Source organism: Streptomyces sp. NPDC001728, assembly GCF_040297565.1.
Classification (GTDB): Bacteria; Actinomycetota; Actinomycetes; order Streptomycetales; family Streptomycetaceae; genus Streptomyces.
This window is the reverse complement of record NZ_JBEOZK010000003.1, coordinates 230,090-285,563: the sequence shown is the minus strand read 5'-3', so window position 1 is coordinate 285,563 and position 55,474 is coordinate 230,090. Positions and strand designations below refer to the sequence as shown.

Below are 55,474 nucleotides of genomic sequence, written 5' to 3'. Positions count from 1 at the left end.
GAGTGCGCGGGGCACCGGTCAACACCCTGAACAACCCGGTGAGTTACTGGATCCCCAAGCACTCGCCCCGGGTCTTCGTCGAGCGTGTCGACATGATCAGCGGCGTGGGTTACGACCATGCCGTCGGGCCCTACCACCGTCTCCCCCGGGTCGTCACCGACCTCGCCGTCCTCGACTTCGAGACCCCCGGCCACGCGATGCGGCTCGCCTCCGTCCACCCGGGCGTCACCGTCGACGAGGTCCGCGCGGCCACCGGCTTCGAGCTGGTGACCGGCGACGAGGTGCCGTACACCCGGGACCCCACGGCCGAGGAGCTGCGGCTGATCCGCGAGGTCATCGACCCGCGCGGGCTGCGGGACCGCGAGGTCTCGCCCCGATGAGGACCGCCCTCACCGAGCTGACCGGTGTCCGCCACCCCGTCGTGCAGACCGGGATGGGCTGGGTCGCCGGTCCCCGGCTCGTCTCCGCCACCGCGAACGCGGGCGCCCTCGGGATCCTCGCCTCCGCCACCATGACCGTGGACGAACTGCGCGCCGCCGTCCGCGAGGTGAGGTCCCGCACCGACCGGCCCTTCGGCGTGAACCTGCGCGCCGACGCGGGGGACGCCCGCGAACGGGTCCGGATCATCATCGACGAGGGCGTACGGGTGGCCTCCTTCGCCCTCGCCCCGTCCCGCGACCTGATCGCCGAGCTGAAGGACGCCGGGGTCGTCGTGATCCCCTCCGTGGGCGCCCGGCGGCACGCCGAGAAGGTCGCGGGCTGGGGCGCGGACGCCGTCCTGGTGCAGGGCGGCGAGGGCGGCGGGCACACCGGGGAGGTCGCCACGAGCGTGCTGCTGCCGCAGGTGGTGGACGCCGTCGGCATCCCGGTGATCGCGGCCGGCGGCTTCCACGACGGACGGGGCCTGGTCGCCGCCCTCGCCCACGGGGCCGCCGGCATCGCCATGGGCACCCGCTTCCTGCTGACCTCCGACTCGACCGTGCCGGACGCGGTCAAGGCCCGCTATCTGGCCGCCACGGTCAAGGACGTCACCGTCACCACCGCCGTCGACGGGCTGCCGCACCGGATGCTCCGCACCGAACTCGTCGCGTCCCTGGAGGACGCCGGCCGGGTCCGGGCGCTGGCCCAGGCCGTCCGCAGGGCCGCCGGATTCCGGCGGCTGTCCGGGCTCTCCTGGCCGGCGATGGTCCGCGACGGCCTCGCCATGCGGCACGGCAAGGAGCTGTCCTGGAGTCAGGTGCTGCTCGCCGCGAACACCCCGATGCTCCTGCGGGCGTCCATGGTCGAGGGCCGCACCGACCTCGGTGTGATGGCCGCGGGCCAGGTGGCGGGGGTCATCGAGGACCTGCCCAGCTGCGAGGAGCTGGTCAGCCGGATCATGGCGGAGGCCGCGCAGGTGCTCCGCACGCTCCCCCGCCCCGAGTCGTAACCCCGCTCGACGCTCTCCGCACCCCTGAGCCGCAAAGGAGTCCGGCCGTGCACCCGTCTCGACGCGCTCTGCTCACCGCCACCGGGGCCATCGCCCTGCTGACCGCCCTGCCGACGGAGGCGCTCGCCCGTCCCCGGCCCCTGCCCAAGGGCCGTCCACGGTCCGTGCCCGCCATCCGGCAGATCCCGCTCCAGGGTGCCGTCAACGTCCGTGACCTGGGCGGATACCCCACGTACGACGGAAACCGTGTCCGGTACGGGCTCGCCTACCGGGGCGACCATCTCGCGAAGCTCACCGACGCCGACCTGACCACGCTCGCCGGGCTGGGCCTCGGCACCGTGGTCGATCTGCGGATCCCCACGGAGGTCGGCTACGACGGCGCCGACCGGCTGCCCGCGGGACCGGTCCCGGTCTCCCGGCCGATCACCGACAAGGGCCTGTTCGGACAGCTGCTCGCCGCGATCGGCTCCCGGGACCCGGTGCGCCAGGAGGAGATGCTCGGCGGCGGACGCGCCGCCGCCTTCATGTGCGAGGTGTACCGCACCTTCGTCACCGACCCCGCGAACCGGGCCGCCTTCGCGGCGACCCTGCGGGACCTCGCCGACCCCCGCCGGGGGCCGCTGCTCGTGCACTGCACCTCGGGCAAGGACCGCACCGGCTGGACCGGCTGGCTGCTGCTCACCCTGCTGGGAGTCCCCGAGAGGCTCGCCCGCGCGGACTACCTGGCCTCCAACACCTTCCGCGCCGCGTACGACGCGCGGCTGCGGGAGGGGCTGAGGCAGGGCGGGCTGATGCAGAACCCCGAGCTGATCGTGCCGCTCCAGGAGGTGCGGGCGGAATACCTCGACACCGCCCTGGAGCAGCTGCGCAGCTCCTACGGGAGCGTGCTCCGTTACGTGTCGGTCGGCCTCGGCCTGGAGTTCCGCGAGCTGCTGGCGCTGCGCGAACGGCTGGCGCCCGTGGCCTGACGCCCGGCGCGACCCGCACCCGCACCCGCACCGGCGGCGGCACCCCGCCCGCCGCCCGTGCCGGAGCCACGGCCGGAGCCGGAGCCACGGCCCGTACCCGCGGCGGAACCGGCGGCGCGGCCCGCACCGGCACCGGCGGAGCGACCGCCCGTGCCCGAGCCCGAGGCGCCGGAGCGCCCGGAGCCGGAGCCCGTGCCCGTCGTCCCGCCGGCCGGAGCCGGACGGCGTCGACGGCGGTTGCCACTGCCCGAGCCCGCGCCGCCGCCCGCCGCCTTGCGCGGCGGGGTCGGCTGCGGCGTCTCGACGACGACCGGGACGCCCGAGGGCTCCCGCGCGCCGGTCAGCTCGACGAGCTGCTCGTCGCTGGACTTGATCTGCGCCGTACGGGGGCTGATGCCCGCGTTCGTCATCAGCCGGCCCATGTCGCGCTTCTGCTCGGGCAGGACCAGCGTGAAGACGCTGCCGGACTCACCGGCGCGGGCGGTGCGGCCACCGCGGTGCAGGTAGTCCTTGTGGTCGATCGGCGGGTCGACGTTCACGACCATGTCGAGGTCGTCGACGTGGATGCCGCGGGCCGCGACGTTCGTCGCGACGAGCGTGGTGACCTGGCCGGTCTTGAACTGGTCCAGGGTCCGGTTGCGCTGCGGCTGCGAGCGGCCACCGTGCAGTCCGGAGGCCCGTACGCCGTTGGCGAGGAGCCGCTTGACCAGCCGGTCCACGGACCGCTTCGTGTCCATGAAGAGGATCGTCCGGCCGTCGCGGGCCGCGATCCGCAGTGTGACGGCCTTCTTGTCGGTCTCGTCGGCCACGTACAGGACGTGGTGCTCCATCGTGGTGACGGCGCCGGCCGAGGGGTCGACGGAGTGCACGACCGGGTCGTCCAGGAACATCTTGACCAGCCGGTCGATGTTCCGGTCCAGGGTGGCCGAGAACAGCAGCCGCTGCCCGCCCGGCTCGACCTGCTTCAGCAGCTTGGTGACCTGCGGCAGGAAGCCCATGTCGGCCATCTGGTCGGCCTCGTCGAGGACGGTGACGGCGACCTGGTCGAGGCGGCAGTCGCCCCGGTCGATGAGGTCGTGGAGCCGGCCCGGGGTGGCGATGAGGATCTCGGCGCCGCGCCGCAGGGCGGAGGACTGCCGGCTGATCGACATGCCGCCGACGACCGTGGTGATGCGGAGCCGCAGCGCGGAGGCGTACGGGGTGAGCGCGTCGGTCACCTGCTGGGCGAGCTCGCGGGTGGGCACCAGGACCAGCGCGAGCGGCGCGCCGGGCTCGGCGCGGCGGCCGGCCGAGCGGGCCAGGATCGCGAGCCCGAAGGCGAGGGTCTTGCCGGAGCCGGTACGCCCCCGGCCGAGCACGTCGCGGCCCGCGAGGGAGTTCGGCAGGGTCGCGGCCTGGATCGGGAACGGCTCCGTGACACCCTGCTCGCCCAGGATCCGCAGCAGGCCCTCGGGCATGTCGAGGTCGGCGAAGGACTCCACCGCGGGGAGCGCGGGGGTCACCGTCTCCGGCGGCGTGAACTCGCTCGGGGGCGGGGGTGCGGTGGGACGACGGCCACCGCGGGAGGCCTTCGGCTGTGACGAGGACTTCGCCTGGGAGGTGCGGGGGCTGCGCTTGTGGGGGCGCTCGGAGCGGGTCATGCGTGCCTTTCTGGCCGGTGCTCGCGGCACAGCGGGGGCCCGCACCTGCACGGTGCGGGCCCCGGCTGCTCTACCCGGAACACGCGATACGGGCCCCGGCTGTCTTCTCGCTGTTTCCAAGGAACAATAGTGCGCCTCGGAACCTTCCCGCCCCGCCCGACCGATGCCAGGACGGATCCGGCCTGACCAGCGACGTGCGACGTGGGCGACCTCACAGCTCCCGGCGGCCGTGGGGGGCGCCCGCGACGGCCGTCACAGCCGTTCGATGATCGTCACGTTCGCCTGTCCGCCGCCCTCGCACATCGTCTGGAGGCCGTAGCGGCCCCCGGTCCGTTCGAGCTCGTGGAGAAGGGTCGTCATCAACTTCACCCCGGTCGCGCCGAGGGGGTGGCCGAGGGCGATGGCGCCGCCGTTGACGTTGACCCGGGCCGGGTCCGCGCCGGTCTCCTTGAGCCAGGCGAGGACGACGGGCGCGAAGGCCTCGTTGATCTCGACGAGGTCCATGTCGTCGATGCTCAGACCGGTCTTCTTCAGGGCGTACGCGGTGGCCGGGATGGGGGCGGAGAGCATCCGGATCGGGTCCTCGCCCCGTACGGAGAGGTGGTGGATCCGGGCCCTGGGGGTCAGCCCGTGCTCCCGTACGGCCCGCTCGCTCGCGAGCAGCATCGCCGCGGCGCCGTCGGAGACCTGGGAGGAGCAGGCCGCGGTGATCGTGCCGCCCTCGACGACGGTCTTCAGGCCGGCCATCTTCTCCAGGGTGGTGTCCCGGCGCGGGCCCTCGTCGGCGGTCACGTCGCCGTAGGGCACGGTCTCCCGCTCGAAGCGGCCCTCGTCGACGGCGCGCAGTGCCCGCTCGTGCGAGCGGAGGGCGAATTCCTCCTGGTCGCGGCGGGTGATGCCCCATTTCTTCGCGATCAGTTCGGCGCCGTGGAACTGGTTGACGGGCGCGTCGCCGTACCGGGCGCGCCAGCCCTCGGAGCCCGCGTAGGGGCCCTCGGTCAGGCCGAGGGGTTCGCCGGCCTGCCGGGAGGCGAAGGCGATCGGGATCATCGACATGTTCTGGGTGCCGCCGGCCACGACCAGGTCCTGGGTGCCGGACAGGACTCCCTGGGCCGCGAAGTGCACGGCCTGCTGGGAGGAGCCGCACTGGCGGTCGATGGTGACGCCGGGGACCTCCTCGGGGAGGCCGGCCGCGAGCCAGGCCGTCCGGGCGATGTCGCCGGCCTGCGGGCCCACGGTGTCGAGGCAGCCGAAGACGACGTCCTCGACGGCGGCGGGGTCGATGCCCGAGCGTGCGACGAGGGCCTTGAGGACGTGCGCGCCGAGGTCCGCCGGGTGGACGGAGGCCAGTCCTCCCTTGCGGCGGCCCACCGGGGTGCGGACCGCTTCGACGATGTAGGCCTCGGCCATGACAGATCCTCCAGACGGCTAGGGCCTGTCTGACCATGCGCGTCGGATCAGGCCGGGGCGTTCGGTGCGTGCGATCGGTGCGCGGTCGGGGCGCCCTCGTAGCGGAGCTGCTTGGGCGTTGCGGCCGTGCGGCGAGCGTGCGTGCCGGGCGGGCCGGATCCGGCGGAAATCGCCGGACAGGCCCTAGGTACGTACGGCGATGCCGTCCAGGACCATCGACAGGTACTGGCGGGCGATCTCCTCGGGGCTGTGCAGTCCGCCGGGCCGGTACCAGGACGCGGCGACCCAGACGGTGTCACGGACGAACCGGTAGGTGAGGCGGACGTCGAGGTCGGCGCGGAACACCCCGGCGGCGACGCCGCGCTCCAGGGTGCCGAGCCAGGCCTTCTCGAACTTGAGCTGCGAGTCGGTGAGGTAGTGGAAGCGGGGCTGGTCGGTGAGGTGCCGGGACTCCTTCTGGTAGATCGCGACGGCGGCGCGGTGCCGGTCGATCTCGCGGAAGGACTCGGTGACGAGGGCCTCGATGGTCTCGCGGGGGTCGAGCCCGGCGGCGAGGACGGCGTCGTATCCCTCCCACAGCTCGTGCAGGAAGGTGGAGAGGATCTCGTCGAGCATCGACTCCTTGGAGTCGAAGTGGTAGTAGAGGCTGCCGGCGAGCATGCCGGCGGCGTCCGCGATCTTGCGGACGGTGGTGGCGTTGTACCCCTGGGCGGCGAACACCTCGGCCGCCGTGTCGAGCAGTTCGCGGCGCCGCTCGGGCGCGGCGGCGTTCACCTGGTTCTTCTTCTTGGTCGTCGGCACGTTTCCATTGTGGTGCTACGCGCGCTGGCTGCTGACGGAGACGGTCTCCCCGGTCATGTAGGAGGAGTAGTCGCCCGCGAGGAAGACGATGACGTTGGCGATCTCCCAGGGTTCGGCGTAGCGGCCGAAGGCCTCGCGGGCGGTGAGTTCGTCGAGGAGTTCGGTGGTGGTGACCTTGGCGAGGTGGGGGTGCATGGCGAGGGACGGGGCGACGGCGTTGACGCGGACGCCGTAGGCGGCGGCCTCGACGGCCGCGCAGCGGGTGAGGGCCATGACCCCGGCCTTGGCGGCGGCGTAGTGGGCCTGTCCGGTCTGGGCGCGCCAGCCGACGACGGAGGCGTTGTTGACGATCACCCCGCCGGTGCCGGCGTCGCGGAAGCGGCGCAGCGCGGCGCGGGTGGAGCGGAAGGTGCCGCCGAGGGTGACGTCGAGGACGCGGTTCCACTGGTCGTCGGTCATGTCGGCCAGTTCGGCGGTGCCGCCGAGGCCGGCGTTGTTGACGATGACGTCCAGGCGGCCGTGGAGGCGTTCGGCGGTGTCGTAGAGCGCCTGGACCTGGTTCTCGTCGGTGACGTCGCAGGGCTGGGAGGCGACGGCGCCGGCGCCGAACTCGGCGGCGAGCGCGGTCTCGGTCTCCTTGAGGCGCCGGGCGTGGGCGTCGCTGACGAGGACGCGGGCGCCCTCCTCGAGGAAGCGGCGGGCGGTGGCGCCGCCGATGCCGGCTCCGGCGGCGGCGGTGACGACGGCGGTCCGGCCGGCCAGCAGGCCGTGGCCCGGCACGTAGGGGGGCGGTGGCTGCTTCCCGGTCACGGTCGCGGCTCCTTCGGGAGGCCGAGCACCCGCTCGGCGATGATGTTGCGCTGGATCTCGCTGGATCCGGCGTAGACGGTGTCGGCGCGGGAGAAGAGGAACAGCCGCTGCCAGTCGTCGAGTTCGTACGGGGCTCCCGCGGCGAGGGTGGCGGCGGGCCCGCACACCTCCATGGCGAGTTCGCCGAGTCCGCGGTGCCAGTGGGACCAGTAGAGCTTGGCGGCGGAGGGGTCGGTGCCGCGCAGGGCGCCGGCGCGCAGGGCTTCCAGTTCGGCCCAGGCGCGGACGAGCCGGTCGCGGATGTCGGGGTCGGCGGCGGCGCCGTTGCGCCGGGCGAGGGCGACGAGGGCGTCGAGTTCGCGTCGGAAGCCGACCTGCTGGCCGAGGGTGGAGACGCCGCGCTCGTAGCCGAGGGTGGCCATGGCGATGCGCCAGCCGTCGCCGGGGGGGCCGACGACGTGCGCGGCGTCGGCGGTGGCGCCGTCGAAGAAGACCTCGTTGAACTCGCTGGTGCCGGTGAGCTGGACGATGGGCCGGATGTCGACGCCGGGCTGGTCGAGGGGGACGAGGAGGTAGGAGAGTCCGGCGTGGCGGCGTGCGCCGGGCCCGGCGAGGGGTTCGGTGCGGGCGAGGACGAAGCACCACTGGGACTCGTGGGCGAGGGAGGTCCAGATCTTCTGGCCGTTCACCACCCACCGCCCGTCCTCCAGGCTCGCGCGGGTGCGGACGGCGGCGAGGTCGGATCCGGCGCCGGGTTCGCTGTAGCCCTGGCACCAGAGTTCCTCGACAGCGCGGATGGGGGGCAGGAAGCGGGCCTTCTGCTCCTCGGTGCCGTGGTCGATGAGGGTGGGGCCGAGGAGTTGTTCGCCGATGTGGTTGACGCGGGCGGGGGCGTCGGCGAGCGCGTACTCCTCGTGGAAGGCGATCTGTTCCTCGATGCCCGCGCCGCGTCCGCCGTACTCCTTCGGCCAGCCGACGCAGGTCCAGCCGTGGGCGGCCAAGTGCCTTTCCCAGGCGAGCCGTTCGGTGAATGCCTCGTGTTCGCGGCCGGGTCCTCCCCGGCCCTTGAGGGCGGCGAAGGAACCGCTGAGGTGGGTCTTCAGCCAGCTCCGTATCTCCGCCCGGAACTCCTCGACGCTGCTCATGGCCGTACGTTAACCTACCAAACACTTGTTAGGGAACGGGTGAGGGCGGGGTGACCGATGGATCTCTCGTACACACGGACCGAGGAGGCCTTCCGGGCGGAGGCCCGGGAGTGGCTGCGGGAGCACGTCCCCGCGACGCCGCCGCCCTCCCTCGAAACGGCCGAGGGCTTCGCCGCCCACCGCGCCTGGGAGGCCGAACTGGCCGCCGCCCGCTGGTCGGTGGTCTCCTGGCCCGAGGAGTACGGGGGGCGGGGCGTCGACCTGGCCCGGTGGCTGGTCTTCGAGGAGGAGTACTGGGCCGCGGGGGCGCCGGGACGGGTCTCCCAGAACGGCGTCCAGCTGCTCGCCCCCACCCTCTTCGACCACGGCACCCAGGAGCAGCGGGCCCGGATCCTGCCGTCGATGGCGACCGGGGAGACGATCTGGGCGCAGGCCTGGTCGGAGCCCGAGGCCGGCTCCGACCTGGCGTCGCTCACCTCCCGCGCGGTCCGCGCCGACGGCGGCTGGCTGCTCTCCGGGCAGAAGACCTGGTCGTCCCGGGCCGCCTTCGCCGACCGGGCCTTCGGCATCTTCCGCAGCGACCCGACGGCGGACCGGCCCCACCGGGGGCTCACCTATCTGATGTTCGACCTGCGGGCGCCGGGGGTGACCGTACGGCCCATCGGACGGCTCGACGGGAAGCCGGCCTTCGCCGAGCTGTTCCTCGACGAGGTCTTCGTCCCCGACGAGGACGTGATCGGCGAGCCCGGCCAGGGCTGGCGCATCGCGATGTCCACCACCGGCAACGAGCGGGGCCTGATGCTCCGCTCCCCCGGCCGCTTCCTCGCCGCCGCCGACCGGCTCGTGGGGCTCTGGCGGGCGGAGGCCGACCCGGAGGACACCGCACTGCGGGACCGGGTCGCGGACGCGGTGATCGGGGCGCGCGCGTACCGGCTGTTCACGGCGGGGGCGGCGGCCCGGCTGGCGGCGGGCGGCCCGGGGGCCTCCGCGGGGGCCGAGTCGAGTCTCAACAAGGTCTTCTGGTCGGAGTACGACCTCGCCCTGCACGAGACCGCACTCGATCTCCTGGGCGCGGACGGCGAGCTGACGGACACCGCGTGGGCCGAGGGATACGTCTTCTCCCTCGCGGGCCCCCTCTACGCGGGCACCAACGAGATCCAGCGCGACATCATCGCCGAGCGGCTGCTCGGCCTCCCGAAGGGGCGCCGCTGATGGCCTTCCTGCCGACCGAGGAGCAGCGGGCCTTCGCCCGCTCCCTGGACGCGATGCTGACGGCCGCCGGCACCCCGGCGGTGGTACGGGCCTGGGCGGACGGCGACCCGGGGCCGGGGCGGGCGCTGTGGGGGCGGCTCGCGGAGGCGGGGGTGTTCGCCCTCGCGGTGCCGGAGGCGTACGAGGGAGTGGGGCCGCTCCCGGTCGAACTCGCCCACGCCCTGGTCGAGTCGGGCCGCCACGCGGTGCCGGGTCCGGTGGTCGAGACGGTCGCGTCGGCGGTCCTCCTCGGCGAACTGGCCGGGCTCGGCGAGCCGGGCCCGGCGAAACGACTGCTGCCCGGCCTGGCGAGCGGCGAACGGACGGCGACACTGGCGATGACCGGGCACGGGACGGAGTCGGTACGGGGCTGTGTGCCGTACGCCCTCGACGCCGACCGGGCGGACGCGGTGCTCGTCGTACGGGGCGAGGAACTGTGGCTGGCGCCCGGCCACGGGCCGGTCCGGGTCTCCGCCGACCCCGCCCGGCGCCTGGCGCGCCCGGCGCCCGGCGGGGAACTGCTCGCCGAGGGACCGGCGGTGGCCGTCGCGGCGGCGCGGGCCCGGCGCTGGGCGATGCTGGCGACGGCGGCGCAGTCGCTGGGCGTGGGCCTGGCGCTGCTCGACCGGACGGTGGCGTACGCCCGGCAGCGCACCCAGTTCGGCACCCCGATCGGCGCCTTCCAGGCGGTCAAGCACCGGCTGGCCGACACACTGCTGGCCCTGGAGTTCGCCCGGCCGCTGCTGTTCGGGGCGGCGGTGGCGCTGGCGGCCGGGGAGGACGCGGACGTACGGGGGGCCGACGGCGCCCTGGCCGCCGCGAAGGTCACGACGGGCGAGGCCGGCTACACGGCGGCCCGCGCGGCCCTCCAGATCCACGGCGCCGTCGGCTACACGGAGGAACTGGACCTGTCCCTCTGGCTGCGCAAGGCCCGGCCGCTGAGGGACGCGTGGGGAAGCCCGGCGGCCTGCCGGGCGGCGGTCCTCGACGCGTACTCCTGAGGCCGGGCGCGGCGGGGCCAGGGCCTGTCGTCACACTCCCGTCGTCGCCCGCAGGGCAGGCGGGAGCGTGACGACAGGCCCTACATGTCCTCGCGCGGTGGGCTCTCGTCGTTGCCGCGCCGGAGGACTCGCGTCGGACCGGTGGCGGTCCAGGTGTGGAGGACGATCTCGTCGCCGTCCACCCAGGTCCGTACGACCTCGGTCGGCTCCACCCGGAAGAGGTGGAGCGGCCGGGGCGCGCCCGCCTCGGTCGCGTACCGGTCCACGGTCGCCGGGTCGGTGACCTCCACCGCCCGCCCGGAGACGCGGACGTCCCCGCCGCCCATGTCGGTGCCCGCGCCGGGGTTGGCGAGCAGCGCGAAGCGGGGGTCGCGGCGCAGGTCGAGGGCCTTGCGGGAGTTCGGCATCATGCCGAGCCACAGCTCACCGAAGCGGAAGTCCGCCTCGATGCCGCTGAGCCGGGGCGAGCCGTCCTTGCGCACGGTGGCGAGGGCGTGGTGGGTGTACTGCCCGAAGCGCTCGCGGACGGTCGCGGCGAGTCCGGGTTCGGCGGTCTCGAAGGCCGACCAGCCGGTCGTCGGGTCATCGGTGTCTCCCATACCTCCCAGGAAACACCGGATACCCGACATCCACTGTCCGGGTTACTCCGGATGTCGCCGGACCGCGGCGTCCCGCCGGAGCGCGTCAGACCGCGGCGGTCGCGTCCCGCTCCGCCTGGCTGCGCTCCACGCAGAACTCGTTGCCCTCGGGGTCCGTGAGGGTCGCCCAGCCGGTGCCGTCCGGGTTGCGGTGGTCCTCGAACAGGGTGGCGCCGAGGCCGAGCAGCCGCTCGACCTCCTCGTCACGGCTGCGGTCCTGCGGCTGGAGGTCGAGGTGGACGCGGTTCTTGACCGCCTTCGGCTCGGGGACCCGGATGAAGAGGAGGTTCGCACCGGGCGACTCCACCAGCGCCTCCGGGTCACCGGGCCGGTCGTCGTCGGAGAGCTTGACCTCCAGGGCCCCGGCCCAGAAGGTGGCGAGCGCGTAGGCGTCGGCGCAGTCGATGGTCACGTGTCGTACGAGAGAACTCATGGCCGCATGATCGCCCGGGGTCCCTGCCGGGGGCCACCCTTTTTCCAGCACCCGGAGGGCCGTTCACACGTGTCCGCACGGCGGGTTCAGGACGACCGGACGATGCCCTGCCGCCGTGCCTCCGCGAGCCACTTCGGGAACTCGGAGACCAGCCGGTCGTACAGCTCCGTGTCCGGCATCCGGCTCGGGTCCTGCCCCGCGTGGAAGAAGCCCGCGTTGTCGACGGGCCGCTTCCCCGGCACGTCCAGCTCGTCGAGCCGCCGCAGGAAGTCGAACTGGCGGCTGTCCGGGTCGCCGAAGCCGATGAACTGCCAGAAGATCGGGAGCCGGGCCGCCTTGCACACGTACCGCTCGGCCGCGACCTTGTTGATCGGACCGCCGTCCGTCTGGAAGACGACGAGCGCGGGGGCGGTAGAGCCGCTGTCCAGGTACCGGTCGATGACGGCGTCCATGGCCAGGTGGTAGCTGGTCTTCCCCATGTGGCCGAGCCCGGCGACGATCCGGTCGATCCGCCCTGCGTGGTCGTCGAGCCGGATGTCGGTCTCGGCGTCGATGTCGGTGGAGAAGAAGACGACGGGGACGCGTCCGTCGTCGTCGAGATGGGCGGAGAGACCGAGCACCCGGTCGGCCAGGGCCTGGACGGCGCCGCTCCGGTAGTACGGCTTCATCGACCCGGAGTAGTCGACGACGAGGTGGACGGCGACCCGCTGCCCCTCGATCCCGTGCCGCCGCAGCGACGCACCGGCCTCCTTGTAGAGGTTCACCAGCGCGGGCGCGGTCTCCTCGACCTTCCGCAGGCTCATGGGCATGGACGTTCCCTCTCCAGCTCCTCGATGTCCGCGAGCATGGCGTCGGCCAGGTCGCGCTCGGCGGCGTAGTACCGCTCGGCCCAGGTGAGGGTCAGCCGGGGGAACGCCCAGGCCTCGTCGGCCGCCGCGTCGGCGACGTCCGCCTCGGCCCGCAGCCGCATGGTCTCGGCGTACTCCCGGTGCGCGGCGAGGACCTCCCGCATCCGCTCGGGTGCGAGGAGGTGGCCGAGCCAGAGCCGGAGCATCGGCCCGTGCTTGAGGACGGGCGGGTCGAGGGGGCCCCCGGCGGCCCAGGCGCGGACGGCGGCGAGGCCTTCGCCGGTGATGCGGTAGACGCGTTTGTCGCGGGAGCCGGCCTCGGGGGCGACCAGGCGGGAGTCGGCGTATCCGGCCTTCTCCAGGCGCTTGAGCTCGCTGTAGATCTGGCTGAAGGACGGGCTCCAGTAGAAGAGGCCCAGGGACCGGTCCGACCACTTCTTGAGGTCGTAGCCGGACAGCTCCCGCCCGAAGGAGAGCAGTCCGAGCACGGTCCAGCTCGTCGCCGGAAGCGCCGGCACGGTCTCTTCGTCCGCCACGGTCGGCAGTCTACGGCCCTTCCCTCCCCTCTCCATGTCCGCTAGAAGTATTTCGACTAGGCATATCCGCCGTGTCTGCGGGAGAGCGTCCCGTGAAGTTCTCCGTGATCTTCGAAGCACAGCTCGTCGACCCGACCCCCGCACGCGAGCGCCGCGTGATCCACGACTGCGTCGAACAGGCCCAGGGGACGCCCCGGATACGCCTCCGCCGCCCAGGCCAGGGCCGTACACAGGTCGTCCTCGGCCGCCGGGAAGCGGTGCTCGGGAGCGCGCCGGGGCCCTGGACGGGGCCGCCGCGTGGCTGAACCACCGGGCTGAGAGTCCCGGAAACGCGCCGCAGCACCCCCCGGTCGTCCGGTCGGGGACCTTCGGGGGGTGCCGCGCTCAGTTCCGCACGTCGTTGTACGGGACGTCTCCGGGGTGATCCGGTCGGATCAGACCATCAGTGAACGGTCCGTCGGACGGATCGGGGCCGGCAGGGAGCTGGCACCCGTCAGGAAGCGGTCCACGCCACGGGCGGCGGAGCGGCCCTCGGCGATGGCCCAGACGATGAGGGACTGGCCCCGCCCGGCGTCACCGGCGACGTACACGCCGTCGACGTTGGTGGCGAAGTCCGCGTCACGGGCGATGTTGCCCCGCTCGTCCAGGTCCAGACCGAACTGCGCGACCAGGCCGTTCTCCACGTCCGTGCCGGTGAAGCCCATCGCGAGCGTGACCAGCTGGGCGGGGATCCTCCGTTCCGTGCCCGGCTTCTGGGTCAGCCTGCCCTCGACGAACTCGACCTCGACGAGGTGGAGGAACTGGACGTTGCCGTCCTCGTCGCCCTCGAAGTGGGTGGTGGAGACGGAGTAGACCCGCTCGCCGCCCTCCTCGTGCGCGGAGGTGACCTTGTAGAGCATGGGGAAGGTCGGCCAGGGCTGGCCGGCGTTCCGGTCCTCGCCCGGCTTCGGCATGATCTCCAGCTGGGTGACCGAGGCCGCGCCCTGGCGGTGGGCGGTGCCGACGCAGTCCGCGCCCGTGTCGCCGCCGCCGATGACCACGACGTGCTTGCCCTCGGCGGTGATCGGCGGGGCCACGAAGTCGCCCTCGACGACCTTGTTGGCCAGCGGCAGGTACTCCATCGCCTGGTGGATGCCGTTCAGCTCCCGGCCGGGGACCGGCAGGTCGCGGGCGGTGGTGGCACCGGCGGCGATGACCACGGCGTCGAACCGCTTGCGCAGGTCCGTCGCCGTCATGTCACGGCCGATCTCGATGCCGGTGCGGAACTTGGTGCCCTCCGCGCGCATCTGCTCGATGCGGCGGTTGATGTGCCGCTTCTCCATCTTGAACTCGGGGATGCCGTAGCGCAGCAGTCCGCCGATGCGGTCGGCGCGCTCGTACACGACCACGGTGTGGCCGGCCCGGGTCAGCTGCTGGGCGGCGGCGAGACCCGCCGGGCCCGAGCCGATGACGGCGGCGGTCTTGCCGGACAGGCGCTCGGGCACCTGCGGCTTGACGTCGCCTCCGTCCCAGGCCTTGTCGATGATGGAGACTTCGACGTTCTTGATGGTGACGGCCGGCTGGTTGATGCCGAGCACACACGCGGACTCGCAGGGAGCCGGGCAGAGTCGGCCGGTGAACTCCGGGAAGTTGTTGGTGGCGTGCAGACGCTCCTGCGCCGCCGACCAGTCCTCGCGGTAGGCGTAGTCGTTCCACTCGGGGATCAGGTTCCCGAGCGGACAGCCGTTGTGGCAGAACGGGATGCCGCAGTCCATGCAGCGGCCGGCCTGCTTGCTGATGATCGGCAGGAGGGAGCCGGGGACGTAGACCTCGTTCCAGTCCCTGACGCGCTCGCCCACCGGACGGGTCTGGGCGACTTCGCGCCCGGTGGTCAGGAAGCCCTTGGGGTCAGCCATGGGACGCAGCCTCCATCATCTTCTCGGTGGTCTCGGACTCGGAGAGACCGGCGAGCTCAGCGGCGTCCTTGGCGGCGAGCACTGCCTTGTACGTGGTGGGGATGATCTTGCTGAACCGGTCCGCGCTCGCGGTCCAGTCGGCGAGCAGCTTCTCGGCGACGGTGGAGCCGGTCTCCTCCTGGTGGCGGCGCACGACATCGTGCAGCCACGCCTTGTCGGCGTCCGACAGGGCCTCGATCGCGCCCAGGTTGCCGGAGTTGACGTTGTCCCGGTCGAGGTCGACGACATAGGCGACACCGCCCGACATGCCGGCCGCGAAGTTGCGTCCGGTCTCGCCGAGGACGACCGCCGTACCGCCGGTCATGTACTCGCAGCCGTGGTCGCCCACGCCCTCCGAGACGACCAGGGCGCCGGAGTTGCGGACGCAGAAGCGCTCGCCGGTGCGACCCCGGAGGAACAGTTCGCCGCCGGTCGCGCCGTATCCGATGGTGTTGCCCGCGATGGTCGAGTACTCGGCGAGGTGGTCGGCGCCCCGGTCGGGGCGGACGACGACCCGGCCGCCGGAGAGGCCCTTGCCGACGTAGTCGTTCGCGTCGCCCTCCAGGCGGAGGGTGACACCGCTCGGCAGGAAGGCGCCGAAGGACTGGCCGGCGGAGCCGGTGAAGGTGATGTCGATGGTGTCGGCCGGGAGGCCCGCGCCGCCGAACCTCTTCGTCACCCGGTGGCCGAGCATGGTGCCGACCGTGCGGTTGATGTTGCGGATGGCGACCTGGGCGCGGACCGGCTGGGCCTCCTCGGCGGAGGCGGCGTTCAGGGCCTCGGCGGCGAGCTCGATCAGCTCGTTGTCGAGGGCCTTCTCCAGTCCGTGGTCCTGCTCGATCAGGGCGTGGCGGACCGCGCCCTCGGGCAGCTCGGGCACGTAGAAGAGCGGCTCCAGGTCGAGACCCTGCGCCTTCCAGTGGGTGACCGCGCGGCTGGTGTCCAGCAGCTCGGCGTGGCCGACGGCCTCTTCGAGGGTGCGGAAGCCCAGCTCGGCGAGGAGCTCGCGGACCTCCTCGGCGATGAACTCGAAGAAGTTGACGACGAACTCGGGCTTGCCGGAGAAGCGGTCGCGCAGGACCGGGTTCTGGGTGGCGATGCCGACCGGGCAGGTGTCCAGGTGACAGACGCGCATCATGACGCAGCCGGAGACGACGAGCGGCGCGGTCGCGAAACCGAACTCCTCGGCGCCGAGCAGAGCGGCGATGATCACGTCACGGCCGGTCTTGAGCTGGCCGTCGGTCTGGACGACGATCCGGTCGCGCAGGCCGTTGAGCAGCAGGGTCTGCTGGGTCTCGGCGAGGCCGAGCTCCCAGGGGCCGCCCGCGTGCTTGAGGGAGGTGAGCGGGCTGGCGCCCGTACCGCCGTCGTGGCCGGAGATCAGGACGACGTCCGCGTGGGCCTTGGAGACACCGGCGGCGACCGTGCCGACGCCGACCTCGGAGACCAGCTTCACATGGATGCGGGCGACCGGGTTGGCGTTCTTGAGGTCGTGGATCAGCTGGGCCAGATCCTCGATGGAGTAGATGTCGTGGTGCGGCGGCGGCGAGATGAGGCCGACACCGGGCGTCGAGTGACGCGTCCTGGCGACCCACGGGTAGACCTTGTGGCCGGGCAGCTGGCCGCCCTCGCCGGGCTTGGCGCCCTGCGCCATCTTGATCTGGATGTCGTCGGCGTTGACCAGGTACTCGCTGGTGACGCCGAAGCGGCCGGAGGCGACCTGCTTGATCGCGGAGCGGCGGGCCGGGTCGTAGAGGCGGTCCGGGTCCTCGCCGCCCTCACCGGTGTTGGACTTGGCGCCCAGCTGGTTCATCGCGACGGCGAGGGTCTCGTGCGCCTCGCGGGAGATGGAGCCGTACGACATGGCGCCGGTGGAGAAGCGCCTGACGATCTCGGAGACCGGCTCGACCTCGTCGAGGGGGATCGACGGGCGGTCGGAGGTGAAGCCGAAGAGGCCGCGGAGCGTCATGAGGCGCTCGGACTGCTCGTTGACCCGGTCCGTGTACTTCTTGAAGATGTCGTACCGCTTGGTGCGCGTGGCGTGCTGCAGGCGGAAGACGGTCTCCGGGTCGAACAGGTGCGGCTCGCCCTCGCGGCGCCACTGGTACTCGCCGCCGATGTCCAGGGCGCGGTGCGCCGAGGGGACTCCGGAGACGGGGTACGCCTTGGTGTGCCGGGCGGCGACCTCCTTGGCGACGACGTCGAGACCGGCGCCGCCGATCTTGGTGGCCGTGCCGTTGAAGTACGTGGCGACGAAGGTCTCGTCGAGGCCGACGGCCTCGAAGACCTGGGCGCCGCGGTAGGAGGCGACGGTGGAGATGCCCATCTTGGACATGACCTTGAGGACGCCCTTGCCGAGGGCGTAGATCAGGTTCCGGATGGCCTGCTCGGGCTCCAGGCCCTCGATGAAGGTGCCGGCGCGGACCAGGTCCTCGACGGACTCCATGGCGAGGTACGGGTTGACCGCGGCGGCGCCGTAGCCGATGAGCAGGGCGACGTGGTGGACCTCGCGGACGTCACCGGCCTCGACGAGCAGACCCACCTTGGTGCGCTGCTTGGTGCGGATGAGGTGGTGGTGGACGGCCGCGGTGAGCAGCAGCGAGGGGATCGGCGCGTGCTCGGCGTCGGAGTGCCGGTCGGAGAGCACGATGAGGCGGGCGCCGCCCTCGATGGCGGTGTCGGCCTCGGCGCAGATCGCGTCGATGCGGGCGGCGAGGGCCTCGCCGCCGCCGGAGACCCGGTAGAGGCCGGAGAGGGTCGCGGCCTTCATGCCGGGCATGTCGCCGTCGGCGTTGATGTGGATGAGCTTGGCCAGCTCGTCGTTGTCGATCACCGGGAAGGGCAGGGTGACGCTGCGGCACGACACGGGGGTCGGCTCGAGCAGGTTGCCCTGGGGGCCCAGCGAGGAGCGCAGGCTCGTCACCAGCTCTTCGCGGATGGCGTCCAGCGGCGGGTTCGTGACCTGCGCGAACAGCTGGGTGAAGTAGTCGAAGAGCAGCCGCGGGCGGGCGGAGAGGGCCGCGATGGGCGAGTCCGTGCCCATGGAGCCGAGGGGCTCGCCGGCGGTGGTGGCCATCGGGGCGAGGATGACGCGCAGCTCTTCCTCGGTGTAGCCGAAGGTCTGCTGGCGGCGGGTGACCGAGGCGTGGGTGTGCACGATGTGCTCGCGCTCGGGGAGGTCGGAGAGCTCGATCTCGCCGGTCTCCAGCCACTCCTCGTACGGGTTCTCGGCGGCGAGGGCGGCCTTGATCTCGTCGTCCTCGACGATGCGGTGCTCGGCGGTGTCGACGAGGAACATCTTGCCGGGCTGGAGGCGGCCCTTGCGGACGACCCTGGCGGGGTCGATGTCGAGGACGCCGACCTCGGAGGAGAGGACGACGAGGCCCTCGTCGGTGACCCAGTAGCGGCCGGGGCGCAGTCCGTTGCGGTCGAGGACCGCGCCGACCTGGACGCCGTCGGTGAAGGTGACGCAGGCCGGGCCGTCCCAGGGCTCCATCATCGTGGAGTGGTACTGGTAGAAGGCGCGGCGGGCGGGGTCCATGGTCTCGTGGTTCTCCCACGCCTCCGGGACCATCATCAGGACCGCGTGCGGCAGCGAACGGCCGCCGAGGTGGAGCAGCTCCAGGACCTCGTCGAAGGAGGCCGAGTCGGAGGCGTCCGGGGTGCAGATCGGGAAGATCCGGTCCAGCGAGCCCTCGCCGAAGGCCTCGGAGCCGAGCTGCGCCTCGCGGGCGGTCATCCAGTTCCGGTTGCCCTTGACGGTGTTGATCTCACCGTTGTGGGCGACGAAGCGGTACGGGTGGGCCAGCGGCCAGCTCGGGAAGGTGTTGGTGGAGAACCGGGAGTGGACCAGGGCCACGGCGGTGGCGCAGCGGCGGTCCGACAGGTCCGGGAAGAAGGGCTCCAGCTGGCCGGTGGTCAGCATGCCCTTGTAGACGATGGTGCGGGCGGAGAGCGACGGGAAGTACGTCGCGGCCTCGCGCTCGGCGCGCTTGCGCAGGACGAAGGCCTTGCGGTCGAGCGCGATGCCCGTGGTGGCGCCTTCGGTGTCCGCCACGAAGAGCTGGCGGAAGACCGGCATGGTGGAGCGGGCGGAGGCGCCGAGCAGCTCGGGGGCGACGGGGACCTCGCGCCAGCCGAGGACGTCCAGGCCCTCTTCGGCGGCGATCGCCTCGATCCTGGCGGCGGTCCCGTCGGTGTCGTCCTCGGGGAGGAACGCGATGCCGACGGCGTACGCGCCGGCCTCGGGAAGCTCGAATCCGGCGACCTCGCGGAGGAAGGCGTCCGGGACCTGGAGCAGGATGCCGGCGCCGTCGCCGGAGTCGGGCTCGGAGCCGGTGGCGCCGCGGTGCTCGAGGTTGCGCAGTACGGTCAGCGCCTGCTCGACCAGCGCGTGGCTGGCTACACCGGTGAGGGTGGCCACGAACCCGACACCACAGGCGTCGTGTTCGTTACGGGGGTCGTACATCCCCTGCGGAGCGGGGCGACCGTCCATGGGCGACCAGGCGTCGGAACGCATCGGCTCTCCCGTCGTCGTCGTGGCATATGCAGATACCGAGGGACGACGTTGGCCCTCCGCGAAATTTCGTGCAGGTTACATGATGGCTGAGTTCTCACGAAGCGGATAGTTCATTCCAGCATGCGGACACCGCCGACACGGAGCGGTGATGTGGGTTCACCTGTGAGGTTCACCTGGGGGTGCGGCGACAAGGACTGTCCCGCGGGGGCGGATCGAGGGTGATCCGGAAGATCTCCGGGTCTCCGGCGACCCGTCACTGTGTGGGCTTCATTGCCCAGCGACGCTCATGCCTCATTCCCGTTGGTCACGGGTTCGAAACCGCCGAGTAACCGGCTACTTATGTGGCGTCCCGCATAGTGTCTCACCGCTGCGGCGGATCGGACCAGGGAGATACGTCACAGCCGATCCGGAGCTTATGTCCCGAATTACTGCCCAGAAATGCCGGAAAGGCCCCCTATGGGGGCCTCTCGGTCTTCTGGGTGGGTACGGATTCCGTCGCGCCTTCCGGACGGTACGGAATCCGTAGCCGTCAGGCGCCTGGCGCGGTACGGAATCCGCAGCCGCCAGGTCCTTCGGGCGGACGGAACGCGCAGCCGCCCCGGGTTACAGAGCCGCCCCGAAGAGCATGCCGAGTCCGTACGTGACGGCTGCGGCGGCGCCGCCGAGGACGAGCTGCCGCATGCCGCTGAAGAGCCAGCCGCGCGCGGTCACCCGGGCCACGAGCGCGCCGCAGGCGAACAGCCCGAGGAGGGCGAGCAGCACGGCGGGCCAGAGCGAGGTCGCGCCGAGCAGGTACGGCAGTACGGGGAGCAGCGCGCCGAGCGCGAAGGAGCCGAAGGAGGAGACCGCGGCGACCATGGGCGACGGCAGGTCGTCCGGGTCGATGCCCAGCTCCTCGCGGGCGTGGATCTCAAGAGCCTGCTCGGGGTCCTTCGACAGCTGCATCGCGACCTCGCGGGCGAGCGCGGGCTCGACGCCGCGGGAGACGTAGAGCGCGGCGAGCTCCTCCATCTCGTCGACGGGGTGCTTGCGCAACTGGCGGCGCTCGACGTCCAGTTCCGCCTGGACGAGTTCGCGCTGCGAGGCGACGGAGGTGTATTCGCCGGCGGCCATCGAGAAGGCGCCGGCCGCGAGGCCGGCGAGGCCGGTGATGACGACGGTCTGCGAGGTGACCGCGCCACCGGCGACACCGGTCATCAGGGCGAGGTTGGACACCAGTCCGTCCATCGCGCCGAAGACCGCCGGACGCAGCCAACCGCCGTTGACGTCACGGTGGGTGTGGTTGTCTCGGTGGGCCTCGTGCAGTGGCGCCTGAGCTTCGATGATGGACATGGCTCTCCCCTCGTTCCGGCGGGCCGGGTTGCACCCGCCGCCCCCAACGTCCTCGAAAATACGCGCGATGTAAGGGGCGCGCCAGCAAGCCAGGCCGTACTTACTAAGGCCCGCCTCACTGAGGGCACCGCAACCTGGCGGGGTGTCAGGCGGGTGACAGAGACGTTTCTTCGGCGAGTTCGCGGCCTGGGGTGGCACAGATCCAGGCATCGGGGCGCCATCGACGCGCCCCCACCGAGGAAGGGGCCACGGAGATGGTGACCACCACGGCACGCGACACGCGCGAACGGGCGAGAGGTGCCCTGCTCGGCCTCGCCGTCGGCGACGCGCTCGGCGCGCCCGCCGAGAACATGCGGCCCTCCGAGATCCGCCGCCGCTGGGGCCGGATCGAGGGATTCGTGACGGAGAGCCCGGCGGGCACCGACGACACCGAGTACGCGATCTTCTCGGCGCTCCTCCTCGCCCGGCACGGCTCGGCCCTCACCGTCCACCATGTCGAACGGGCCTGGCACCACTGGATCGCCGACCTCGACGAAGGCCCCTTCCGGGGCGCGGGCTTCTCGGAGCGCGGCACCCTGGAGAACCTCCGCCGGGGCCTCGCCGCGCCCATCTCCGCCCAGCACCGGCACGCCTGGAGCGACGGCCTCGCGATGCGCGCGGCGCCGTTCGGGGTGTTCGCGGCGGGACGGCCGGCGGAGGCGGCCAGGCTCGTCGCCATCGACGGCAGCGTCAGCCACGACGGCGAGGGCATCTACGGCGGCCAGGCGGTGGCGGCGGGCGTGGCGGCGGCGATGACGGGAGCGACCGTCACCTCGGTCATCGCGGCGGCGCTCTCGGTCGTCCCGATGGACTCCTGGACGGCCCGCTCACTGCGCCGCGCGGTCGTCGCGGCGCAGCGCGTCCAGCCGGACCCGCTCACCCGCGAACGCCAGGTCCGCTCGGCGGTCGTCATCGGCGGCTACCCCTGGACGGACCTGGCCCCGGAGGCGGTGGGCCTGGCGTTCGGCGCGTTCGCCGCCGCGCGGGGCGACTTCCGTACGGCGGTCCTGACGGCCGTCAACATGGGCCGCGACGCGGACACGACGGCGGCGGTGGCGGGCGCGCTGGCCGGCGCGGCGGGCGGCGTCGGCTCGATCCCGGCGGACTGGGCCTCGGCCATCACCCCGGTGACGGGCAGCTGCCTCCCGTCGATGCGCGGCTACCACGTCCTGGACGTGGCGGACCTGCTGACCCCGGAGGGAGACTCCTGATGAGCGCGGACCTGACGACGACGGCCGACCCTGCGGGCACAGCCACGGGGCCGGACATCGGCACCGCCAGAGGCGGAGCCCAGGCCCCGGACGCCACCACCGCTGTGGGCACAGCCACGGGGCCGGACACCGCCACCACCGCTGTGGGCCATCGTCCCGCAGGGCGGGAGGGGTGGGCACAGCCCACAACGCCGGGTTCCGGCCCCCTCCTCGGTACCCCCCAGGACCTGGCGGAGCCCGCCACCCCGCACCACGCCACCGGTTCATGGCGTCTCACCCGTAGGCCCCCGCAGCGCGACGCCCCCCTCGGCCCCACCCGCGACGCCGTCGAAGGCCTGCTCCTCGGGATCGCCTCGGGCGACGCCGCCGGCTGGCCCGCCGCCCGTCACCGCGCCGCCCGCATGCCCGAGTGGACCCGCCGTCTCACCCGTGAACTCGACACCTTCGCCGAGCAGAACGCCACGACGACCCTCCCCGTCCCCATCGCCCTCAACCAGCCGCCCGAGCCCCTCAGGCTCGGCCCTTCGGACGACGCCGAGTGGGCGGTGTTCACCGCCGAGGCGGTACTCGCCTCCACCGGCCCGGTGTTCGCGACGCTGCCCCCGGAGCGTCGGCTCCGCGCCGCCGTGGACCTGGCCTGGAACGCCCTGGCGGGCCAGGTCGCGGCGGCGGCCGACCGCGCCCCCGAGGTCGAGTCCGCCGTACTCCCCCTCCGCGCCCGGATCTCCGTCCGCGCGGGTCTCGGCAACCTCGCCACCGGTCTGCGCCCGCCGGCCACCGGCCACGACAACCCGCACTACTTCGACGACGCCGCCTGCGTCCGGGCCGCCGTGCTGGCCCTCGTCCACCCCGGCGACCCGCGCGCCGCCGCCGAACTCGCCGAGTTCGACGCCCGGTACACCCAGGACGGCGACGGCGTCCACGGCGCCCGCGCCACGGCGGCGGCCGTCGCCGCGGCCCTCGGCGGGGCGACGGTCGACGGGGCCGTCGCGGCGGCCGTCGCCGAACTCCCGCCGGTCACCGAGATCGGCCGCAACGCCCGGTACGCGGTGAAGCTCGCCCGGACCGCCGGTTCGGCCTTCGAACTGGTGCCGCTCCTCGAGCACCAGATCGTCGACCACGTCTACAGCTACGGCATCGCCGCCGCCGAGACCGTCCCGGTGGCCCTGGCCCTGGCGACCGCCTCCCGGGGCGAGATGACGTCCGCCGTACCGGCCGCGGCCTGTCTCTCCCGGGTCGCCGACTCCGCCCCCGCCCTCGTGGGCGCCCTCACCGGCGCGCTCGGCGGCGGCCGTTCGGTGCCGGCGACCTGGCGGGACGCGTGCCGGACGCTCGCGGGCTGCGCGCTGCCCCGGCTGGCCGGGACGGACCTGGTGGAACTCGCCGGGCTGCTGACAACCACGGAACCGGCCACCCCAGGTGGACAATTCCGACATGACACCCACACTGGATGACCGGATCACCGGCAGTCTCCTCGGGGCCGCCGTCGGCGACGCGCTCGGCGGCCCCGTCGAGGGCTACACCCCCGAGCAGATCGCGGAGCGCCACGGCGGCCACGTCACCGGGATCGTCGGCCCCTGGAACGGCGACGACTGGCGCACGGCCCGCCCCATCGCCCCGTACCACAAGGGCGACGGGCACGTCACCGACGACACCTTGATGACCCACGCCCTTATCAGGGTCTACGAGAAGGTCCGCGGCCATCTCGACGCGTACGCGGTCGCGGACCACCTGGTCCCCGAACTCATGGGCTCCCCCGTCTGGATCCCGGAGCTGGAGGCGGAGGCGCTGCCGCTCCAGCGGATCTTCCTCGCCGAGAAGTGGATCGTCACCCGGCTCCACTACGCCCACGCGGACCCGCGCGAGGCGGGCAACGGCAACATCGTGAACTGCGGCGCCGCGATGTACATGGCGCCCGTCGGACTCGTCAACGCGGCCCACCCGGAGGCCGCGTACACCGAGGCCCTCGACATCGCGGGCGCCCACCAGTCCTCGTACGGCCGTGAGGCGGCGGGCGTGTTCGCGGCGGCCGTGGCGGCGGCCTGCGCACCGGGCGCCACCCACTCCTCGGTGGTGGCGACGGCCCTGGCGCTGGCGAAGGACGGCACCCGGTCGGCGATCGAGGCGGTGGCGGAAGTGGCCTCCGGGCACCGGGACTTCGAGTCGGCCCTCACCCCGCTGCGCAGGGCGGTCGCGCCCTTCGACTCGGTCGGCCCCGACTACCGCGCTCCGTCCCTCGGCGCCCGCCGTCCCTCCCGGCTCCACGCGATCGAGGAACTGCCGGTCGCCCTGGGGATGCTGCTGGTCGGCGAGGGCGACTTCCGGCGTACGGTGCTCGGCGCGGTGAACTACGGCCGTGACTGCGACTCCATCGCGACGATGGCCGGGGCGATCGTGGGCGCGCTGCACGGCGAGTCCGCGGTGCCCGCCGACTGGGCGAAGCGGGTGGCGGAGGCCAGCCGTCTCGATCTGCACGCCCCGGCACGGGCCCTGACCGAGGTGGCCCACGAGGTCTTCGCGGAGGACGCCGCACGCCGCCGGGCGCACGAGGCCGCGTTCGCCACGCTGACGAGCGCGGCCAGGTGAGCCTCCGGCTGACCTGGGTCCAGCCGGAGGACCTGGTGGGACACGAGCTCCGCCAGGCGGCGGAGGACGGCCGCGACGCCCGCGCCCTCGCGGCCCGCTGGGCCACGGCGGGCGGCCCGCCCGCCCCGGACACGGCCGGCGCCTCCGAGGCCCCCCGCCCGGACCTCCGCCCCCTGGCGGAGGAACTCCTCGACGCCCTGGGGTCCCTCCCCAGCCCCCTGGCACCCCTGGAGCCGACCCTCCTCCCCGGGATCCGGGCCCTGACAGCCCCCGGCACGGCCGCCACCACCTCCGCAGGCGGTCGTGCCGTCCTCCCGCCGGGCGAGGAGGACGCCCTCCGCGACCGGCTCCACGCGGCCTGGCTCGGCCGGGCCGCCGGGTGTCTGCTCGGCAAGCCCGTCGAGAAACTGCCCCTCCCCGCCCTCCGCGCCCTCGCCCGCGCCACCGGCAACTGGCCCCTCTCCACCTGGTTCACCGCCCGCGGCGTCCCGCCCGAGCTGCTCGCCGCCCACCCCTGGAACCGTCGCTCCGCCCCCACCTCCCTCGCCGAGAACATCGACGGCATGCCCGAGGACGACGACCTCAACTACGCCCTGCTCAACCTGCTGCTCCTCCAGCGGCACGGCCGCGACTTCACCACCTCCGACGTCGCCCGCCTCTGGCTCGACGAACTGCCCGCCGGCCGCACCTTCACGGCCGAGCGCGTCGCCTACCGCAACCTCCTCGACGGCGTGGAACCCCCGCTGACCGCCGTCCGCCGCAATCCCTTCCGCGAGTGGATCGGCGCCCAGATCCGCGCCGACGTCCACGGCTGGACCCACCCGGGCGACCCGGTGGCCGCCGCCGCGCAGGCACACCGGGACGCGGTGCTCACCCACACCGCGAACGGCGTCTACGGCGCCATGTTCGTCGCCGCCACCCTCGCCACCGCCGCCACCGGCACCGCCGATGTCCACCGGGCCCTCGCCGCCGGTCTCGACGTGATCCCGCCGCGCTCCCGCCTCGCCGAGGCCGTCCGCCGGGGCATCGGGTACGCCCGCGAGGCGGCCGGCCACCGCGAGGGCTTCGACCCGGTCGTCGACCGGCTGCACGCCGAACTCGGCGGGTACCACTGGGTCCATGCCGTCCCGAACTCCGCGCTGCTCGCCGCCGCCCTCACCCACGCCGACGGCGACTTCTCCCGCTCCGTCTGCGCGGCGGTCTCGGGCGGCTGGGACACCGATTCCAACGGCGCCACCGCCGGTTCGGTCGCCGGGCTCCTCGCCGGGCACCCCGACCGGCTGCCCGAGCGCTGGACCGCACCCCTCAAGAACCGGCTGTCGACCTCGGTGCCGTCCTTCGACGGCATCGGTTTCGACACCCTGGCCGAACTGACCCGTCTGGAGGCCGTACGCCCATGACCAGCATCGTCGTACTCGGCAGTACGAACATGGATCTCGTCGCCTACGTACCGAGGGCCCCCGCCCTCGGCGAGACGGTCACCGGCCGCTCCTTCCGTACGATCCCCGGCGGCAAGGGCGCCAACCAGGCCGTCGCCGCCGCCCGCGCCGGCGCAGAGGTGTCGATGATCGGAGCGGTCGGCGCGGACGACTTCGGGACACGGCTCCGGTCCACGCTCGAACACTGCGGGGTGGACACCGACCTCCTGCGCACCTCCGAGGGCGCCTCGGGCACGGCCCACATCGTCGTCGACGACGAGGGCGGCAACGCGATCGTCGTCGTCCCCGGCGCCAACGGCACCGTCACCTCCCTCACCCACGGCGACGAAGCACTCCTCGGCACCGCCGACGCCCTGCTGCTCCAGCTGGAACTTCCCCTCTCCGTCGTCGTGGAGGGCGCCACGACCGCCCGCAGGCTCGGCGTCCGCACCGTCCTCACCCCCGCTCCCGCCCAACCGCTCCCTCCCGAACTCCTTGCCGCCACCGACCTGTTGGTGCCCAACGAGCACGAGGCCGCCGCGCTCACCGGCCTCACCGACCCGCGCGATGCCGCCCTCGCCCTGCTCCGGGACGTGCCCGAGGTCGTCGTCACCCTGGGAGCGGCCGGCAGCCTGTACGCGGCGCGGGGCGCCGACCCGATCGCGGTGCCCGCCCCCCGGGTCCGGGCCGTGGACACCACCGGCGCGGGCGACACCTTCGTCGGCGCGCTCGCGGTCGCCCTCGGCGAGGGCCGCCCCGTCCCCGAGGCGCTCGCCTGGGCGCAGAGCGCCGCCGCGCTCTCCGTCCAGCGCGAGGGCGCCTCGACGTCGATGCCGTTCCGCACGGAGATCGAGGCGGCCTTCGGCTCCCTCGGCACGAGGGAGACCGACCGCGTATGACCACCGCACCGCACACCCTCACGACTCCCCTCCAGGGTCTGCGCGTCCTGGACCTCGCGACCCTCTTCGCCGGCCCGCTCGCCGCCATGATGCTCGGGGACTTCGGCGCCGATGTCGTCAAGGTCGAGCACCCCCGCAAGCCCGACCCGTCCCGTGGCCACGGCCCCGCGAAGGACGGCGTCGGCCTCTGGTGGAAGGTCCTCGGCCGGAACAAGCGGACGATCACCCTCGATCTGTCCTCCCCGGGCGGCCGTGACACCCTGCTCGCGCTCGCCGCCGACGCGGACGTCGTCGTGGAGAACTTCCGCCCCGGCACCCTGGAACGATGGGGTCTCGGCTGGGAGGAACTGTCCACCGTCAACCCCCGGCTGGTCCTCGCCCGGGTCACCGGCTTCGGCCAGTTCGGTCCGTACGCCCACCGCCCCGGCTTCGGCACCCTCGCCGAGGCGATGAGCGGTTTCGCCGCCATCACCGGCGAACCCGATGGCCCGCCCACCCTTCCCCCCTTCGGACTCGCCGACTCGATCGCGGCCCTCGCCACCGCGTACGCCGTGATGACCGCGCTCACCGCGAGGAACACGACCGGCCGCGGCCAGGTCGTCGACATGGCGATCATCGAACCGATGCTCTCCGTCATCGGACCCCACTCCCTCTGGTACGACCAGCTCGGCTACGTCCAGCCCCGGACGGGCAACCGCTCCCGCAACAACGCCCCGCGCAACACCTATCGGACCGCCGACGGCTCCTGGGTCGCCGTCTCCACCTCCGCCCAGTCGATCGCCGAGCGGGTCCTCCGGCTCGTCGGCCGCCCCGAACTGATCGACGAGCCGTGGTTCGCCGACGGCAGCGGACGGGCCGAGCACGCGGACGTCCTGGACGAGGCGGTCGGCTCGTGGATCGCCCGCCACACCCGGGACGAGGCCATGGCGGCCTTCGAGAAGGCGGAGGCGGCGATCGCCCCGGTCTACGACGTCCGGGACGTGGTCGCCGACCCGCAGTACCAGGCGCTCGGCACCGTCACCGAGGTGCAGGACCCCGAACTCGGCCCGATCAAGATGCAGAACGTCCTCTTCCGCCTCTCCGAGACCCCCGGAGCCATCCGTTGGTCCGGCCGCCCGCACGGCGCCGACACCACCGCCGTCCTCTCCGAACTCGGCCTCACCCCCGCCGAGATCGGCGCCCTCCGTGAACAGGGGGCGGTATGAGCGAGGCCATGACCCGCGCGAACGGCACGGAACGTCCCCCGGCCCCGCCGCCCTTCACCCCTCTCACCTGGCTGTACGCGCCCGGCGACCGCCCCCATGTCGTCGCCAAGGCACTGCTCGCCGGCGCCGATGTGGTGATCGTCGATCTGGAGGACGCCGTCGCCCCGCACCGCAAGGCGTACGCCCTGGACGCCACGGCGGATCTCCTCGCGGACTCCCACCCCGTCCCGGTCCACGTCCGCGTCCACACCCCGTACGACATCCCCACCCTGGCCCCCCTCCCCGGCCTCCACGCTCTCCGTGTACCCAAGGTGACACACGCCACTGACATCCACCGGATCGCCCGGCTGGCCCCGGGCCTCCCCCTCTATCCGCTCCTGGAGAACGCCCTCGCCGTGGAGCACGCCTACGCCATCGCCACCGCCCACCCCGCCGTGCGCGGCATCGCGCTCGGCGAGGCCGACCTCCGCGCCGACCTGGGCGTACAGGAGGACAGCGGCCTCGACTGGCCACGCGGACGCGTGGTGGTGGCGGCCCGCGCCGCCGCCCTCCCGCCGCCGGCCCAGTCGGTCCATCCGGACATCGGCGACCTGGACGCGCTGGCCACCGGCTGCGCCCGGGGCCGGGCCCTGGGCTTCTTCGGCCGGGCGGCCATCCACCCCCGCCAGCTCCCGGTCATCGAGCGGGCCTATCTGCCCACCCCGGCGGAGATCGACGCGGCGCGGGAAATCGTGGCGGCGGGGACCGGGCAGGGCGCGCTGGCCCTCCCGGACGGCCGCTTCGTCGACGCGGCGGTGGTCGCTGGCGCCCACCGGGTCCTCGCCCTCGCCGCCCGCACGGCCTGACGCCCGGACCCCGGCGGGCGCTCTCGTACCCCGGCATGCGGAAGGGCCGCCGGAACCCCTCGGTTCCCGCGGCCCTTCGAACGGCTGTGGAAGTTCAGCTCTTGGCGGCGGACCCGGCGCCGTTGTCGGCCCCGTGCTCCACGTCCGTGCCGGAGCCGTCGGCGTCCGAGGCGTCGGCGTCGGAGCCGTCGGTGTCCTTACCCTTGTCCTTGCCCTTGCCCTTGCCCTTGACGAGGTCCGGCCCGGCGTCGGCGGCCCCGGGATCGGCGTCCCCGGCCTTCTCCCCGGTCTCACCCTTCACGGTGTCGTCCGCGGCGTCGTCGCCCTTCGCGTCGTCGCCGTCCTTCGCGACGGGCCTGGGCTCCACGACCTCCTCGCGGCCCGGACGGATCCGCGCCGAGATCACCATGTAGAGCACCGCGAGCAGGAAGACGATGATCGCCGTCCACACGTTCAGCCGGACACCGAGGATGTGGTGCGCCTCGTCCACCCGCATGTACTCGATCCAGGCCCGGCCGGAGCAGTACGCGGCGACGTACAGCGCGAAGGCGCGCCCGTGGCCGAGCTTGAAGCGGCGGTCGGCCCAGATGACCAGGAAACCGACGCCGACGCACCACAGCGATTCGTACAGGAAGGTCGGGTGGTAGAGCCCGGCCTCGCGGTTCGCACCCTCGGTGATCTTGAGGGCCCAGGGCAGATCGGTCGGCCGGCCGTAGAGCTCCTGGTTGAACCAGTTGCCCCAGCGGCCGATGGCCTGGGCGAAGGCGATACCGGGAGCGAGGGCGTCGGCCCACGCCGGGAGCGGGATGCCCCGTCGGCGGCAGCCGATCCAGGCACCCACCGCGCCGAGCGCGATGGCGCCCCAGATACCGAGGCCGCCCTCCCAGATCTTGAAGGCGTCGACCCAGTTCTCACCCTCGCTGAAGTACAGCTGGTAGTCGGTGATCACGTGGTAGAGGCGTCCGCCGACGAGGCCGAAGGGCACCGCCCAGACGGCGATGTCGGCCACGGTGCCGGCAGTGCCGCCCCGGGCGATCCAGCGCTTGTTGCCGTACCAGACGGCGACGAAGACACCGATGATGATGCAGAAGGCATAGCCGCGCAGCGGGATCGGTCCGAGGTTGATCACGCCGGTCGACGGGCTGGGAATATAGGCAAGGTCCATGGCATGTCCGACGCTACCCTGCCGGGCGGGCGGGACGGCAGCCCGCCCGGCAACTTCTGGGTAACTAACGCCGCCGGAGGGGGTCTCAGCCGGCCGAGGGCGAGACCGGAGCGGCCGAGCCCGCCTTCTTGCCCTTGTTGGCCTCGGCGACCCACTTCTTGAGGTTCTCCGGGGAGATCTGCTCGTTCCCCTTCGTCGGGAAGATCGACTCGCCGTTGAGCAGGACGGTCGGGGTGCCCCGGAAGCCGCCGTTCTGGAAGGCCTCGTTCGACTTGGTCACCCAGCTGTCGTGCGTCCCGTCGTTCACACAGCTGCGGAAGGCGGGCGTGTCGAGCCCCGGGACCTTCGCGGCCAGCTCGATCAGCTTGTCGTTCTTGCCGAAGGCGTCGTCCGTCTCCGGCGGCTGGTTGAGGTAGAGGGTGTCGTGGTACGCGGTGAACTTCCCCGCGTCCTGGGCGCACGCCGCCGCGTTCGCCGCGCGCAGCGAGCCGCTGCCGCCCATGTTCCCGTCGATGAGGGTGGCGAGGTGGTACTCGACCTTGAGCGCGCCCGAGGCCTCCAGCTCGTGGATGGTGGCCCGCATGACGTTCTCGAACTGGGCGCACGCCGGGCAGCGGAAGTCCTCCCAGACCGCGAGCGTCGACGGCGCGTCCGTCTTCCCGGTGGGGATGGCGGGCTTCCCGTCCTCCTCGATCGCCCCGGTCGGCGCGACCACCGGGCCCGCCTTGTCGGACCCGCCGTTCTTGTCGCCGCCGGCCGCGATCACGCCGACGATCGCGGCCAGGCCGAGGACACCGACCACCGCCGCCGACACGATCAGGACGCGCCGCTGCTTCTCGCGGGCCTTGTCACGCTCACGCTGCTGCTGGAGGCGCTCCCGCGCGCTCCGGTTACCGTCACCACGGTTGTTCTCGCTCACCCCCCAGGAACGAACCGGGGAGGCACGTACGTGCCTCCCCGGTTGCAGATCCACCCAAATGGGTTACGGAAGGCGCCGTACGCCCTCGGCGAGTTCGGCCGCCAGTTCCCTTACGGCGGCGAGTCCCGCGGCCTCGTCGCCGTCGGCGTCGAGGATCCGCTTCACGAAGGCGGAGCCGACGATGACGCCGTCGGCGAAGGCCGCGACCTCCTTCGCCTGGGCGGCGTCGGAGACCCCGAGGCCGACGCACACCGGCAGCTCGGAGGTCGCCCGGGTACGGCGGACCAGGTCGGCGGCCTGCTCGCCGACCGACACGCGGGTGCCGGTGACGCCCATGAGGGAGGCCGCGTAGACGAAGCCGGAGCCGGCCGCCGTGATGGTGGCGAGCCGCGCGTCCCTGCTGCTGGGCGCGACGACGAAGACGGTGGCCAGACCGTGCTTGTCGGCGTGCTCGCGCCAGACGGCGGACTCCTGGACCGGGAGGTCGGGCAGGATGCAGCCCGCGCCGCCGGCCGCGGCGAGCTCCTCGGTGAAGCGCTCGATGCCGTACCGGTCGATCGGGTTCCAGTACGTCATGACGAGGACCGGCTTCCCGGTGGCCTCGTGGGCCTCGCGGACCGTGCGCATCACGTCGGCGATCTTGACGCCGCCGCGCAGCGCGATGTCGTCGGCGGTCTGGATGACCGGTCCGTCGAGGACCGGGTCGCTGTGCGGGAGGCCGACCTCGACCACGTCCGCGCCGCCGTCGAAGACGGCCTTGATCGCCGCGATGCCGCCGTCGACGGTCGGGAAGCCGGCCGGGAGGTACGCGATGAGCGCGGCCCGGTTCTCCGCCTTCGTCTTGGCGAGGGTGTCACTGAGCAGCTGGATGTTCCCGGTCGTCACTTGGAGCCCTCCCCGTCGTACAGGCCGAAGTAGCGGGCGGCCGTGTCCATGTCCTTGTCGCCGCGCCCGGAGAGGTTCACCAGGAGCAGGGCGTCCTTGCCGAGTTCCCTGCCGACCTCCAGGGCCCCGGCGAGGGCGTGCGCCGACTCGATCGCCGGGATGATGCCCTCGGTACGGGAGAGCAGCCGCAGCGCCCGCATGGCGGCGTCGTCGGTGACGGCGCGGTACTCGCCCCGGCCGCTGTCCTTGAGGTACGCGTGCTCCGGGCCGATGCCCGGGTAGTCGAGGCCCGCCGAGATCGAGTACGGCTCGGTGATCTGGCCCTCCTCGTCCTGGAGGACGTACGACCGCGAGCCGTGCAGGATGCCGGGCTCGCCCGCGGTGAGGGTTGCCGCGTGCTCGCCGGTCTCGACGCCGTGGCCGGCCGGCTCGCAGCCGATCAGGCGCACGTCGGCGTCCGGGACGAAGGCGTGGAAGAGGCCGATGGCGTTGGAGCCGCCGCCGACGCAGGCGATCGCCGCGTCGGGGAGGCGTCCGGCGCGCTCCAGGATCTGGCGGCGGGCCTCGACGCCGATGACCCGGTGGAAGTCGCGGACCATCGCGGGGAAGGGGTGCGGTCCCGCGACCGTGCCGAACAGGTAGTGCGTCCTGTCCACGTTGGCGACCCAGTCGCGGAAGGCCTCGTTGATGGCGTCCTTGAGGGTGCGGCTGCCGGACTTCACGGCCACGACCTCGGCGCCGAGCATCCGCATCCGGGCCACGTTGAGGGCCTGGCGCTGGGTGTCGATCTCGCCCATGTAGATGGTGCATTCGAGGCCGAACAGGGCGCAGGCCGTGGCGGTGGCCACGCCGTGCTGGCCCGCGCCGGTCTCCGCGATGACCCGGGTCTTACCCATGCGCTTGGTCAGGAGGGCCTGGCCGAGCACGTTGTTGATCTTGTGCGAGCCGGTGTGGTTCAGGTCCTCGCGCTTGAGGAAGATCCGGGCGCCGCCGGCGTGCTCGGCGAACCGGGACACCTCGGTGAGGGCGCTCGGCCGGCCGGTGTAGTTGACCATCAGGTCGTTGAGCTCGCGGGCGAACTCGGGGTCGGACTTGGCCTTGTCGTACTCGACGGCGACCTCGTCCACGGCGGCGACGAGGGCCTCCGGGATGAACTTGCCGCCGTAGGCGCCGAAGTAGCCCTCGGCGGTGGGGACCTGACCCTCCGGGTCGGGAATGAAGAACTCGCTGGACATGCGGTTGCTCCTCGCGGGGCGGGTGCCCCGGGTGACGTGCGGGTGATGGTCACGGTATGCGCCCGGACCCCTCACGAACGGCCGCCGAGCCGCGCCGCCGCCCACCGCCGTGTGGGCAGTCGTCCCGCTTGGGGGTCCCCCCTGGACGAAGTCCTTGGGGGAGGGACGGGTGGGCACACGGGACGGCGCGCCCGGCCGCCCACAACGAGGCGGGCGTGCGGCCCACGACGAGGCGGACGCGACGGCGGGAAGCCGGCGGTCGGTGCACGCGGCCGGCCCGCGCAGGGGCTAGGCGGCTGTGCTGTTCGTGAAGGTGCGCGCGAGGCGCGGGCGCCATCGCATGCCGTTGACCTGGCCCGGCTCGGAGCCGATCACGTACCGCACCCGGCGGCCGTGGATCCGGCGGGCCGGCGCCCGGCAGCCCCGCGGCCGGCAGCCGCGGGCCAGCGGGGCGTGCTTGGAGACGGGGGCGGCCACGGTACGGAGCCTGCCGCGGCGGCCGGGCGCCGACGGCACGGCGACGGCCCCCCGGGCGCTGCCCGGAGGTGTCGGCGTGTCGTGGCGCGGGGTCATGGCGCGGTCAGCTCCGGCCGTGCCGCAGGGCGGGGTGGGCACCGGCGGCGACGAGATCGGCGACGGCGGCCTTCGGGTCGCGGCCGGTGACGAGGGACTCGCCGACCAGGACCGCGTCGGCGCCCGCGTTGGCGTAGGCGATCAGGTCGTGCGGGCCGCGCACGCCGGACTCGGCGATCTTGACGATGTGCGCCGGGATCTCCGGGGCGACGCGCTCGAAGGTGGAGCGGTCGACCTTGAGGTCCTTGAGGTTCCGCGCGTTGACGCCGATGATCCGGGCGCCCGCGTCGACGGCCCGCTCGACCTCTTCCTCGTCGTGCACCTCGACGAGCGGGGTGAGCCCGATGGACTCGGCGCGCTCGATGAGGGAGACCAGGGCCTCCTGCTCCAGGGCGGCGACGATGAGGAGGGCGAGATCCGCTCCGTACGCGCGCGCTTCCCAGAGCTGGTACGCGGTGACGATGAAGTCCTTGCGCAGGACGGGGATGTCGACCTTGGCCCGGACGGCCTCCAGGTCCGCGAGGGAGCCGCCGAAGCGGCGCTGCTCGGTGAGGACGGAGATGACGGCGGCGCCGCCGGCCTCGTAGTCCGCGGCGAGTCCGGCCGGGTCGGCGATCGCGGCGAGCGCGCCCTTGGACGGGCTGGAGCGCTTGACCTCGCAGATCACCTTGACGCTGTCGCCGCGCAGTGCGGCGACCCCGTCCTTGGCCTGCGGGGCCTTGGCGGCGCGCTCCTTGAGCTCGTCGAGGGTGACCCGCGCCTGCCGCTCTGCGAGGTCGGCGCGTACGCCTTCGATGATCTCGTCGAGCACACTCACGCGAGGGGCCCCCTTCCGGGACGGTGATGGTGATGAGGAACCAGGTTCAGCCACATCGATCCTATCCGCAGGACGGCTCCGGACTCGCATCGGCCGGAGTGGCGTCCCATTTGCTGGGACTCCCTCCGGGCTCCCCTCGGGGCCGCACGGGACCCTCAGGGGGCCAGTGCGGAGCCGAAGGGAAGGTTCCGGACCAGGGTGAAGAGGGCGAGGACGGCCCCGATGCCCCACGACCAGGCCGGGGAGAGGGCGAGGCGCATGGGCACCCCGCGGGCGGCGCGAATCAGCCAGAGGGCCATGACGACGGCGAAGACGCCGTAGCCGATGACGGCGAGGGCGTTGGCGCCGAGGGCGGCGGGGAGGTCGCCGTGGACGAAGGCGTGGGCGCTGCGGAGTCCGCCGCAGCCGGGGCAGTAGATCCCGGTGAAGCGGAGCAGCGGGCAGACGGGGTAGTGGCCGGGTTCGTTGGGGTCGACGGTCCCGACGTAGGCGAAGGCGGCGGCGACCCCGGCGAGGACGCCGACGGGCACGAGCAGCCGCCGCACGGCGGAACGGGGCGGCGCGGGCGGCGGCCCGAACGGCCCACCGGGCCACGCGTGCGCGTGGGTCGGCATGCCGGGCCCACCCGGCGGCCGTACGTCCGGGTGCGGCGGTACGGGCCCGGCCGATGGCCACCCCTCCCCGGACGGCGGTACGGGTCCGGCCGACGGCCACCCCTCCCCGGACGGCGGTACGGGTCCGGCCGGCGGCCACCCCCCTGGCGCCGCTGGTCCCTTCCCGGGTTCACCCGGTCGGGTGGGGGAATCCTCGGTCGCGGCTCCCGCCGTCGGCTGCGTGTCCACTCGGTGATTCTCGCCCCGGACGCGCGGGAGCGCAGCCCGGCACGGCCGGACTGCGCTCTCGGATGCGTCGTGTCGTGTCAGTAACGGGCCTGCGCGGTCGCGGTCGCGGCCTCGCGGGCGGCGGTGACGGCCGCCGACTCCTTCGGCATGCCGAGCCCCGCCACCTTCATCACGCCGCCGACGACGCCGCCGAGCACGATGACACCCACGCCGGCCCAGAAACCGGGCAGGTTGGCGGCCACCATGAAGACGCCGGCGACGCAGAAGCCGATGAAGGAGATGATGACACCGGTCCAGGCGGCCGGGGTGTGTCCGTGGGCGCTGCCCGCCATGAGTTGCTCCTCGTTGCAGTTGCTCGATGGTGAGGTCTCGCGTGCGCGGACACTCTGCGTTCATTGTCCCGCACGCGGGCGCGCGAGGATGAATCGGGGGTACCGGGACGATCACGCGTCGCGTCCGGACCCCCCGCCGGCCCACCGGCGCGGCCGTCGGTGCACGGCCCGCGCCGCCCCGGGTCAGGCGCCGTGGGTGGGGTCCTCGCCGCGGTCCAGGGCCTTCCACAGGTCCTCGGGCCGGTCGGGGTCGGTCGTGGGGGCCTTGCGGGTGGCGCGGGGGGCGCCGGAGCGCTCGTAACGGCCGCCCATCGCGGGCCAGGTCTTGCCGAAGCGCAGCGCGAAGAGGCCGGCGAACAGGATCAGGACGGCGCCCGCGGCGGTCACGTACGGCCAGACGGTGTGGGTCAGGTCCGCGACGGCGGCGGCGGTGTCGCCGCTGATGCGGGCGGCCTCGGCGTCCAGCGCGGTGCGGTCGGAGGCGCCGAGGACGGCGGCGAGCGCGGCGCCCGCGCCGCTCAGCGCGAGGAGCGCGGCGACGAGGGTGCGGCCGGTGCGGCGGACGGCGAAGACGGCGAAGAGCGCCGCGAGGCCGACGATCGCGAGGGCGGTGGGCACACCGGTGACGGTGCCGCCGTCGGCCTCGACGGGGACGGTGCCGCCGCCGACGGAGGCGGTTCCCTCCGCCCAGATCTGACCGGCGGACAGCAGCACGACGGTGGCGCCGAGGGCGCCGAGCAGGAGGGCCGCGGCCAGGCTGCGGCGGCTGTTGCCGGGGACGGCCACTCGGGCGGCCCGGGGCTGGGGTACGGGTACGGCGCTCACGTACCCCACTATCCCCTACGTGCTCAGTTGTCGTTCATCCGGTTGGCGGTGTGGACGGCGCGGAGGACGGCCGCGGCCTTGTTGCGGCACTCGTTGTCCTCGGCGACGGGGTCGGAGTCGGCGACGACACCCGCTCCGGCCTGCACGTACGCGGTTCCGTCACGGAGCAGGGCGGTGCGGATGGCGATGGCGGTGTCGGCGTCGCCGGCGAAATCGAGATAACCGACACATCCGCCGTAGAGGCCGCGCCGGGAGGGTTCGAGCTCCTCGATGATCTGCATCGCGCGCGGCTTGGGGGCTCCGGAGAGGGTGCCGGCGGGGAAGCAGGCGGTGAGGACGTCGAAGGCGGTCCGGCCCTCGGCGACCTCGCCGGTCACGGTGGAGACGATGTGCATGACGTGCGAGTAGCGCTCGACGGACATGAAGTCGACGACCTCGACGGAGCCGGGCGCGCAGACCCGGCCGAGGTCGTTGCGGCCGAGGTCGACGAGCATCAGGTGCTCGGCGCGCTCCTTGGGGTCGGCGAGCAGTTCCTCCGCGAGGTCGTGGTCCTCCTGCGGGGTGGCGCCCCGGTGCCGGGTGCCGGCGATGGGGTGGAGCATCGCCCGCCCGTCCTCGACCTTGACGAGGGCCTCGGGGCTGGAGCCGACGACGTCGAAGCCGTTCTCGAAGCGGAAGAGGTACATGTACGGCGACGGGTTGGTGGCCCGCAGGACCCGGTAGACGTCGAGCGCGGAGGCGGTGCAGGCGGTCTCGAAGCGCTGGGAGGGCACGACCTGGAAGGCCTCGCCGGCCCGGATGCGCTCCTTGATGTCCTCGACGGCGTCCTGGTAGGCCGGGCCGCCCCAGAGCGCCGAGAACTCCGGCAGTTCCGAGGCCGGGAGGGCGGCGGGGACGGTGGCGACCGGGCGGGCCAGGTCGGCCTCCATGGCGTCGAGGCGGGCGACGGCGTGCGCGTACGCCTCCTCGACGCCGGTCTCCAGGTCGTTGTGGTTGATCGCGTTGGCGATCAGCAGGACCGAGCCGTCCCAGTGGTCGAGGACGGCGAGGTCGCTGGTGAGGAGCATGGTCAGCTCGGGGAGCTCCAGGTCGTCCCGGGTGGAGTCACCGATCCTCTCCAGGCGGCGGACGATGTCGTAGCCGAGGTAGCCGACCATGCCGCCGGTGAACGGCGGCAGACCGCCACCGAGCACTCGGTCGAGGTCGCGCGGAGTGTGGAGGGTCTCGACGGTGGCGCGCAGGGCCTGGAGCGGGTCGCCGTCGGTGGGGACGCCGACGGGCGGGGTGCCCAGCCAGTGCGCCTCGCCGTCCTTCACCGTCAGGGTGGCGTCGCTGCGGACGCCGATGAAGGAGTACCGGGACCAGCTGCGGCCGTTCTCCGCGGATTCGAGGAGGAAGGTGCCGGGCCGTTCGGCGGCGAGCTTGCGGTAGAGCCCGACCGGGGTGTCGCCGTCCGCGAGCAGCCGGCGGCTGACGGGGATGACGCGGCGGTCGGCCGCCAGCTTGCGGAAGGTGTCGAGATCCATGGCGCCAGACCCTACTCGGAGACGGGGTTCACGTCGGACGTGGATACGGGGAGCACATCGGCGTCGAAGCAGGTCCGGTCGCCGGTGTGGCAGGCGGCTCCGACCTGGTCGACCTTGACCAGGAGGGTGTCGGCGTCGCAGTCGAGGGCGACGGACTTGACGTGCTGGACGTGACCGGAGGTGTCACCCTTGACCCAGTACTCCTGGCGGCTGCGGGACCAGTAGGTGCAGCGGCCGGTGGTGAGGGTGCGGTGCAGGGCCTCGTCGTCCATCCAGCCGAGCATCAGCACCTCGCCGGTGTCGTACTGCTGGGCGATGGCGGGGACGAGCCCGTCGGGGCCGCGCTTGAGCCGGGCGGAGAGGGCCGGGTCGAGATTGCTGCTCATGGCGCCATTGTGCCGCGCCACGGACGGTGGTCCGGATGGGCGTCCACTGGGCGGACGGGCGGCGGCGGCCGTACGCTGGCGGTCATGTCGACCCATGCCAAACGTGAACGGCTTCTGCTCGCCGACCTGTTGGAGGCCGCGGGCCCGGACGCACCGACGCTCTGCGAGGGCTGGCGGGCCCGGGACCTCGCGGCCCATGTGGTGGTGCGCGAGCGGCGCCCGGACGCGGCGGCCGGTTCGCTCGTACCGGCGCTGAAGGACCGGCAGGAGCGGGTGCAGGCGGAGTTCGCCGAGAAGCCGTACGAGGAGCTGGTCCAGCTCGTCCGGACGGGGCCGCCGCGGTTCTCGCCGTTCACCATCAAGCAGGTGGACGAGGGGGCGAACGTCGTCGAGTTCTACGTACACGCCGAGGACGTGCGCCGGGCCCAGCCCGACTGGTCGGCGCGCGAGCTCGACCCCGTCTTCGCGGACGCCCTCTGGTCCCGGCTGGAGCGCACCGCCCGGCTCCTCGGCCGCAAGGTGCCGGTGGGCCTGGTGCTGCGCCGGCCGAACGGCCAGACGGCGGTCGCCCACCGCGGCACTCCGGTGGTGACGGTCTCCGGGGAGCCGGGCGAGCTGACGATGTACCTGTACGGGCGCCAGGACGCGGCCAAGGTGGAGCTGGACGGGGAGCCGGAGGCCATCGAGCGGCTGCGGGAGACCAGGCAGCTGGGGATCTGAGCCGTCAGCGGGGCAGCTCGGCCCGCCGGACGGCGGGGACCACCAGGCTGTAGACGCCCGCGAGGGCGCAGACCGCCGCGCTCACGGCGTACACCGGTCCGACGCCCCACAGCTCGATCGCCGCGCCGGTGAGCGGGAAGCCGAGCGGCGCGATGCCGAGCGAGCAGAGGGCGGCGACGGCGGAGACGCGGCCGAGGTAGGCGGGGTCGCACTCGGTCTGGACGAGGGCGTTGCACAGCGCCCCGGAGAGTCCGGCGAGCAGGCCGACGGCCAGGGCGACGGCGACCGCGACGGGCAGCCGTGAGGTGGCGGCGAGGGCGGCGATGGCGACGGCGCCCGCCGTCATGGTCCAGCCGCTGACGGCTCCCGCGCGCGGGACGCGTCCCCGGAGGGTCAGGAGCAGCGAGGCGGCGCCCGCGCCGGTGCCGAAGCCGGCGAGGATCCAGCCGATGCCGGAGGCGCCCCAGCCGCGCTGCTCGGCCAGGACGGCGAGCCCGACGTTGAAGGGGCCGGCGAAGCCGAGGTCGCTGAGCAGCACGACGATCATCAGCGGGCCCAGGACACGGTGTCCGCGCAGATAACGCAGTCCGTCGGCGAGGTCGCGCAGGGCGGTGCCGGTGCGGGCCTCGTGCGTGTCGGGCAGCGGGCGGAGGCGGAGCGCGTACAGCAGGGGCAGCGAGAGGGCGAAGAGCACTCCGGCGGCTCCGAAGGCCGCGGCCGGGCCGCCGAGGGCGACGGCGAGACCGCCGAGCGGGCCGCCGAGCACGGGTCCGAGGCGGGAGGAGAGGCCGCGCATGCCCTGCACCCGGGCGAGCTGGTCGCGCTCGGTGATCCGGGGCGGCAGGGCGCCGACGGCCGGCAGGAACAGGGCGTCGACGACGCCGAAGACGAGGGCGACGGCGGCGAGCGCCCACAGGCCGGGCGAGGCGAGGACCAGGGTCCCGGCGAGGCCGAGGACGACCAGGCAGCGGACGGTGTCGGAGGCGATGACGACCCGGCGGGGGCCGAGCCGGTCGGCGACGACTCCCCCGCCGAGCATGAGCAGCGCGCGGGGTACGGCGGAGACGGCCATGACGAGCCCGGCCTGGGCGGGGGTGCCGTGGCTGACGGCGGTCCAGGAGAGGGCGAGGTAGTAGACGCTGTTGCCGAGGGTGGAGGCGGTGTGGGCGCCGAGCCAGGTCAGGACCTGGGGGTCGCGGTGGGCGGGGCGGCCCGCGGTGGCGGCCGGGGCGGCGGCGGTGGCCGTCATGAGCGGTAGGGGAAGCCGTGGAGGTGGACGGCGACCTTCTCGCGGCCCTCGGTGTCACCGGCGGCTTCGGCGGCGCGGGCCCGCTGGTCGTACTTCCTGAGGACGGCGTCGAGTTCCTCGCCGAGCGCGGCGAGTTCGGCGGCGGTGAGGCGGGGCAGCCACTCGGAGCTGATCGCGGCGGAGCGCCAGGCGTCGGGCCAGCTGAGGCGCTCGTCGAGGAAGCGGCGGTGGAGGTCGGTGCGCTGCTCGTTGATGGTGCGGCTGAGCGCGTCGCTCGCGGCGGCCAGTTCGGGGGTGCCGCGCACGTCCTCGTCGCGGATGGCGATCCCGTACGAGGAGGGCTGCCACCAGCGTTCGCGGCCGTCCGTGGAGTGGCCCTCGGCCTCCTCGATGAGGCCGTGCTCGGCGAGCTTGCGCAGGTGGTAGCTGATGAGCGAGACGGCCTCGTCGACCTGGTCGGCGAGCTGGGAGGCGGTGGCGGTACGAGCCACGAAGAGGGCGCGGTAGAGGCGCATCCGCAGCGGGTGTGAGAGCGCCTTGAGGGTGCCGAGTTCGGTGATCCGGCGGGAGTCGGGCGAGGTCATGCCCCTGACCGTAGACAGGAAGGAAAACTTGCGCAATAGAATTTGCGCAACAGAACTTGTGTATATGGACGAAGAAGAAGGGCCCCGGGAGCGGGGCCCTTCTTCTTCGCGAAAGGCGGGCGGCTCAGCGGACCGGGTGGCCCGCCTCCCGCAGCGCCTCCTTGACCTGCGAGATCCGCAGGTCGCCGAAGTGGAAGACGGAGGCCGCGAGCACCGCGTCCGCGCCCGCCGCCACGGCCGGCGGGAAGTCGGCGAGCCGGCCGGCGCCGCCGGAGGCGATCACCGGGACCGTCACGTGCTTGCGCACGGCCGCGATCATCTCGGTGTCGTAGCCGTCCTTGGTGCCGTCCGCGTCCATCGAGTTGAGCAGGAGCTCGCCCGCGCCCAGCTCGGCGGCCCGGTGCGCCCACTCGACGGCGTCGATGCCGGTGCGCTCGCGACCGCCGTGCGTCGTCACCTCGAAGGAGCCGGAGGCGGTGCGCCGGGCGTCGACCGACAGGACGAGCACCTGGCGGCCGAAGCGCTCCGCGATCTCCCGGATCAGGTCGGGGCGGACGATGGCGGCGGTGTTGACGCCCACCTTGTCGGCCCCGGCCCGCAGCAGCTTGTCGACGTCGTCCGCCGAGCGGACGCCGCCGCCGACGGTGAGCGGGATGAAGACCTGCTCCGCGGTGCGGCGCACCACGTCGTAGGTCGTCTCCCGGTTCCCGGAGGAGGCGGTGATGTCCAGGAAGGTCAGCTCGTCGGCGCCCTCGGCGTCGTACAGCCTGGCCATCTCGACGGGGTCGCCCGCGTCCCTGAGGTTCTGGAAGTTGACGCCCTTGACGACCCGGCCGTTGTCCACGTCCAGGCAGGGGATCACTCGTACGGCGAGGCTCATGCGGCACTCCCCCGGTACGCCTCGACCTCGACCTCGACGACCAGCCGGGGGTCGATGAAGCCGGAGACGATGATCATCGACGCGGCGGGGCGGACGGCGTCGAACAGCTTCTTGTGGGCGCGGCCGACCTCGTCCACGTCACGGGCGTGGGTGATGTACATCCGGGTCCGCACGACGTGCTCCGGGCCCAGGCCCAGCTGCTTCAGCGCGTCGAGGGCGACGTCGAAGGAGTTGACCGTCTGGTCGTACGGACCGCCGTCGGCGATCTGGCCGTCGACCACCGACGTACAGCCGGCGACCAGGACCAGGCCGTTGGGGAGCTCGACCGCACGGGAGTAGCCGACCTGCTCCTCCCAGGGGGCTCCGGTGACGACCTTGCGCACCGCGTCCGTCATGCCGGGGCCACCACTTCGAGCGCCTCTTCCAGGGTGAACGCCTTGGCGTAGAGTGCCTTGCCGACGATCGCGCCCTCGACGCCCAGCGGGACCAGACCGGACAGGGCCCGCAGGTCGTCCAGGGACGACACGCCGCCGGAGGCGACGACGGGCTTGTCGGTGGCCGCGCAGACGTTCCTCAGGAGCTCCAGGTTGGGACCCTGGAGGGTGCCGTCCTTGGCGATGTCGGTGACGACGTAGCGGGAGCAGCCCTCGGAGTCGAGACGGGCCAGCGTCTCGTAGAGGTCGCCGCCGTCGCGGGTCCAGCCGCGCCCGCGCAGGGTGGTGCCGCGGACGTCGAGGCCGACGGCGATCTTGTCGCCGTACTCCGCGATGACCTTGGCGACCCACTCGGGGGTCTCCAGGGCGGCGGTGCCGAGGTTGACGCGGGTGCAGCCGGTGGCGAGGGCGGCGGCCAGCGAGGCGTCGTCGCGGATGCCGCCGGAGAGCTCGACCTTGATGTCCATGGCCTGGGCGACCTCGGCGATCAGCAGCCGGTTGTCCCCGGTGCCGAAGGCGGCGTCGAGGTCGACCAGGTGCAGCCACTCGGCGCCGGAGTTCTGCCAGGCGAGGGCCGCTTCGAGCGGGGAGCCGTACGAGGTCTCGGTGCCGGACTCGCCGTGCACGAGGCGGACGGCCTGGCCGTCGCGGACGTCGACGGCGGGGAGGAGTTCGAGCACGCTTCGAGACGACACAGTCACAGGGTTCCGATCCAGTTGGTGAGGAGCTGGGCTCCGGCGTCGCCGGACTTCTCGGGGTGGAACTGGGTCGCCCACAGGGCGCCGTTCTCGACGGCCGCGACGAAGGGCTCGCCGTGGGTGGCCCAGGTGACCTTGGGGGCGCGGATGTTGGCGTTGCCGACCTCCAGGGTCCACTCGCGCACCGCGTAGGAGTGCACGAAGTAGTACCGGGTGTCGGCGTCGAGTCCTGCGAACAGCTCGGTGTCCGCGGGCGCGTCGACGGTGTTCCAGCCCATGTGGGGGACGACGGGGGCGTTCAGCGGTTCGACCGTGCCGGGCCACTCGTCGAGGCCCTCGGTGTCCACGCCGTGCTCGATGCCGTGGGCGAAGAGCACCTGCATGCCGACGCAGATGCCCATCACGGGCCGGCCGCCGGCGAGGCGGCGGCCGATGATCCACTCGCCGCGGGCCTCCTTGAGGCCCCGCATGCAGGCGGAGAAGGCACCGACGCCGGGGACGAGCAGTCCGTCGGCGTTCATCGCACGGTCGTAGTCGCGGGTGATCTCGACCTCGGCGCCGACCCGGGCGAGGGCCCGCTCGGCGGAGCGCACATTGCCGAAGCCGTAGTCGAAGACGACGACCTTCTTGGAGGTGGCCGCGCTCATGACCACACGCTCAGCCGCAGCACGCCGGCGGACAGGCACATCGCGGAGCCGATGGCGACGAGCACGATGAGGCCCTTGGGCAGCTTCTGCTTGACGAAGGAGTAGACGCCGCCGAGCAGGAAGAGGCCGACGACGATCAGGATGGAGGAGAGGCCGGTCACGGTTAGAGCGCGCCCTTCGTGGAGGGGAGGATTCCGGCGGCGCGCGGGTCGCGCTCGGAGGCGTAGCGGAGCGCGCGGGCAAGGGCCTTGAACTGGCACTCCACGATGTGGTGGGCGTTGCGCCCGTACGGGACGTGGACGTGCAGCGCGATCTGGGCCTGCGCGACGAAGGACTCCAGGATGTGCCGGGTCATCGTCGTGTCGTACGAACCGATCATCGGCGCCATGGTCTCGGGCTCGGTGTGCACGAGGTAGGGGCGGCCGGAGAGGTCGACGGTGACCTGGGCGAGCGACTCGTCCAGCGGCACCGTGCAGTTGCCGAAGCGGTAGATGCCGACCTTGTCGCCGAGGGCCTGCTTGAAGGCGGCACCGAGGGCGAGGGCGGTGTCCTCGATGGTGTGGTGCGAGTCGATGTGCAGGTCGCCGTCGGTCTTGACGGTGAGGTCGAACAGACCGTGCCGGCCGAGCTGGTCGAGCATGTGGTCGTAGAACCCGACCCCGGTCGACACATCGACCTTTCCGGTGCCGTCGAGGTCGATCTCGACGACGACGGAGGTCTCCTTGGTGGTGCGCTCAACGCGGCCTACGCGGCTCATCGCTCCTGCTCCTTCATCAATTCACGAACCGCGTCGAGGAACGCGTCGTTCTCTTCGGGGGTGCCCGCGGTGACCCGCAGCCATCCCGGTACGCCGTTGTCCCGGACCAGGACGCCCCGGTCGAGGATCCGCTGCCAGGTCGCGTGCGTGTCGGGGAACTTCCCGAACTGCACGAAGTTGGCGTCCGACTCGGTGACCTCGTAGCCGATCCCGCGCAGCTCGGTGACGAGCCGGTCGCGCTCGGCCTTGAGCTGCTCGACGTACCCGAGGAGGGTGTCGGTGTGCTCCAGGGCGGCGAGCGCGGTCGCCTGGGTGACGGCGGAGAGGTGGTAGGGCAGCCGGACCAGCTGGACGGCCTCGATCACGGCCGGGTGCGCGGCGAGGTAGCCGAGACGGAGTCCGGCGGCGCCGAAGGCCTTGGACATGGTCCGGGAGACCACCAGGTTCGGGCGGCCCTTGATGAGGGGCAGCAGCGAGTCCCGGTGGCTGAACTCCACATAGGCCTCGTCGACGACCACCATCGAGGGCCTGGCCGCCTGGGCCGCCTCGTACAGGGCGACGACGGTGTCGGCGGCGACGGCGGTGCCGGTGGGGTTGTTGGGGCTGGTGACGAACACGACGTCCGGGCGGTGCTCGGCGATGGCCCGCTCCGCCGCCGCGAGGTCGATCGTGAAGTCCTCGCGGCGCGGGCCGGAGATCCAGCCGGTGCCGGTGCCGCGGGCGATCAGGGCGTGCATCGAGTACGAGGGCTCGAAGCCGATCGCCGTACGGCCGGGGCCGCCGAAGGTCTGCAGCAGCTGCTGGAGGACCTCGTTGGAGCCGTTGGCCGCCCAGACGTTCTCGGCGGCGACCGGGTGCTTCGCGGTGCGGGTGAGGTACGCGGCCAGCTCGGTGCGCAGCTCGACCGCGTCCCGGTCGGGGTAGCGGTTGAGGTGGCGGGCGGCCTCGGCGACCCGCTCCGCGATCCGGGCCACCAGGGGCTCGGGCAGCGGGTAGGGGTTCTCGTTGGTGTTCAGCTGGACGGGAACGTCGAGCTGGGGCGCGCCGTAGGGGGACATGCCGCGCAGCTCGTCGCGGACGGGCAGGTCGTCGATCCTGATCTCGCTCACTTGCTCTACGGCACCTTCCAGCCGAACCGGGCCTTGACCGCCGCGCCGTGCGCGGGCAGGTCCTCGGCCTCGGCGAGGGTCACGACGTGGTGGGCGACGTCGGCGAGGGCGTCGCGCGTGTAGTCCACGATGTGCACCCCGCGCAGGAAGGACTGCACGGAGAGACCCGAGGAGTGGCAGGCGCAGCCGCCGGTGGGCAGGACGTGGTTGGAGCCGGCGCAGTAGTCGCCGAGCGAGACCGGCGCCCAGGGGCCGACGAAGATCGCGCCGGCGTTGCGTACGCGGTCGGCGACGGCGGCGGCGTCGGCGGTCTGGATCTCCAGGTGCTCGGCGCCGTAGGCGTCGACGACCTTGAGGCCGTCGGCCAGGTCGCGGACGAGGACGATCGCGGACTGGCGGCCGGCGAGGGCCGGGACGATCCGGTCGTCGACGTGCTTGGAGGCGGCGACCTGGGTCTTCAGCTCGGCCTCGGTGGCGGCGGCCAGTTCGTCCGAGTCGGTGACGAGGACGGAGGCGGCCATCGGGTCGTGCTCGGCCTGGCTGATGAGGTCGGCGGCGACGTGCACGGGGTCGGCGGTGGAGTCCGCGAGGATCGCGATCTCCGTCGGGCCGGCCTCGGCGTCGATGCCGATGCGGCCCTTGAGGAGGCGCTTGGCGGCGGCCACGTAGATGTTGCCGGGGCCGGTGACCAGGTTGACGGGGGCGCAGCCGGGCTCGCCGTCGGCGCCCTCGCCGCCCTCCGTGCCGTACGCGAACATGGCGATGGCCTGGGCGCCGCCGGCGGCGTACACCTCGTCCACGCCGAGCAGGGCGCAGGCGGCGAGGATCGCCGGGTGCGGCAGGCCGCCGAAGTCCTTCTGCGGGGGCGAGGCGATGGCCACGCCCTCGACACCGGCCTCCTGGGCCGGGACGACGTTCATCACGACGGAGGACGGGTAGACGGAGCGTCCGCCCGGCACGTAGAGCCCGACGCGCTCGACCGGGATCCACTTCTCGGTGACCGTGCCGCCGGGGACGACCTGGGTGGTGTGGGTGGTGCGGCGCTGCTCGCGGTGGACGAGCCGGGTGCGCCGGATGGACTCCTCCAGGGCGGCGCGGACGGCCGGGTCGAGTTCGTCGAGGGCGCGGCCGATCGCCTCGGCGGGGACGCGGAGGCTGGGGACGCGGACGCCGTCGAATTTCTCCCCGTACTCGATCACCGCTGCCGCGCCATGATGCCGGACGTCCTCGCAGATGGGCCGCACCGTCTCCAGGGCGGCTTCCACGTCGAACTCGGCACGGGGCAGCAGGTCGCGCAGGGCGGAACCCTCGGGGAGGGCCTCGCCGCGCAGATCGATTCGAGAGATCACGGGTCAATTCTCGCAGACGGCCTACAACGCCGGTCGCCCGTATCAACAGCTGATACATGCCAATCACTGACCGATACGCACCCCACTGGCGTCTTGTCGCCACTCCTGACCGTTAGCGTTCAGCCCGTCACTCAGCGGGAAGAACGGCTGTACGAATCCGCGAGGGCCGTCGGGAACCGGAGACAGGAACCGGGGAGACGGGATCGCGGAGTCGTGGGAACGGATCGTGGAAAGCGAGGGGGCGGCATTGACCGAGCCGCACGAGGACGGGATGCCGGACGGTCTCACAGGTCCGGAGCGGGCCATGTGGCGGGCGTTCCGCATCGGCAGGACGTGCGATCTGACGGAGGGGGTCGCGGAGCGGGACGACCCCTTCGGGGTACGGGAGTGGGGAGAGGCGCGGACCGTCCGCGCGGACGTGGTGGCGCTGCTGCTGCTCGCCGGGCCGCCGGCCCGCTCCGGGCGCGTCGCCGCGCTGAAGCTGCGCGGTGTCCGGATCACCGGCGTGCTGAATCTGGCGGGCGGGACGATAGGGCCGTACGTCGAGCTGCACGGCTGCCGCTTCGACGACGAGGTGGTGCTGCCGGAGGCCCGCTTCGGCACCCTGCGGATGGTCGGGTGCGCGCTGCCGCGCCTGGAGGCGGCCCGGCTGCACACCGAGGGCGACCTGCACCTGCCGCGCTGCCGGGTACGGCACGGCATCCGACTCACCGACGCCCAGATCGGCACGGACCTGCTCGTCAACCAGATCCAGGTGTGGCCGGACCGGAGCGGCCGGGCCATCACGGCGGACGGGATGGTGGTCGCCCAGGACCTCCAGGCCGAGCTGATCGAGACGCACGGGGAACTGAGCCTGCGCGGGGCGAAGGTCGGCGTGTCGCTCAGCCTCCGGGGCAGCGTGCTGCGCGGCGCGCAGGGCCGCCGCGCGCTCAACGCACCGCAGCTGACGGTGGAGCGCTCGCTCTATCTGAACGCGGCGTGGGTGTACGAGGACCCGGGCCCCCAGGCGGACTCCGAGTACCCGGGCGGCTCCTCGTACCCGAGCGGCGGCTCGACGGCCACCCCGCCGTACGGCGTGGCGCCCGGCCACGGCGCCCGGCGCAAGCCGGTGGAGTGCCACGGCGGGGTGCGGCTCGACGACGGCCGGTTCGGTGACGCGGTCGACCTCCACCACGCCCGCTTCCTGCTGAGCGGGGCGCGCCGGGAGGAGGTCTCGCTGCGCCGGATCGTCACCCCGGAGCTCCGGTTCAACAGCGAGCGGCCGGAGGAGGGCCGGGTCGTGCTCAACGGCGCCAAGGTCGTCACCCTGATCGACCTGTCGACGAGCTGGCCGGGCCCCGGCGGGCTCGCGATGGGCGGCTTCGCCTACGAGAACCTCGTGCCGTACGGCCACTTCCCGCTGGCCCGGCGGCTGGAGTGGGTGGCCGCCGCGACCCCGGAGTACGCCCCCGAGCCGTACGAGCGGCTCGCGACGGTCCTGCGCGGCAGCGGCGAGGACGCCGACGCCCGCGAGGTGCTGCTCGCCAAGCAGCGGCGCAGACGGGAGACCCTGCCGATCGCGGGGAAGCTGTGGGGGTACCTCCAGGACTGGACGGTGGCCTACGGCTACCGGCCGGGCCGGGCTGCGCTGTGGATGGCGGTCCTGTGGGCGGCGGGCACGGTGGCCTTCTCCCACTACCGGCCGATACCGCTGAAGGCGGACGAGGCACCCGAGTGGAACGGCACGCTGTACGCCCTGGACCTGCTGCTCCCGGTGATCAACCTCGGGCAGGACGGCTACTGGCGCCTCGAAGGCGTCTGGCAGTGGGTGGCGGCGGTGCTGATCATGCTCGGCTGGATCCTGGCGACGACGGTGGCGGCGGGCGCGACACGCCTGCTGAGCAGGGGGTGAGCCGGCCCGGCGGCGGGCCGGTGCCGCCCGGGGTGCCGGGCCGGTGTGGACGGCGTGCCGACGGGTGCCGACGGTGTGAGGGACGTGTGCCACAGGGGTGAGAAGTGCTGCCGTAGCGGGAGGGGCCGGGAGAGAATATGTCGCACCATGTGCTTGCTCCGCGCCCTGATGGGGGTCGTCCGCTCGGCCCGGTACACCCCGCGGCCCGCCGCCGGGTTCGTGCCGGACGACGACGTGCTCCTCGACGCCCCGGACGAGCGCCTCGCGCCCGCCCTGGTCGCCGCCGCGCTCGCCGACCCGGAGCCCGCCGCGAAACTGCTCGCCACCACCCGGGACGCCGGCGAGTGGGAGGACCGCGACCGGTACGTCACCCGGCTGGCCACCTTCGCGTACAGCAGGGGCGAGTGGCTGACCCACTGGCTGTCGGCGGCGCCCCGCGACCCCGACGCCCTGCTCGTCACGGCCCAGCTCGCCGTGCGCAGGGCCTGGGACTCCCCCGCGCGGGCCGAGCGGCTGCGCGAGCTGGGCCCGCTGGTCCACGCCGTCGCGGAGAACGCGCCGCACGACCCGGTGCCGTGGCGCCTCGCCCTCGACCACGCGCGCGGGGCGCACGCGGGGCACGGGGTCTTCGAGTCGCTCTGGGAGCAGGCCGTGCGCCGCTCCCCGCACCACTACGGCAGTCATGTCGCGGCCGTGAAGTACCTCTCCGCGCAGTGGTACGGCTCGCACCGGGCCGCCTTCGACTTCGCCGAGCAGGCGGCCGACGACGCCGCCCCGCACTCGCTCGTACGGGCGCTGCCGGTCCGCGCGGCCTACGACCGGCTCCGGGTGCCGCCGCTGCGGGACCCGGCGGTGCCGGAGGCGCGGGTCGACCGGGCGGCGGACCGCGCGCTGGCGCTGTCGGCGGCCTTCCCGGCGGGCGACCCGTGGCCGGCCGAGGTCCGCAACCTGCTGGCGTACGTGCTGATGGAGCGGGCGCGCTGGGAGGAGGCGCGGGAGGAGTTCCGGAGGATCGGCGCCCACGCCACCTCGTTCCCCTGGGGAGCCGGCCGGGGGGCCGGGCCGGGAGCCGGGCCCGGGGCCACCGGGGGCTCCGCTCCGGGCGCCGGACCGGAAGCCGTACGGGAGGATCCGCTGCGGAGCTTCCTCGCCGCGCGGGACCGGGTCGGGGGCGGCGCGGCCCGCCGCGGGCCGTTCCGGGGCACCGGAGGTGGACGGGCAGGACGGGGAGCGCCCGGCGGCCATTAGTCTTGACCGCTGTGACCACCGCTCGCCTGCCTCTGTTCCCGCTCAACACGGTGCTGTTCCCCGGCCTCGTGCTGCCGCTGAACGTCTTCGAGGAGCGTTATCGCGCCATGATGCGCGAGCTGCTCACGATCGACGACTCGGAGCCCCGCCGCTTCGCCGTGGTCGCCATCCGCGACGGCCGCGAGGTCGCGCCGACCGCCCCGGGCATGCCCGACCGGACGGCGCTGCCGGAGAAGGGCCCGGCCGCGGGCTTCGGACCCGACCCCGCCCAGGCCTTCCACCAGGTCGGCTGCATCGCCGACGCGGCCTCGATCAGGGAGCGCGCGGACGGCAGCTTCGAGGTGATGGCCACCGGCACGACCCGGGTGAAGCTGCTGTCGGTCGACGCGAGCGGGCCGTTCCTGGTCGGCGAGGTCGAGGAGATCCCGGAGGAGCAGGGCGAGGAGGCCGGCACCCTCTCCGAGGGGGTGCTGCGGGCCTTCCGCAGCTACCAGAAGCGGCTGGCGGGGGCCCGGGAGCGTTCGCTGACGACGAGCGAGCTGCCGGACGACCCCTCGGTGGTGTCGTACCTGGTCGCGGCTGCGGCCGTGCTGGACATCCCCTCGAAGCAGCGGCTGCTCCAGGCCCCGGACACGGCGACCCGGCTGCGCGAGGAGCTGGCGCTGCTGCGCGCGGAGACGGCGGTCATCCGGCATCTGCCGTCGCTGCCGGTGGTCGACCTGACGCAGGCCCCGACGTACCCGAACTGAGCCGGGGGACCTTGCCGGTCCCCCGGGATCCCGAGGAAGAGCGCGCGTGGCGAAGAAGCAGAAGAAGAACAGCGGCGGCACCCCGGCGACGGTGGCCCTGACGGCGGCCGGCACTCCGTTCACCCTGCACGCGTACGAGCACGACCCGGCCTCCCCGTCGTACGGCGAGGAGGCGGCGGAGGCCCTGGGCGTCTCCCCCGACCGCGTCTTCAAGACGCTGGTCGCGGACGTCGACGGCGAGCTGACCGTCGCGGTGGTCCCGGTCGCGGGCCAGCTGGACCTGAAGGCGCTGGCCTCGGCGGTCGGCGGCAAGCGGGCGGCGATGGCCGACCCGGCGGCGGCGGAGCGGACCACGGGGTACGTCCGCGGCGGCATCTCCCCGCTCGGGCAGCGCAGGCGGCTCCGTACGGTTCTGGACGCCTCGGCCTCGGACCACGCGTCCATCTGCGTGTCGGCGGGGCGGCGCGGCCTGGAGGTGGAGCTCTCCCCCGCCGACCTGGCCGCCCTCACCTCGGCGGTCGTGGCCCCCATCGGCCGCGTCTGACGTACGGCGCGGCCGAGGTGCGGGCCGGGTCCGTCAGCTGGGGCTCGGACCCTGGGTGTACGGCTTCGGCTGGTCCCAGGGGTCCGGCTCCGGGTCGCGCGGGCCGAAGACGGCCGTGAGCGCCAGGTGCACGATCATCGCGGCGAGCGGCCAGGCCAGCATGGCGGCAGCCGCCAGGTTCAGTTCGAGGGGCGCCTCGAAGGCGACACGGGGCCCGACCGCCTTGGCGTGGGCGACGACATCGCTGGTCGGCCCGAAGGAGACGCCGAGGCCCCAGGCGAGCAGGGAGCCGAGGACGCCACCGATCGCGAGCCCGAGCACCAGCGGGACGCCGCCCTTGCGGCGCAACAGGAAGACGACGATCGCGGCGACCGCCCCGAAGGCCAGGGCGAGCAGGACGAACGTTCCGTCGGCGCCGATGGCCGCCTCTCCCTCGGAGTTGCTGAGGTAGACGCCCCTGCCGTCCGAGACGAGCAGGACGCGGGGGGCCAGGTTCAGCCAGAGCACTCCGAGCAGCGCGCCCGCGAGGGCCGAGGCGACGGTCACCAGGACACCCTGCAGGACCTCGGCCGCCGTGATCGGGTCGCCGGCCGGAACGTGCGGCGGCGGGGGCGGCGGGGGCCCGCCGGGATCGTGCGGTGTCGGCTGGTGAGGCGGAGTCAGGGGTGCGGTCACCCCGCCATCGTGCCAGGTGTCCCTGTGGCCCGCCTCAGCGGACGGCGGCCCGCCGGTAGGCCCCGGTGGCGACCGCCAGGGAGACCACGCCGACCGCCGCGCACACACCGAGGTCGAGGACGACGGCGGCCCAGTCGGGATGGGGGGCGAAGGTGCGGGCCAGGGCCTCCACGCCGTACGTCGACGGCAGCAGGTCCCGGGCCCAGCCGATGGGCTCGGGCAGCCGCTCGGCCGGGAGCACGCCGAGGAGCAGCGCGGCCGACATGCCCAGCTGGCCGAGGAGGGTGGCGAGCTCCGGGCGGGGCGCGAGGAGGCCGAGGGCCGCGCCGAGGCCGGCGAGGGCCGCTCCGGCGAGCGGTACGACGGCGGCGAGGATCCACAGGTTGCCGAGCGGCAGCCCGAAGAGCACGGAGCCGATGACGGCGGTGACGGCGGTGCCGGGCACGGTGAAGGAGGCGTACGCGCCGGCCGCGCCGAGCACGACGGCGGCGGGTGGCACGGGCAGCGTGGCGTAGTGGTCGAGGCCGCCGGTGGCCCGCAGCTGCCCGAAGTACTGGGCGAGCAGGTTGAGGGCGACGAAGGCGACGACGAGGACGGTGGAGCCGGCCACGACGGCCCGCGCCTCGGAGCCTCCGTCGACGACCCCGCGCATCAGGACCATGATCCCGACGGACTGGAAGGTGGCGACGAAGAGCAGCGGGATGCGGGCGACCCGGGCGCGGGAGAGCTGCGCCCGGTAGACGGCGGCCAGGGACGGCAGCAGCCGGGCGCGCGGGGCGAGGGGCGCGGCGGCGTCCTCGTCGGCGCGGGCCTGGACGGTGGGCGCGCCGGTCGGCAGGACCTCGGCGGGCACGGTGCTCACTGCGTACAGCTCCTGACGGTCATGGGCGGGTCGTGGCGGGTCACGCCTTCACCAGTCCCTCGGCCGCGCCGCCCAGGGCGAGGTACACGTCCTCCAGGCTGGGGGTGGCCAGGGTGAAGTCGTCGAGTGCGGCGAAGGCGGCGCCGCCGGTGACGGTGGCGACGGCGGCGCGGGCCGCGTCGGGGGCGAGGCGGAGGATCCAGCGCCGGCCGGTCTCCTGGGCGCGTCCGCGCAGGGCGGCGACCTCGGGGAGGTGGAGCGGGGCGGACTCGCGCCAGACCAGTTCGACGCGCACCTCGCCCGCGACGCGTTCCTTGAGTCCGGCGGGGGTGTCGCAGGCGATCACCCGGCCGCGTTCGAGGACGGCGACCCGGTCGAGGACGGTCTCGGCCTCGATGACGTTGTGGGTGACGAGCAGCACGGTGGCGCCGTGCTCGGCGCGCCGCCGGTCGACGGCCGCCCAGACGGCGCGGCGGGCGACGGGGTCCATGCCGGTGGTGGGTTCGTCGAGGACGAGGACGGGGCGGTGGCCGACGAGCGCGGCGGCGAAGCAGGCGAGCCGCCGCTGTCCGCCGGAGAGCTTCTTGAGGGGCCGGGAGGCGATGGGGCCGAGGCCCAGCTCGTCCAGGACGGCGTCGCGCTCGGCGCGGGCGTCGGCGGCGGTAAGGCCGCGCAGCCGTCCGGTGGTCTCGGCGGCGAGGGAGACGGTCAGCTCGTCGAGGGCGGTGGACTCCTGGCCGAGGTGGGCGAGGAGCCGGGCCGCCCGCTCGGGGTGGCGGACGAGGTCGTGGCCGAGGAGGCGGACGGTGCCGGAGTCGGGGCGCATGAGGCCGGTGAGCTGACGGACGAGGGTGGACTTGCCGGCTCCGTTGGGTCCGAGCAGGCCGAAGATCTCGCCGCCACGCACATCGAGGTCGATCCCGTCGGTGGCCCGCACCTCGGGTGTCGCGGGCGCACCGCGCCCGCCGCGCGTGGCGGGGTACGTCTTGACCAGATCCCGCACCACGCACACCGTACTCACGGGGGAAGAGCCTACGGGGTCGCCGGGCCCGCTCCGGGCGCGGGGGCGTGTTCGGCGGCGGCGCGGACGTCGATCTCGCGCCAGAATCCGGCCCGGATCGCGTACCGGTCGTGCTCGTCGATCTGGTCGTCCTTGTGGGCGAGCAGGCCGAACCGTGCCGCGTAGCGGAGGAGTTCGCCGTCGATGCGGTGCGGGATGCGGGGGTAGAGGGTGGACAGCTTCTGGACGTGGGTCTGCTCGGGGAGCCGTTCCATCCACCGGCGGGCGAACACCTGTCCGACCTCGAACGGGTCACCGCCGACGGTGGTGATGTCCTCCTCGCGGTCCGCCCAGCGCTGCTCGGCGCTGGTGAGGGCGGCGAGGGTGGGCAGGGAGGCGGTCTCGGCCGGTTCGCCGAGGGGGGCGGCCGGGCGCTCGACCCAGCCCCGGTCGGAGGACCAGCGGAGCGCGCTCGCGCCCTGCGGGACGGAGGCGCTCCCGGGGCTTCCGGGGCCGCGCAGGCCCGCGAGGTCCTTGGGGGTGGGGACGCCCTTGCCGGGGGCCGGGACGGGGCCGCCGTCGCCATGGGTGTGCTCGTCGTCCCGGACGTGGCCGGCGCCGTCGTGGATGTGGGGACCGCCGTGGACGTGCTCGTCGGCGCGGAGGTGGCCGTTGGGATGGACGTGGCCGTTGCCGTGGACGCGGTTTCCGTCGGCGGTGGAGCCCTCCGCCGAGGCGGCGGCTGCGGCGGCCTCGGCGGCCCGTTCGGCGGAGGCGGCGAGGGCGGCTTCCGGGAGCGGCGCCGAGAGGATGGCGGCGATCTCGGGGCGAGGGGCCGGAGCGGGCGAACAGAGGCCGCTGAGGTCCCTGGCTCGGATGGCGCGGGTGATCCAGGCCCGGTCGAGGACCCGCCGCTCGTCGGCCTCGGCGACCAGGTCCTCGGACTGGTTGTAGTCGCCGTCGGCGGCCTGGACGGCCCAGAGGTGGACGGCTACGCCGTGCTCCTTGGCCGACATCAGACCGGGCAGCAGGTCGCCGTCGCCGGTGACCAGCACGATGTCGGAGCAGGCCCGGTTCCTGGCCAGCTCGGTGAGCTCGGTGTGCATGGCCGCGTCGACGCCCTTCTGGGCCCAGCGTCCGTCGCTCCTCGTCAGGGCGCCGAGCCGCACGGTGACCCGGGGCATCACCCGCAGTCTGCGGTGCTCGGGCTGGGGCACCCGGTCGGGCGCGCCGTCGAACCAGTAGATCCGCAGCAGGGGCAGCGCGGTCTCCGCCTCGGCGCGCTGGCGCAGCTGCTGGATGAGCCCGGCGTGATCGACGGTGATCCGTGAGCGGGCCGGTTCCCCGGCGAGAAGACTGGCGGCGGCGCCCAGCAGGTAGCCGGCGTCCACCAGGACGACGCAGCGGTCCACGTGTTCCACCCTCTTTCGGGAACCTCGGGATCGGAAGTTGCTTCGGATTTCCTTCGAGTCTGCCCGAAGGGCGGGGGCTCGACGGCCGGAACTGGATCATCGGCGTGGCGGATGTCACGTCCGGAGTGCCCTTACGCTCCGTAATGATCCAACATGCGGCGGTTCGTGCGGTATGTGAGTCTGACAGCGGCCCTGGCCCCTAGGTCCCTTTGAGGAGGCATCCCCATGGCCAAGAACCGCAATCAGAACCGCAGTCAGAAGCA

At 73.4% G+C, this 55,474-nt stretch carries 55 protein-coding genes and 1 pseudogene (2 of these 56 cut by a window edge); 19 read left to right on the top strand and 37 right to left on the bottom strand.

Going from position 1 to position 55,474, the window contains the following annotated elements; translation table 11 throughout:
- The 3 genes in view from ABT154_RS06740 to ABT154_RS06730 are tightly spaced (at most 47 nt apart) and all read left to right on the top strand, a layout consistent with a single transcriptional unit that may run on beyond the window.
- A protein-coding gene (locus ABT154_RS06740) for a CoA-transferase subunit beta (RefSeq protein WP_351853721.1) crosses the window boundary here: on the top strand, positions 1 to 380 show its 3' portion. 358 nt of this gene lie to the left of the window's left edge; 380 of the gene's 738 nt are visible here — the last part of the coding sequence; its start codon lies off the left edge, out of view; the stop codon is at positions 378 to 380.
- The gene (locus tag ABT154_RS06735) at positions 377 to 1,429 is read left to right on the top strand and encodes an NAD(P)H-dependent flavin oxidoreductase (RefSeq protein WP_351853718.1); all 1,053 of its coding nucleotides are present in this window, start codon (positions 377 to 379) and stop codon (positions 1,427 to 1,429) included. The genes ABT154_RS06740 and ABT154_RS06735 overlap by 4 nt, the downstream gene beginning before the upstream one ends.
- A gap of 47 nt (positions 1,430 to 1,476) precedes the next feature.
- Positions 1,477 to 2,397, top strand: coding sequence for a tyrosine-protein phosphatase (locus ABT154_RS06730; protein WP_351853716.1), 921 nt, complete (start codon positions 1,477 to 1,479; stop codon positions 2,395 to 2,397).
- Here the strand turns inward: ABT154_RS06730 and ABT154_RS06725 are convergent.
- The 5 genes from ABT154_RS06725 to ABT154_RS06705 all read right to left on the bottom strand — a co-directional run bounded on the left by ABT154_RS06725 (position 2,322) and on the right by ABT154_RS06705 (position 8,203).
- On the bottom strand, positions 2,322 to 4,037 hold the full coding sequence (locus tag ABT154_RS06725; protein ID WP_351853714.1) for a DEAD/DEAH box helicase: 1,716 nt from the start codon (positions 4,035 to 4,037) through the stop codon (positions 2,322 to 2,324). The genes ABT154_RS06730 and ABT154_RS06725 overlap by 76 nt on opposite strands.
- A 252-nt stretch (positions 4,038 to 4,289) precedes the next feature.
- Positions 4,290 to 5,447, bottom strand: a complete 1,158-nt coding sequence (locus ABT154_RS06720) for an acetyl-CoA C-acetyltransferase (RefSeq protein ID WP_351853713.1) — start codon at positions 5,445 to 5,447, stop codon at positions 4,290 to 4,292.
- Between the two features lie 183 nt (positions 5,448 to 5,630).
- Complete coding sequence (locus ABT154_RS06715) at positions 5,631 to 6,248, bottom strand: TetR/AcrR family transcriptional regulator (protein ID WP_317877770.1); 618 nt, start codon at positions 6,246 to 6,248, stop codon at positions 5,631 to 5,633.
- 15 nt (positions 6,249 to 6,263) lie between these two features.
- Positions 6,264 to 7,058: an SDR family oxidoreductase gene (locus ABT154_RS06710; RefSeq protein WP_351853710.1), complete on the bottom strand. Its 795-nt coding sequence runs from the start codon at positions 7,056 to 7,058 to the stop codon at positions 6,264 to 6,266.
- Complete coding sequence (locus ABT154_RS06705) at positions 7,055 to 8,203, bottom strand: acyl-CoA dehydrogenase family protein (protein ID WP_351853708.1); 1,149 nt, start codon at positions 8,201 to 8,203, stop codon at positions 7,055 to 7,057. Before ABT154_RS06705 ends, ABT154_RS06710 begins: the two co-directional genes overlap by 4 nt.
- Before the next feature lie 57 nt (positions 8,204 to 8,260).
- On the opposite strand from ABT154_RS06705, the gene ABT154_RS06700 reads away from it, so the two are divergent.
- Together ABT154_RS06700 and ABT154_RS06695 are read left to right on the top strand one after the other, a co-directional pair.
- Entirely contained in the window at positions 8,261 to 9,415 is a 1,155-nt protein-coding gene (locus ABT154_RS06700; protein WP_351853705.1) for an acyl-CoA dehydrogenase family protein, read from the top strand.
- Complete coding sequence (locus ABT154_RS06695; protein WP_351853703.1) at positions 9,415 to 10,455, top strand: acyl-CoA dehydrogenase family protein; 1,041 nt, start codon at positions 9,415 to 9,417, stop codon at positions 10,453 to 10,455. Before ABT154_RS06700 ends, ABT154_RS06695 begins: the two co-directional genes overlap by 1 nt.
- An 80-nt stretch (positions 10,456 to 10,535) precedes the next feature.
- Here the strand turns inward: ABT154_RS06695 and ABT154_RS06690 are convergent, their stop codons facing one another.
- The 4 genes and pseudogenes from ABT154_RS06690 to ABT154_RS06675 all read right to left on the bottom strand — a co-directional run bounded on the left by ABT154_RS06690 (position 10,536) and on the right by ABT154_RS06675 (position 12,946).
- Complete coding sequence (locus tag ABT154_RS06690; protein WP_351853701.1) at positions 10,536 to 11,054, bottom strand: pyridoxamine 5'-phosphate oxidase family protein; 519 nt, start codon at positions 11,052 to 11,054, stop codon at positions 10,536 to 10,538.
- Positions 11,055 to 11,154: 100 nt separating this feature from the next.
- Positions 11,155 to 11,526 (bottom strand): annotated as a pseudogene (locus ABT154_RS06685) (VOC family protein); the annotation flags it as partial.
- A gap of 86 nt (positions 11,527 to 11,612) precedes the next feature.
- Positions 11,613 to 12,335, bottom strand: coding sequence for a vWA domain-containing protein (locus ABT154_RS06680; RefSeq protein ID WP_351853698.1), 723 nt, complete (start codon positions 12,333 to 12,335; stop codon positions 11,613 to 11,615).
- The gene (locus ABT154_RS06675) at positions 12,326 to 12,946 is read right to left on the bottom strand and encodes a PadR family transcriptional regulator (protein ID WP_502969454.1); all 621 of its coding nucleotides are present in this window, start codon (positions 12,944 to 12,946) and stop codon (positions 12,326 to 12,328) included. The genes ABT154_RS06680 and ABT154_RS06675 overlap by 10 nt, the downstream gene beginning before the upstream one ends.
- A gap of 56 nt (positions 12,947 to 13,002) precedes the next feature.
- Here ABT154_RS06675 and ABT154_RS06670 point away from each other — a divergent pair, with 56 nt between their 5' ends.
- Positions 13,003 to 13,215: a hypothetical protein gene (locus tag ABT154_RS06670; protein ID WP_351854269.1), complete on the top strand. Its 213-nt coding sequence runs from the start codon at positions 13,003 to 13,005 to the stop codon at positions 13,213 to 13,215.
- Positions 13,216 to 13,344: 129 nt separating this feature from the next.
- Here the strand turns inward: ABT154_RS06670 and ABT154_RS06665 are convergent, their stop codons facing one another.
- The 3 genes from ABT154_RS06665 to ABT154_RS06655 all read right to left on the bottom strand — a co-directional run bounded on the left by ABT154_RS06665 (position 13,345) and on the right by ABT154_RS06655 (position 20,695).
- The gene (locus ABT154_RS06665; protein ID WP_351853694.1) at positions 13,345 to 14,805 is read right to left on the bottom strand and encodes a glutamate synthase subunit beta; all 1,461 of its coding nucleotides are present in this window, start codon (positions 14,803 to 14,805) and stop codon (positions 13,345 to 13,347) included.
- Positions 14,798 to 19,363: a glutamate synthase large subunit gene (gene gltB / locus ABT154_RS06660; protein ID WP_351853692.1), complete on the bottom strand. Its 4,566-nt coding sequence runs from the start codon at positions 19,361 to 19,363 to the stop codon at positions 14,798 to 14,800. The genes ABT154_RS06665 and gltB overlap by 8 nt, the downstream gene beginning before the upstream one ends.
- Before the next feature lie 603 nt (positions 19,364 to 19,966).
- Positions 19,967 to 20,695, bottom strand: a complete 729-nt coding sequence (locus tag ABT154_RS06655) for a VIT1/CCC1 transporter family protein (RefSeq protein ID WP_317876687.1) — start codon at positions 20,693 to 20,695, stop codon at positions 19,967 to 19,969.
- Positions 20,696 to 20,949: 254 nt separating this feature from the next.
- Here ABT154_RS06655 and ABT154_RS06650 point away from each other — a divergent pair, with 254 nt between their 5' ends.
- Genes ABT154_RS06650 through ABT154_RS06620 form a run of 7 tightly spaced genes read left to right on the top strand, consistent with a single transcriptional unit; the run spans position 20,950 to position 28,898 of the window.
- Positions 20,950 to 21,945, top strand: a complete 996-nt coding sequence (locus ABT154_RS06650; protein ID WP_332434453.1) for an ADP-ribosylglycohydrolase family protein — start codon at positions 20,950 to 20,952, stop codon at positions 21,943 to 21,945.
- On the top strand, positions 21,945 to 23,399 hold the full coding sequence (locus tag ABT154_RS06645; RefSeq protein ID WP_351853688.1) for an ADP-ribosylglycohydrolase family protein: 1,455 nt from the start codon (positions 21,945 to 21,947) through the stop codon (positions 23,397 to 23,399). Before ABT154_RS06650 ends, ABT154_RS06645 begins: the two co-directional genes overlap by 1 nt.
- A complete protein-coding gene (locus ABT154_RS06640) occupies positions 23,380 to 24,531 on the top strand; it encodes an ADP-ribosylglycohydrolase family protein (protein ID WP_351853685.1) in 1,152 nt (383 codons plus the stop codon). Before ABT154_RS06645 ends, ABT154_RS06640 begins: the two co-directional genes overlap by 20 nt.
- A complete protein-coding gene (locus tag ABT154_RS06635) occupies positions 24,528 to 25,931 on the top strand; it encodes an ADP-ribosylglycohydrolase family protein (protein ID WP_351853682.1) in 1,404 nt (467 codons plus the stop codon). Before ABT154_RS06640 ends, ABT154_RS06635 begins: the two co-directional genes overlap by 4 nt.
- The gene (rbsK, locus tag ABT154_RS06630) at positions 25,928 to 26,848 is read left to right on the top strand and encodes a ribokinase (protein ID WP_351853681.1); all 921 of its coding nucleotides are present in this window, start codon (positions 25,928 to 25,930) and stop codon (positions 26,846 to 26,848) included. The genes ABT154_RS06635 and rbsK overlap by 4 nt, the downstream gene beginning before the upstream one ends.
- Positions 26,845 to 28,053, top strand: coding sequence for a CaiB/BaiF CoA transferase family protein (locus ABT154_RS06625; protein WP_351853678.1), 1,209 nt, complete (start codon positions 26,845 to 26,847; stop codon positions 28,051 to 28,053). The genes rbsK and ABT154_RS06625 overlap by 4 nt, the downstream gene beginning before the upstream one ends.
- 8 nt (positions 28,054 to 28,061) lie before the next feature.
- Entirely contained in the window at positions 28,062 to 28,898 is an 837-nt protein-coding gene (locus ABT154_RS06620; protein ID WP_351854240.1) for an HpcH/HpaI aldolase/citrate lyase family protein, read from the top strand.
- A gap of 94 nt (positions 28,899 to 28,992) precedes the next feature.
- Here the strand turns inward: ABT154_RS06620 and lgt are convergent, their stop codons facing one another.
- From lgt to hisI, 11 genes are all read right to left on the bottom strand, one after another.
- On the bottom strand, positions 28,993 to 30,063 hold the full coding sequence (lgt, locus tag ABT154_RS06615; protein ID WP_351853676.1) for a prolipoprotein diacylglyceryl transferase: 1,071 nt from the start codon (positions 30,061 to 30,063) through the stop codon (positions 28,993 to 28,995).
- 85 nt (positions 30,064 to 30,148) lie between these two features.
- Positions 30,149 to 30,982 (bottom strand): DsbA family protein, encoded by an 834-nt coding sequence (locus ABT154_RS06610; RefSeq protein WP_351853674.1) that lies wholly within the window; start codon positions 30,980 to 30,982, stop codon positions 30,149 to 30,151.
- 63 nt (positions 30,983 to 31,045) lie between these two features.
- Positions 31,046 to 31,867: a tryptophan synthase subunit alpha gene (trpA, locus tag ABT154_RS06605; RefSeq protein WP_351853672.1), complete on the bottom strand. Its 822-nt coding sequence runs from the start codon at positions 31,865 to 31,867 to the stop codon at positions 31,046 to 31,048.
- Positions 31,864 to 33,102, bottom strand: coding sequence for a tryptophan synthase subunit beta (gene trpB, locus ABT154_RS06600; protein ID WP_351853670.1), 1,239 nt, complete (start codon positions 33,100 to 33,102; stop codon positions 31,864 to 31,866). The genes trpA and trpB overlap by 4 nt, the downstream gene beginning before the upstream one ends.
- Before the next feature lie 288 nt (positions 33,103 to 33,390).
- Complete coding sequence (gene trpM / locus ABT154_RS06595) at positions 33,391 to 33,675, bottom strand: tryptophan biosynthesis modulator TrpM (RefSeq protein ID WP_351853668.1); 285 nt, start codon at positions 33,673 to 33,675, stop codon at positions 33,391 to 33,393.
- Between the two features lie 7 nt (positions 33,676 to 33,682).
- A complete protein-coding gene (trpC, locus tag ABT154_RS06590; protein ID WP_351853665.1) occupies positions 33,683 to 34,492 on the bottom strand; it encodes an indole-3-glycerol phosphate synthase TrpC in 810 nt (269 codons plus the stop codon).
- A gap of 155 nt (positions 34,493 to 34,647) precedes the next feature.
- Entirely contained in the window at positions 34,648 to 35,106 is a 459-nt protein-coding gene (locus ABT154_RS06585; protein WP_351853662.1) for a DUF2752 domain-containing protein, read from the bottom strand.
- A gap of 305 nt (positions 35,107 to 35,411) precedes the next feature.
- Complete coding sequence (locus tag ABT154_RS06580) at positions 35,412 to 35,666, bottom strand: HGxxPAAW family protein (protein WP_351853659.1); 255 nt, start codon at positions 35,664 to 35,666, stop codon at positions 35,412 to 35,414.
- Positions 35,667 to 35,849: 183 nt separating this feature from the next.
- Positions 35,850 to 36,500, bottom strand: a complete 651-nt coding sequence (locus tag ABT154_RS06575; protein ID WP_351853657.1) for a TIGR02234 family membrane protein — start codon at positions 36,498 to 36,500, stop codon at positions 35,850 to 35,852.
- A gap of 14 nt (positions 36,501 to 36,514) precedes the next feature.
- Positions 36,515 to 38,017 (bottom strand): anthranilate synthase component I, encoded by a 1,503-nt coding sequence (locus tag ABT154_RS06570; protein ID WP_351853655.1) that lies wholly within the window; start codon positions 38,015 to 38,017, stop codon positions 36,515 to 36,517.
- Between the two features lie 11 nt (positions 38,018 to 38,028).
- A complete protein-coding gene (gene hisI, locus ABT154_RS06565) occupies positions 38,029 to 38,403 on the bottom strand; it encodes a phosphoribosyl-AMP cyclohydrolase (protein WP_317876265.1) in 375 nt (124 codons plus the stop codon).
- 84 nt (positions 38,404 to 38,487) lie between these two features.
- On the opposite strand from hisI, the gene ABT154_RS06560 reads away from it, so the two are divergent.
- Positions 38,488 to 39,123, top strand: coding sequence for a TIGR03085 family metal-binding protein (locus tag ABT154_RS06560; RefSeq protein WP_351853652.1), 636 nt, complete (start codon positions 38,488 to 38,490; stop codon positions 39,121 to 39,123).
- Between the two features lie 4 nt (positions 39,124 to 39,127).
- Here the strand turns inward: ABT154_RS06560 and ABT154_RS06555 are convergent, their stop codons facing one another.
- The 10 genes from ABT154_RS06555 to hisD all read right to left on the bottom strand — a co-directional run bounded on the left by ABT154_RS06555 (position 39,128) and on the right by hisD (position 46,830).
- A complete protein-coding gene (locus tag ABT154_RS06555; protein WP_351853649.1) occupies positions 39,128 to 40,372 on the bottom strand; it encodes an MFS transporter in 1,245 nt (414 codons plus the stop codon).
- Entirely contained in the window at positions 40,369 to 40,956 is a 588-nt protein-coding gene (locus ABT154_RS06550; RefSeq protein WP_351853647.1) for an ArsR/SmtB family transcription factor, read from the bottom strand. The genes ABT154_RS06555 and ABT154_RS06550 overlap by 4 nt, the downstream gene beginning before the upstream one ends.
- Positions 40,957 to 41,080: 124 nt before the next feature.
- Positions 41,081 to 41,836: an imidazole glycerol phosphate synthase subunit HisF gene (gene hisF, locus ABT154_RS06545; RefSeq protein ID WP_351853644.1), complete on the bottom strand. Its 756-nt coding sequence runs from the start codon at positions 41,834 to 41,836 to the stop codon at positions 41,081 to 41,083.
- On the bottom strand, positions 41,833 to 42,231 hold the full coding sequence (locus tag ABT154_RS06540; RefSeq protein WP_351853642.1) for a RidA family protein: 399 nt from the start codon (positions 42,229 to 42,231) through the stop codon (positions 41,833 to 41,835). The genes hisF and ABT154_RS06540 overlap by 4 nt, the downstream gene beginning before the upstream one ends.
- Positions 42,228 to 42,965 (bottom strand): bifunctional 1-(5-phosphoribosyl)-5-((5-phosphoribosylamino)methylideneamino)imidazole-4-carboxamide isomerase/phosphoribosylanthranilate isomerase PriA, encoded by a 738-nt coding sequence (priA, locus tag ABT154_RS06535; RefSeq protein ID WP_351853639.1) that lies wholly within the window; start codon positions 42,963 to 42,965, stop codon positions 42,228 to 42,230. The genes ABT154_RS06540 and priA overlap by 4 nt, the downstream gene beginning before the upstream one ends.
- Before the next feature lie 2 nt (positions 42,966 to 42,967).
- On the bottom strand, positions 42,968 to 43,615 hold the full coding sequence (gene hisH / locus ABT154_RS06530; RefSeq protein ID WP_351853637.1) for an imidazole glycerol phosphate synthase subunit HisH: 648 nt from the start codon (positions 43,613 to 43,615) through the stop codon (positions 42,968 to 42,970).
- Positions 43,612 to 43,776 carry a CG2302 family histidine operon protein gene (locus tag ABT154_RS06525; protein WP_317876273.1) on the bottom strand — a complete coding sequence of 55 codons (165 nt, stop codon included), beginning with the start codon at positions 43,774 to 43,776 and terminating at the stop codon, positions 43,612 to 43,614. Before ABT154_RS06525 ends, hisH begins: the two co-directional genes overlap by 4 nt.
- Positions 43,777 to 43,778: 2 nt before the next feature.
- Positions 43,779 to 44,372: an imidazoleglycerol-phosphate dehydratase HisB gene (gene hisB, locus ABT154_RS06520; protein WP_056560681.1), complete on the bottom strand. Its 594-nt coding sequence runs from the start codon at positions 44,370 to 44,372 to the stop codon at positions 43,779 to 43,781.
- The gene (locus tag ABT154_RS06515) at positions 44,369 to 45,481 is read right to left on the bottom strand and encodes a histidinol-phosphate transaminase (RefSeq protein WP_351853634.1); all 1,113 of its coding nucleotides are present in this window, start codon (positions 45,479 to 45,481) and stop codon (positions 44,369 to 44,371) included. Before ABT154_RS06515 ends, hisB begins: the two co-directional genes overlap by 4 nt.
- Before the next feature lie 5 nt (positions 45,482 to 45,486).
- Positions 45,487 to 46,830 (bottom strand): histidinol dehydrogenase, encoded by a 1,344-nt coding sequence (gene hisD, locus ABT154_RS06510; protein ID WP_351853632.1) that lies wholly within the window; start codon positions 46,828 to 46,830, stop codon positions 45,487 to 45,489.
- A 247-nt stretch (positions 46,831 to 47,077) separates the two neighbouring features.
- On the opposite strand from hisD, the gene ABT154_RS06505 reads away from it, so the two are divergent.
- The 4 genes from ABT154_RS06505 (at position 47,078) to ybaK (ending at position 51,262) form a co-directional block, all read left to right on the top strand.
- Positions 47,078 to 48,721 carry an oxidoreductase gene (locus tag ABT154_RS06505; protein ID WP_351853630.1) on the top strand — a complete coding sequence of 548 codons (1,644 nt, stop codon included), beginning with the start codon at positions 47,078 to 47,080 and terminating at the stop codon, positions 48,719 to 48,721.
- A gap of 147 nt (positions 48,722 to 48,868) precedes the next feature.
- Positions 48,869 to 49,969: a hypothetical protein gene (locus ABT154_RS06500; protein WP_351853627.1), complete on the top strand. Its 1,101-nt coding sequence runs from the start codon at positions 48,869 to 48,871 to the stop codon at positions 49,967 to 49,969.
- Positions 49,970 to 49,980: 11 nt separating this feature from the next.
- The gene (locus tag ABT154_RS06495) at positions 49,981 to 50,718 is read left to right on the top strand and encodes an LON peptidase substrate-binding domain-containing protein (RefSeq protein WP_351853624.1); all 738 of its coding nucleotides are present in this window, start codon (positions 49,981 to 49,983) and stop codon (positions 50,716 to 50,718) included.
- A 46-nt stretch (positions 50,719 to 50,764) separates the two neighbouring features.
- On the top strand, positions 50,765 to 51,262 hold the full coding sequence (gene ybaK, locus ABT154_RS06490; RefSeq protein ID WP_351853621.1) for a Cys-tRNA(Pro) deacylase: 498 nt from the start codon (positions 50,765 to 50,767) through the stop codon (positions 51,260 to 51,262).
- Positions 51,263 to 51,295: 33 nt separating this feature from the next.
- Here the strand turns inward: ybaK and ABT154_RS06485 are convergent, their stop codons facing one another.
- Genes ABT154_RS06485 through ABT154_RS06470 form a run of 4 tightly spaced genes read right to left on the bottom strand, consistent with a single transcriptional unit; the run spans position 51,296 to position 55,220 of the window.
- Positions 51,296 to 51,937, bottom strand: coding sequence for a DUF2567 domain-containing protein (locus ABT154_RS06485; RefSeq protein WP_351853619.1), 642 nt, complete (start codon positions 51,935 to 51,937; stop codon positions 51,296 to 51,298).
- A 34-nt stretch (positions 51,938 to 51,971) separates the two neighbouring features.
- The gene (locus tag ABT154_RS06480; RefSeq protein WP_502969453.1) at positions 51,972 to 52,799 is read right to left on the bottom strand and encodes an ABC transporter permease; all 828 of its coding nucleotides are present in this window, start codon (positions 52,797 to 52,799) and stop codon (positions 51,972 to 51,974) included.
- Positions 52,800 to 52,839: 40 nt separating this feature from the next.
- The gene (locus tag ABT154_RS06475; protein ID WP_351853616.1) at positions 52,840 to 53,820 is read right to left on the bottom strand and encodes an ABC transporter ATP-binding protein; all 981 of its coding nucleotides are present in this window, start codon (positions 53,818 to 53,820) and stop codon (positions 52,840 to 52,842) included.
- Between the two features lie 11 nt (positions 53,821 to 53,831).
- Complete coding sequence (locus tag ABT154_RS06470; protein WP_351853614.1) at positions 53,832 to 55,220, bottom strand: NYN domain-containing protein; 1,389 nt, start codon at positions 55,218 to 55,220, stop codon at positions 53,832 to 53,834.
- Positions 55,221 to 55,436: 216 nt separating this feature from the next.
- Here ABT154_RS06470 and ABT154_RS06465 point away from each other — a divergent pair, with 216 nt between their 5' ends.
- Positions 55,437 to 55,474, top strand: the 5' portion of a protein-coding gene (locus ABT154_RS06465; RefSeq protein WP_351853612.1) for a hypothetical protein. It continues 139 nt past the right edge of the window; only the first 38 of its 177 coding nucleotides appear in the window; it begins with the start codon at positions 55,437 to 55,439; the stop codon falls past the right edge of the window.

Bases quoted from the DNA above. Each gene is read 5' to 3' on its own strand.
- ABT154_RS06540 (WP_351853642.1), bottom strand. From the start codon at position 42,231: ATGACGGACGCGGTGCGCAAGGTCGTCACCGGAGCCCCCTGGGAGGAG.
- ABT154_RS06690 (WP_351853701.1), bottom strand. From the start codon at position 11,054: ATGGGAGACACCGATGACCCGACGACCGGCTGGTCGGCCTTCGAGACC.
- ABT154_RS06655 (WP_317876687.1), bottom strand. From the start codon at position 20,695: ATGTCCATCATCGAAGCTCAGGCGCCACTGCACGAGGCCCACCGAGAC.
- trpM (WP_351853668.1), bottom strand. From the start codon at position 33,675: ATGACCCCGCGCCACGACACGCCGACACCTCCGGGCAGCGCCCGGGGG.
- ABT154_RS06735 (WP_351853718.1), top strand. From the start codon at position 377: ATGAGGACCGCCCTCACCGAGCTGACCGGTGTCCGCCACCCCGTCGTG.
- ABT154_RS06580 (WP_351853659.1), bottom strand. From the start codon at position 35,666: ATGGCGGGCAGCGCCCACGGACACACCCCGGCCGCCTGGACCGGTGTC.
- ABT154_RS06640 (WP_351853685.1), top strand. From the start codon at position 23,380: ATGACACCCACACTGGATGACCGGATCACCGGCAGTCTCCTCGGGGCC.
- lgt (WP_351853676.1), bottom strand. From the start codon at position 30,063: ATGGACCTTGCCTATATTCCCAGCCCGTCGACCGGCGTGATCAACCTC.
- ABT154_RS06555 (WP_351853649.1), bottom strand. From the start codon at position 40,372: ATGACGGCCACCGCCGCCGCCCCGGCCGCCACCGCGGGCCGCCCCGCC.
- trpB (WP_351853670.1), bottom strand. From the start codon at position 33,102: ATGTCCAGCGAGTTCTTCATTCCCGACCCGGAGGGTCAGGTCCCCACC.
- ABT154_RS06570 (WP_351853655.1), bottom strand. From the start codon at position 38,017: ATGGATCTCGACACCTTCCGCAAGCTGGCGGCCGACCGCCGCGTCATC.
- ABT154_RS06705 (WP_351853708.1), bottom strand. From the start codon at position 8,203: ATGAGCAGCGTCGAGGAGTTCCGGGCGGAGATACGGAGCTGGCTGAAG.
- ABT154_RS06625 (WP_351853678.1), top strand. From the start codon at position 26,845: ATGACCACCGCACCGCACACCCTCACGACTCCCCTCCAGGGTCTGCGC.
- ABT154_RS06585 (WP_351853662.1), bottom strand. From the start codon at position 35,106: ATGCCGACCCACGCGCACGCGTGGCCCGGTGGGCCGTTCGGGCCGCCG.
- ABT154_RS06550 (WP_351853647.1), bottom strand. From the start codon at position 40,956: ATGACCTCGCCCGACTCCCGCCGGATCACCGAACTCGGCACCCTCAAG.
- ABT154_RS06620 (WP_351854240.1), top strand. From the start codon at position 28,062: ATGACCCGCGCGAACGGCACGGAACGTCCCCCGGCCCCGCCGCCCTTC.
- ABT154_RS06500 (WP_351853627.1), top strand. From the start codon at position 48,869: ATGTGCTTGCTCCGCGCCCTGATGGGGGTCGTCCGCTCGGCCCGGTAC.
- ABT154_RS06560 (WP_351853652.1), top strand. From the start codon at position 38,488: ATGTCGACCCATGCCAAACGTGAACGGCTTCTGCTCGCCGACCTGTTG.
- ABT154_RS06680 (WP_351853698.1), bottom strand. From the start codon at position 12,335: ATGCCCATGAGCCTGCGGAAGGTCGAGGAGACCGCGCCCGCGCTGGTG.
- gltB (WP_351853692.1), bottom strand. From the start codon at position 19,363: ATGCGTTCCGACGCCTGGTCGCCCATGGACGGTCGCCCCGCTCCGCAG.
- ABT154_RS06695 (WP_351853703.1), top strand. From the start codon at position 9,415: ATGGCCTTCCTGCCGACCGAGGAGCAGCGGGCCTTCGCCCGCTCCCTG.
- hisI (WP_317876265.1), bottom strand. From the start codon at position 38,403: ATGAGCAGCAATCTCGACCCGGCCCTCTCCGCCCGGCTCAAGCGCGGC.
- ABT154_RS06725 (WP_351853714.1), bottom strand. From the start codon at position 4,037: ATGACCCGCTCCGAGCGCCCCCACAAGCGCAGCCCCCGCACCTCCCAG.
- ABT154_RS06675 (WP_502969454.1), bottom strand. From the start codon at position 12,946: ATGGAGAGGGGAGGGAAGGGCCGTAGACTGCCGACCGTGGCGGACGAA.
- ABT154_RS06700 (WP_351853705.1), top strand. From the start codon at position 8,261: ATGGATCTCTCGTACACACGGACCGAGGAGGCCTTCCGGGCGGAGGCC.
- ABT154_RS06645 (WP_351853688.1), top strand. From the start codon at position 21,945: ATGAGCGCGGACCTGACGACGACGGCCGACCCTGCGGGCACAGCCACG.
- rbsK (WP_351853681.1), top strand. From the start codon at position 25,928: ATGACCAGCATCGTCGTACTCGGCAGTACGAACATGGATCTCGTCGCC.
- ABT154_RS06650 (WP_332434453.1), top strand. From the start codon at position 20,950: ATGGTGACCACCACGGCACGCGACACGCGCGAACGGGCGAGAGGTGCC.
- hisB (WP_056560681.1), bottom strand. From the start codon at position 44,372: ATGAGCCGCGTAGGCCGCGTTGAGCGCACCACCAAGGAGACCTCCGTC.
- ABT154_RS06720 (WP_351853713.1), bottom strand. From the start codon at position 5,447: ATGGCCGAGGCCTACATCGTCGAAGCGGTCCGCACCCCGGTGGGCCGC.
- ABT154_RS06665 (WP_351853694.1), bottom strand. From the start codon at position 14,805: ATGGCTGACCCCAAGGGCTTCCTGACCACCGGGCGCGAAGTCGCCCAG.
- hisF (WP_351853644.1), bottom strand. From the start codon at position 41,836: ATGAGCCTCGCCGTACGAGTGATCCCCTGCCTGGACGTGGACAACGGC.
- hisH (WP_351853637.1), bottom strand. From the start codon at position 43,615: ATGAGCGCGGCCACCTCCAAGAAGGTCGTCGTCTTCGACTACGGCTTC.